Origin of the sequence: Nodularia sp. LEGE 04288, from assembly GCF_963896525.1 — a bacterium.
Lineage (GTDB): Bacteria > Cyanobacteriota > Cyanobacteriia > Cyanobacteriales > Nostocaceae > Nodularia.
Genome location: NZ_CAWQOY010000126.1, coordinates 1 through 42610, shown reverse-complemented (window position 1 = coordinate 42610; position 42610 = coordinate 1). Strand labels below are relative to the sequence as shown.

The following is a 42610-nucleotide window of genomic DNA, read 5'->3' as shown; positions in this document are numbered from 1 at the left end:
AGACGCTGGGGGTGGGGTTCTTGTACCTCATAACACCGAAAAGTGCTGTACATAGAATTTTTCTCACCGACTTCCTTAGTTCAACAATTAGCTTGGTTTAATTTCTGTTGTGACATAGCACCAGAGTTTTGTCCGCTTATCCCTCCACTGCCATCGCGGAATTTGCTAGAGTTAATTCACCAGGATTTTTTCAGTCAAATCTCTGATAACTCCAGCAGACGAGGCTATTCATGCTTACAAGTACGCTACTTCTCTCGAACCAAATCCCCACACTACAATATTCCTCCACACCAGAGCGATTCGATGAAACCTGGGAAGCCCCTCTGGCTACCCTTCTAGGACTAGGACGCGCCGCAGGTGCTGACTTCATCGAATTATTCTTAGAACGTCGTAACTATATCAGTTGTCTGGCAGAAGACGACGCGATTACCAGTATTTCACCCAGTTTAGCCACAGGTGCGGGAGTCAGAGTATTTCGTGGTAACGCCGATTGCTACGTCAGCACTAACGACCTTTCCTTTTCTGGTTTACAAGCAGCCTTAGAAAAAGGTCTTTCTATTCTCGGACTAGAACTACCTAGCCATAACGCCTTCATTCCCGAAATCAATCTGGAATTACTCAGAGACTACGCCACAAAAAGAGGCAAAGATGGCTGGTTACCTTTGTGTAGTTCCATCAAAGAAATGGGAGAAGTGCTGCTTGATGGTACAAGCTACCTCCAGAAAAAAGCCAACCATGTGCAATCGCGCCGGGCTTCCTATTTCCGAGATTGGCAAGAAGTTCTAGTTGCGGCTAGTGATGGCACATTTGCCCGTGACATTCGCCTGACTCAATCCGTAGGATTTAACCTCTTGTGTGCAGATGGTGCTAATCGCACATCTATCGGTGAACGAGCGGGGAATACTAGCGATGCTAACTTCCTGAGAACTTGGGATTATCGAGATGCATCCGAGAAAATTGCCGAATCTGCCGGAAAAATGCTCTATGCAGATTATGTAGATTCAGGTACATACCCGATTATCATGGCCAATCACTTCGGTGGAGTCATCTTCCACGAAGCCTGCGGACATCTTTTAGAAACTACGCAAATCGAACGTAAGACTACTCCCTTTGCCGACAAAAAAGGCGAAAAAATTGCCCACGAAAGTCTCACAGCTTGGGACGAAGGTCGAGCAGAAAATGCCTTCGGTACTATTGACATGGACGACGAAGGAATGCCGGCTCAAAGAACCCTATTAATTGAAAAAGGTGTTCTGAAAAACTTCCTAGCCGATAGAACAGGTTCTTCGCGCACCGGACACCCCAGAACCGGAAGTGGTCGCCGCCAAGGTTATACCTTTGCTGCTGCTAGTCGGATGCGTAATACTTATATTGCGCCTGGCGAATATACCACCGAAGATTTATTTAACTCAGTTGATAAAGGCATTTACTGTAAAAAGATGGGTGGCGGTAGCGTTGGGGCTACAGGTCAATTTAACTTTGGTGTAGATGAAGCTTATTTAATTGAAAATGGCAAAATCACTAAACCATTAAAAGGAGCCATCCTCATTGGTGAAGCCAAGGAAATCATGAACAAAATTTCCATGTGTTCCCAAGATTTGGAACTTGCGCCCGGCTTCTGCGGTTCCGTTAGTGGCAGTATCTACACCACAGTCGGACAACCCCACATCAAAGTTGATTCTATTACCGTTGGTGGCAGATAAAAAAATTTGGCAACGCCTAAAATAGTGCATGATGATTCTCTTGTGGAACAGGCATCTTGCCTGTTTTGGGCGGGCTAGAAGCCCACCCCACAATATGTATCTTTATCTACCAAATCAGTTGTGTAACGCCACCATAAAGCCAAAATCCAAAATCCAAAATTAACTATGCCGAATATTAATGAAATTGCTAATAATGCCAAGGCTAATGCTAGTAAACTTGGGATCAAGAAATTTGACATTTATGGCTCGACTATCGATGAAACTAGTGTCCAAGTAGATCAAGGTGAGCCAAAACAAGTTAAAGCTTCCAATCGTTCTGGTGTGACTGTGCGTGTCTGGAATGAAGAAAATACAATGGGTGTTACCAGCACCACAGATGTAGACCCCAAAGGGCTAGAATTAGCTTTAAAAACTGCCTATGAAGCTAGTTTTTTTGGTGTCAAGGAAAATGTCCCTGATTTTAGCCCCGAAGCAACTGTGACTATTCCCAGCACACATCAGGAAAAAGCACCCCAAGCACCTGTGGCTGAACTAATTAAAAGTTTGGTGGAAGCAGAAAAAGAACTTTTAGCAGCGCATCCAGCAATTCAGGGCGTACCTTATAACGGTTTAGCCCAAAGAGATATTGATAGATTCTATCTCAATAGCGACGGTGCAACCAGAAATGAATCTCATTCTTTGGCATCAATTTATCTGTACAGCAAAACTGAGGAAGAAGGCAAAAAGCCTCGCAGTGGTAGCGCTTTTAGAATTGAGCGGAGTGTAAATAATCTCGATATTAATGGTTGTATCAAGGAAACCGCAGAGAAAACCATCAGCCACTTGAATTATGAAAAAATCAAGTCTGGTAAATATCAAGTTGTTTTCTCTCCTGATGCTTTTTTAAGTTTGTTGGGTGCGTTTTCTAACTTGTTCAACGCTCAAAGTATTCTAGATAACCAAAGCTTATCGAAGGCTGATGATTTAGGCAAGCAAATTGCTTCACCTCTACTCTCAGTTTATGATGATTCACTGCACCCAGCTAACGTTGGTGCGGAAAGCTTTGACGGTGAAGGAACTCCCACTCGTCAGATTTCGCTGATTGAAAATGGGGTGTTAAAAAGTTTTCTTCACAGTGCGGGTACTGCGAAAAGAATGAATACCCAGCCCACAGGTAACGCAAGTATTGGTGCAAAAGTCAGCGTCAGTCCTAACTTTTACCATGTTTTTGCGGCAACATCACCTGAACAGGATTTTACCTTAGACACTGCGGAAAATGTCATTTTAATTGATGATTTACAAGCTCTCCATGCAGGAGTGAAATCTTTACAAGGTTCGTTTTCTCTGCCTTTTGATGGCTGGCTAGTTAATAAAGGTGTGAGAACGAGTATTGAATCAGCAACTGTGGCTGGCGATTTCTTAGAACTCCTGAAGTCGATAGTTTATGTCGATAAAGAAGCAGAGCTTACCCCTGGTGGAGTCTGTCCTAAAATTTGGGTTGATCAACTTTCGATTACTGGGGAATAAAACTTAGGAGTTAGGAGTTATTCTTTAACTCTTAACTCTTATTCTTCACCACCAATGCCGAGATTGATATCAAAACCGTCAGCACCATTGATATTAGTACCAATCATGACTGCACCATTGACTTGAGCATTATATAAGTTGGCATCGCTTAAATCGGCATTGGTCAGATTTGCGTAATCAAAGGTAGTACCATTGGCATAGGCTTCTGTGAGATCAGCAGAGTGCAAGTTAGCACCAGTTAAATCTGCACCTTCTAGGTTAGCGTATTCTAAGTTTGCACCTTCTAAATTAGCGTTTCTCAAATCAACACCTATGAGGTGAGCGCCTTTGAGGTTAGCGTTGCTTAAATCGCAACCATAACATTCCCTAGTTTCTAGCAACTGCTGTGTGGGAGTAAGTTTTTCTGTAGCGGAAATGGGCGCAGCTAAAGTTAGCGTACTGAGTAGCGCTGCTGCGGTCAAAAATATGGTTTTCATAATTTATTTACCTTCTATACTTCTGAGAAGTTATTGATTTAACTTTTTTCTATGCTTTAAATTATGCCCTCTTCTACGTATTATGTCCTCTGGCTAGAGGAGGAACTTACTGGTTTTAATGGGTTAAAAAAGAAATTTAGTATCCCACTTTAGTTACAGATGTAAACTTTGTTTCTTGAAGAAATCGGGTCTTGTCGGAGGATTAGGGAGTAAATGGGTGGAAAATTCTGAAGTTTCTTGCTCCTTTTCTTCTTGATTGTCGGTGCGTTGCGCTGTGCGACAACACACCCTACATTGAAATTTATTAACTACATTCTTTTCTTGAGAAATTCGGATAAAGGTTATTTAATGGCAATTCCTGAATCTTTGCCGCTACCTAATAAGTACAATAGTGCCATGCGAATAGCGATACCACTGGTAACTTGCGACTGAATTAAGCTAAATTCGGGATCATCCATTAAATCTGAGCTAATTTCTACTCCCCGGTTGACTGGCCCTGGATGTAAGACTTTCACGTTAGGTTTGCACAGATGTAGCTTTTGGCGTGTAATGCCAAAGGTTTGATGATATTCTCGCAAGCTGGGAAGTAGGTGTGCTGTCATGCGTTCTTTTTGCAGGCGCAATGTCATGACTATATCTGCATCCTGTAAAGCTGATTCTAGATCCCAATGTAAAAATAGTTGACGGTTGAGTGTGGGGGTTGAGCCTGTTTTATCTTCTTCTAAAACAAAGTCTTTAAATAACTGAGGTAGCAGGGTGGGTGGTGCTGCTAGATGCACTTGTGCGCCACTGGCTGTTAAACTCCAGATGTTTGACCGTGCGACGCGAGAATGTAATATGTCTCCAACGATCGCAATTTTTTTATCTTTTAACAATTCTAACCGGGGATGACTGCGGTCTATGAGAGTACAGATGGTAAATAAATCTAGCAGTGCTTGGGAAGGATGCTCATGTTGACCGTCACCAGCGTTGAGGATACTGACTCGTACCCCTAGACGATCCATTTCCTGTGCGATCGCATTCGGAACTCCGGCTTCTTTATGGCGGATCACCATAATATCAGTTCCCATGGCCAAATAGGTCTTGGCTGTGTCCAGAATGGTTTCTCCCTTCGTCATGGAAGAACTAGCTGCGGCAAAGTTCAGCGTATCTGCACTGAGGCGTTTAGCGGCCAGTTCAAAACTGCTGCGGGTGCGTGTGGAAGGTTCAAAAAATAAATTCGCCACCACCTGTCCTTGTAGGCTGGGTACTTTCTTTGTCCGTCGTGACAGCACCTCCTGAAAACTAGCAGCAATTTGTAAAACAGTATCGTATTCGGCAGTTGTGAAGTCAGCGAGGGAAAGAACGTGATGACGATTCCAGGTGGTAGTAGGCATAAATAGCTTTCGGTGTTCTATGTAAAGACGCAATCATTTACGTCCCTACAGCTTTTTGATTTACATAACATATGCAGTGGAAATCATAGCACTTGCCTTCCTTCTAAATAGATACCTGTTTCCCCATATCGCCCAATCAATCTCAGATAGCCCCGAACGGTTTATTACGGTTAGCCACACCTTTAACGTTTGTCAACCCCTTGTAAAAATAATTTACATAGTGTTATATTTGGTTACATAAGCAAACAAAAAAGAAAAACCCATGACAAACAAAGGTTTCAAGATTAACGAACTTGGTGAACGGAATAACTTTGCCGTTGAGCCAAAAGTGTATGTAGACAAAACCCCAAGAGCAGGCTTTACTAACTATGCAGAAAAACTCAATGGTCGTTTGGCGATGATTGGCTTTGTGTCACTCATAGCCGTAGAAGTGATTACAGGACACGGCTTAATTGGATGGCTGACTACTCTGTAAATTGAAATTCCAGAAATTTACGAAATTAATTAACAAGAGAACAATAAGCGAGAAAAAATATGAAAACTGATTTTAATTTTCCCCAAAAAGATTTATTTGGTCCGGTTGTATTTAGACCCAATTTCAATAACTTTGAAACAATTAATGTCAACCAAGCCTGGTCATTATTTTTCAGTGGCGGACAAGACGATAACAAGCTAGGACGAGGAACAGAGTTGGGACGTTTCTTCACTAACTTTTTAATTGCGGTGGGTGTAACAGGAAGCATTTGGGCAATCTTTTTCAACCACGTCGTATAAATAGCTGTTTTCAGATTTCCTATTGAATAAGCTCCCCAGAAGTCTTGATTTTATCCCCAAGGCTTCTTTTCATTATTTAAATCCCCAATCCCCACTCCCTTAATTACTCATAATCGCATCTAATAAAAGACCAGCCCCGAAACGCACGACATCATTGCAAGGTAGACCAGTTTCGGCTGTAGTTTGTGCGATCGCCTCCTGAGCTGTAAACTCATCTAAATGAGCCGTATTCAAAGCTATACCCACTACAGGCACATTGCCAAACGCGCCTTCTCCACTGGCGACAGTTTCATACAACCGAATCACCTTTGGTAAAGATGGAATAACGACATGGGAATGATTACGCACTTCAACTTGTCCCGCCCGATGTGCCAAAATTAATTGGGTTGGTTGCGAACCACGGATTAAAGGTAAAGTCGCAGTAGAACCAGGATGCAGCAGTGAACCTTGTCCTTCAATGTGGAGGATGTCGTATTCTTGACCATAACGCATCACCATTTGCTCCACAGCACCAGCCGCAAAATCTACCCGCACAGCATCTAAAGGTACGCCATCTCCTGCTAACATCACCCCAGTTTGACCTGTAGCCAAAAATTTAGAACGCCATCCCCTGCGCCGTGACTCCCAATGTAATTCTAGGCTAGTGGACATTTTACCAATTGCCATATCAGTTCCCACAGTCAGCACTCGCCGACAGGGAAGAGTCCGAGCCAAACCGCTAGCAACACCCAAATTAGCTGGTTCTTGACGCACATCCCAAATTAATTGTCCTGGTTTCAGCAGTGCATTTAACTCTGGTATATTCGCCAATGGTGTGTGTAAACCATTTACCAAGGACATTCCAGCTTGTAAAGCATTTTTAATTTCTAGCCAGTAATCATCTGGTAAAGCCCCGCCTTTGGGAGCAATACCAATTACCAAAACTTCCGGTTGATACTCCAGTGCTGCTGTTAATGATGCCACAATTGGCACATCACGCTTGATCCCGGTTAATTCTGACACAGATTTGCCAGCAGATTCACGATCAATCAAAGCGACGATGGGGGCTTGACTGTAGCGTAAAAGTGATAGCCCAGTTTTACCCTGAGTCCCAGTAATTCCTTCATGTAGCAGAATTGCTACTCTTTGATTAAGCAGTAAACTCACTGTATTGCACCCCCAAGCCTGGTAAATCGTTTGGTAAAATTCTCCCCTCTTGCACTAATGCACCCGTAAAGGGATCATCAATTAAGTTCAGATGACTGTCTAAATCTAAATAATCAGCTAATGGTGCTAACTGGGCTGCGGCTGTATTCGCTAGTGTACTGTCAGAATAGCAACCAAACATGACTTGTAACCCATACGCTCTCGCTGTATGTACCATCCGCATAGCCTCAGTGAGTCCCCCTGATTTCATCAGTTTAATATTGATCCCATCCACATAGTTTGCTAAATGGGGAATATCGCTGCTAGTAAAGCAACTTTCATCCACAAATATGGGTAAGGGGGATTTCTCCTTCAGTTGGACTAAACTTGTTTCTTCACCCCGTGGTAATGGCTGTTCAACATATTTTATACCTAAATCAGCTAGCCAATTACAAATATAAATAGCATCTTCTAAGCTCCAACCCCCGTTTGCATCGACAAATAATTCTAAACCGGGTGCTTCTTGTTGCACAGCTAATAGCATTTGCTGGTCTGCATCTATACCCTCTGGATTACCTAATTTCACCTTAAATAGGCGAACATCCATAAATTTTAACCAGTCCCGCGCCCTAGCCCTCGCTCCGGCTGGTGAATTAATGCCAATTGTCACCGAAGTCGGTACTATAACATCACGGTCAAGTCCCCAAATTTGCCACAAAGCTAATCCCATACGCTTACCTAGCCAGTCATACATGGCCATATCCAGCGCTGCCCTCACCGACGAAGGAATCTGCTGTTGTGTTAGAATTTGTTCAATTTCCTGGCGTTGTAACGGGCTAAATTTTTCTAATATTGGTGTTAGTTGCTGTAGTTGATTTTTGATGATATCCGTAGATTGGGAATGAGTGCCTACACCAAAAGGAGAAGCTTCACCCCAGCCTTCAATACCATCTTGGAAAATTTTTACCCATAGGTTTGTGGTTTGGGCTGTTGTTCCGCGACTAATAGTTAAAGGAAAGCGTTTATTGACAGTAAATAATTTTGCTTCTACTTTCATAAGTATAATCAATTAAGTATGGTATTGGCGTGGCAAGCTTAAAGTAGTGCATTAGGGAAAAGCAGAAAAAATTGATTTATCTCAATTTTCTCAAGAATCTATTGCAACATTTTAGCCTTGCCACGCCAGTAGGGTGCGTTAGGATGAAATCCGTAACGCACCGTTATTAAGGCTTTGGTGCGTTACGCTACCGCTAACACACCCTACTTGTTTGTTCAATAATCAAATAGTAGTCCTATATATCTATGAATTATGTCAAAAAATGGCAAGTGGTAAAATCAGAAATGGTTTTAAATCATCGCTGGTGTCAAGTCAGGCAAGATGTCATAAAGTTACCTAATGGTAAAATAATAGATGATTTTTTTCTAGTTGTTAGACCGGAAGTTGCACTAGTTTTACCGATAACAAATGAGCAAGAAATTGTGTTTGTACGTCAATATAGGCATGGGGCGGGTGAAATTTTGTTAGAACTTCCGGCGGGGAGTTTCGACGCAGCCAAAGAAGATGCTGAAACAGCAGCAGTCAGAGAATTAAAAGAAGAAACTGGCTATATATCCCAGAAATTTACTAAATTAGCTACTTTATATGATAATCCAGTCAAGGATACTAACAAAATACATTTATTTTTGGCTGAAAATGTGAACAAAATCGGCGAGCAAACACTAGACATTACAGAAGATATTGAGATTGTATTAATTCCTGTAGAATCAGTTTTAGATCAAATTACTAAAGGTGAAATTGCGGTAACAGGGAGTATTGCGGCGCTGTTTTTAGGTTTAAATTTTCTCAACTCATAAATTGACATATAGCCATAATTTTTAGAAAGTAATTTAATTGCTATACAAACCTTACAAAGACAACAGTCAGCAAGAAAATATTCACGCTTACTCAATGAATCCTTGAAAAATTGCCAAGATATGCAAACGGGAATTAAAAATTGAGCAGGAGATGAGGAACCTTCACATCTTATACCAAGAGAATTTAAAGATGCATAAATAGAATTTAACCAGACAGAAATCCAGTTCCCCTCCTCGCTTGCGGGGAGGGGTTAGGGGTGGGGTCGAAATAATATGCAGCCTCACAAATAATTGGTATTAGTTGAAGAAACTATTTAGCCAGATTGATGAATACAGATCATATTTCGTCTATATTAGATTTCACCTATTACCAATGCTATGGTTTTTTTGGAAAAACCGACTAAAATAAATACTCAAATCGCACTTTCATAGGAGTATCTCGCTGTGCAGCCGGACTTAATAGGTTTGGAAATTAGCAAAGGTGAACTGAGACGTTTGACAGGATTCGAGCCAGATGATGTTTTTCGACCTTCTATGTGGAAAGACGGGAAGCAGCGATTAGGAATGTTTATTAATGAAATGCTGGTAGCATTGGCTTTAACCCCTATCGTTGTTGGCTTTGTTTATGCGTTTATTATTCTGCCGATAATTGGTTCTTCAATTACAGTAGGAATCCTGTTACTAATTTTAGTCCCAATTTCCATATTAGTTGGGCGATCGCTATGGCAACGTTTGACCTTTCCCCACAGTCTGACAGTAATTTTAGATGAAGTCGATAAATATCATACTGTGGTCAAAGCAATAGATATTAATGACCAATTAGCCACATCTGGCAATTCCCAAAGTAGCATTGATGACCGAGATCAAGTGATTACTGCCTTACAACTTATTAGAGAAGATTTAGTAAATTCTCTTAAAAGTGAACGAATTTTGCGGGATAATAAAAGACTACTGGCAAATAACCAAGAGTTATTTATTAATAATTTAGCCAATCTGCAAGCTATGCAAGTTAGTAGTCAGACCAGCGAATATGCTCAACTTCTCAATCAATCTTTGCAGATTGCCTTGGATGTACAAGCAGAAGTCAGAAAATTACAAAAAATTTGAGTTGAGCAAATATCCACTAGGATGTTCCTAAACACAGTCGTCCCCGTTGATTTACAATGAGTAACAAACCTAAAATTATTGTTTTAGATGATGACCCCACAGGTTCACAAACCGTCCACAGTTGCTTGCTGTTGATGCAGTGGGATATGGATACTTTACGCCTCGGTTTACAAGATGATTCACCAATTTTCTTTGTCCTGACAAATACCAGATCCTTACCGCCAGAGTCAGCAGCATCTGTGACGAGAGAAGTTTGTCAAAACTTAAAACTGGCGTTAGCTGCGGAAAAGATAACTGATTTTTTGGTTGTTAGCCGTTCTGATTCGACATTACGGGGACATTATCCTATAGAAACAGATGCGATCGCACAAGAACTTGGGCCATTTGACGCTCATTTTCTCGTACCAGCATTTTTTGTGGGCGAAGCCCTTCTAACAGAAGGCGGACGCATTACCCGTGATAGCGTACATTACCTGGTTATTGATGGTGTACCTACCCCAGTACATGAAACAGAATTTGCCCGTGATTCGGTGTTCAGCTACCATCACAGTTATTTACCCAAGTACGTAGAGGAAAAGACTCAAGGGCAGATTAGTGCGGAATCTGTCACCAGGTTTTTACTTGATGATATCCGGACTGGTAGTTTAGAACGCTTATTACAACTGTGTGATAATCAATGCGCTGTTGTCGATGGTGAAACTCAAGGGGATCTCAACTCCTTTGCTGTGGATGTGCTAACAGCCGCCAGTCAAGGAAAACGCTTTTTGTTTCGCAGTGCTGCGAGTATTTTAACCGCTTTGGCTGCCTTACCTCCTCAACCCATTGCCGCAGAAAACATGGCGAAATATGTACGCGCCGGAAAACCGGGTGCGGTGATTGTGGGTTCACACGTTAAAAAGACAACTCAGCAGCTAGAGGCGTTATTGCAAGTTGAGGGAACGGCGGGAATCGAAGTGGATGTGGCGCGATTACTCGATGATGGCGTGAATGAATCTGCTAAACTGTTAACCGAGATTCTGGAAAGTATCAAGGCGGTACATCATGCTGGTCAAACCCCAGTAGTTTATACCAGTCGTCAAGAACTAAGTTTTAAGGATGTTAAAACTAGGTTAGAGTTTGGGGTGAAAGTTTCCAGTTTATTGATGGATATTGTCCGGGGTTTACCATCTGATATCGGATTTTTAATCAGCAAGGGTGGAATTACCTCAAACGATGTCTTGAGTACCGGTCTGTCTTTAAATTCAGCCCGCTTACTTGGACAAGTTTTAGCTGGTTGTTCAATGGTAATCACCACTGCGGAACATCCTCAGTTTCCCAATTTGCCAGTAGTTCTGTTTCCTGGTAATGTTGGCGATGCTGATGCCTTGGGGACGGTTTACAAAAGATTAACTAAAAATATATAGGTAAAGATATAGGTAAAGAAATTTCTGGATTTTACAACTGATTTAATATTGATCATAACTCGGTGTATCTATTGGCTAGTGCTGCATGACTTCTGATTCTCATATCCCCAATTTAGAGTTAAATTCTGCACTCCCTGATGTAGAATCTAATTCTCACATTTCGGATTTAGAAGTAAATCCTCCCTTTGCTGACGAGATAAAGTCGAATTTCGCAATTTCTGAGGGCGATTCTGATAATATTATCCCCGATGCCGAGCTAAATTCTGTTCTCGTCTATTTACAGTCAAATTCCGAACCTGATGATCTAGAGTCAAATTCTGCCCCGACTGATACCGAGTCTGTTTCTCTGGCTGAGGTGGTTGATTTGGATTTCGACTCGACTGAATCATTCACAGCAGAGAATAGGTTAAAAAACCATGTCCAAGTACAGTTCAAAAGTGAGGGGGAAAGACTGTTAGTAATTTTGCCAACAGAATCTCAAATACCAGCTTCAGAACTGGCCTGGTCTGAGATTTGGCAACAATTGAAGTTACGGTTAAATGCAGGCGATCGCTTTCGCACATCCACCAAACCAGTACATTTGATTGCACAAGACCGCTTATTAGATGGCAGACAATTACAAGAGTTCGCCGAAGCCTTCAGTGAAGTCCAACTGCAACTGAAATCTGTCGCTACCAGTCGCCGCCAAACTGCGATCGCAGCTGTTACCTCTGGTTACTCAGTCGAACAACTCCAACCCGAAACGACTCTCCATTCTGAGTTGAAAACTGCAACTAAAACTTCAGCAGATGCCCTCTATCTAGAAATGACCGTTCGTTCTGGGACAGAAATTCGTCATCCTGGGACAGTGATTATTTTAGGAGATATAAATCCAGGTGGTATCGTAGTGGCAGAAGGAGATATTGTCATCTGGGGGCGATTACGTGGAATTGCTCATGCGGGTGCCGGAGGTAATCGTGAGTGTCTGATTATGGCCTTGCAAATGGAACCAACCCAATTGCGAATCGCAGATACGGTAGCTAGATCCCCAGAAAAATCACCGATGCAGGTTTTTCCCGAAGTGGCGCATATTACGCCCGCCGGCATCCGCATCGCCAGGGCTAATGATTTTTCTCGAAACCAATTAAATAGGTTAAATCAGCTACCATAAGTATTTATTATATTTCCTGAACCCTCATCGAGCGCAACTCTACCATGACTCGCATTATTGTGATTACCTCCGGTAAAGGAGGAGTGGGTAAAACCACAGTTTCCGCAAATTTAGGCATGACTTTAGCCAAAATTGGTCGTCAAGTTGCTTTAGTTGATGCGGATTTTGGGCTGAGAAATTTAGATTTGTTGCTGGGACTAGAAAACCGCATCGTTTATACTGCGGTGGAAGTTCTGGCTAGGGAGTGCCGATTAGAACAGGCTTTGGTGAAAGATAAGCGGCAACCCAATCTGGTATTATTACCCGCGGCTCAAAATCGCTCTAAAGATGCAGTCACTCCTGAACAAATGAAATTGCTAGTCAATGCACTGGCGCAAAAATTTCAGTACGTGATTATCGATAGTCCGGCTGGCATTGAAAATGGGTTTAAAAATGCGATCGCCCCAGCCAAAGAAGCCCTGATTGTGACTACGCCCGAAATTTCCGCAGTGCGTGATGCTGACAGAGTAGTGGGGTTACTAGAAGCACAAGGCATTAAGAAAGCCCATTTAATCATTAACCGCATCAGACCCGCAATGGTACGAGCAAATGATATGATGTCTGTGCAAGATGTTCAGGAACTTCTGGCAATACCCCTAATTGGGGTAATACCTGATGATGAGCGTGTTATTGTTTCTACCAATCGCGGCGAACCCTTAGTATTAGGGGATACCCCCTCTTTAGCAGCCATAGCCTTTAATAATATTGCCCGTAGATTGGAGGGAGAAAAAGTCGATTTTCTTGATCTCGACACACACAATCACAACATCTTCGCGCGTCTGCGAAAGTTGTTGTGGACAAAGATTGTTTAACTAACTCATGTTCCAGTCTCCGCACACCCATTGGCAATGATTCTTGAACTTATAGAACGATTATTTTTACGGACTCCTGACACTAGTCGCACTCAAGTGAAACGTCGCCTGCAAGTGGTGATTGCTCACGACCGTGCTGATTTAGATCCCCAAAAGTTAGAAAAAATGCGGCAAGAAATCCTAGAGATAGTTTGTCGCTATGTAGAAATTGAGACAGAAGGACTAGAATTTTCTCTAGAAAGTAATCAACGCGCCACAGCTTTGATTGCTAACTTACCCATCCGTCGAGTTAAAGAAGACGTAGCTGAATTAGAACCCAGTGAGCCGTCAGAGGAGTAATAGTTAGATTAACCGCTATTCGTCAGGTGTGTTGTCCCATAGTGCAACGCACCATATTGATTTTAAATTACAAAAATTCCCGTTGCTTTTGTGTTTAACAACGGGAGTCGATCAAATTTTTCAGCCATTATCGAGAAGCAAATTGTGGGCCTGCCCAAACTTCTGTAATTTGTTGACCAAAAGTAATAGGCTGATCTGCATCTGTTGTATTTAGAGTTTGACCATCGCTCCTAACTTGCACCAAAGGCCAGTTTTCTTCTCCCATTTCTCCCGCACGGAAAAGTGCATGATCAGGTCGGTTTTTACTCCAACCTAACAACACCGCGATCTTCTCATGCTCATGTTCCTCACGAGCTGGTGCAACAGTGTTAATCTGATTTTTGTGGCGATCCCAGATGACTGCATGATCCGTGGAATCGCCTGTGTTAAACTTACCTTCAAACTTACGTGCTAAGAAGCGATCGCTTTGTTCTGACCAGCTAACAGGAACTAAAACCCCTATTTTCCCACCATTTGCATCCACCGCTTCTGAGGATGAAACATTTCTGTTGATCTTTAACAGAGGATCGCTGATTGGCGCAGTTGAAGCCATCACCCTCAAACGATTAGTTTGTGTATCTTCCACAAACATCACACTGGTAACTTTGCTGTTATACATTTCGGGTCTAACTTCTAGTTGCACCCGGCTGTAAACAATATACCTACCATCAGGAGAAGTCACAGGTACACTGCGATAGTGGCGAACCCCAGAACCTCCGTTAGCAGCGATCGCCTCTTGAGTCGCGACAATCCATTTCCAAGGAATCGGATGGGGACTGCCGATGGGATCAATCTGTGCCAACATTTCCTCTTCATCAAGTTCGTCGATAACAGGTGTTTGGGGCGTTAAGATTGGTTGTAACTGTCTAGGCGTTGTTCTCAATGATTTCGCGGTCAGCATTTCATTTGACAACTTGGTCTTCAAGCTATTACCACGTTGGAATTTACTCCCCGCCGTTTCTCGAATTGGTGCTAATTCCACTGCTGCCAATGGTGAAGCATCATCAAAATCACTGCTAGAGAGAAAATTTTCTGCTACCAAAGACTCAATTTTGCCCGTTTGTAGGATTGACGGTTCCCGAATAGAAGCCATTAACAATGGCATAGATTCAGATTTTTCGGCGAAGGAAGTTATGGGAGATGTTGTTAATAATTCAACTAAATAAGGTTCATTCATACTAGCCACTGCCAATGGTGCAGAGTCAAATTGTGTCCTTGCGGAAGCAATTTTTGTGACTACGCTTGATTGTTTGGCAGAGCTAGAGTGACCCGAAATCGCAACTAAGGGTGCGATCAGCATCACTAGGACAACATAATTGAGAAATGGTTGAAGGCGGAACCATCCTGACAGCAAGAAGAGTTTGAGCATATGTAGACTCTCTAGGGAGGGCGGGTGCTGTGTGAAGAGCAATGCCTAAGCAGTAAGGGAGCAGGCGATAATTACAGGTATAACAACAAACTACTAGATTTAACCAGTAAAACCAGATAATTTCTTCAAAGTTTGCAGATTTTTACAAAACTTTAGTGTCATCTTTCATCCCTCATTGCTGAGAAAATGTGGTTTTTTTTGGGAAATCTGCACTCAAAAAACTACGCAGTTGACTAGATGTGACTGCATAAAATATACTTTTGCCTCTGCCCTTAATACCCGACTACATCAAATAACTGTTGTTAGTTAAAGAGTATTCAACCTATCATTTAGGCTAAATATACTGCAAGTACGGAGACTGAGCAGAATCACTGATCTTTTGGTATTGGCAAGAGCAAAAGCACACTTAGTTTCCCTATTGATTTCTGCTACAACAGAGCAGACCCCGATAACGGTAGAAGTGAGGCGTTACTTTAAAAGCTGGGAAAGATGACGTACAACTTATAATACTTAAAAAACACCATTAGCATCCACCCTAAGACAGAAACTAATATCTCAATTTGAAAAATTGCGGTATCGCAATTCACCAGTTTGAGAAACACAACTAAACTTGTAGCCGGATACGGGTTAAATTTATCAAAGGAGATTTACTACGTATACCTAAAATTACCTATTGTTAGACATAGCCAATTAGGATTACTCGTACTGTGTACACTTTATACCAAGTTGTTAGCTTTTAAACTTAATATACTAAGTTTATCAAACAACCCTGATTTTCGCCAATATGAAACCACCTTAGCATCAAAAAAATTAACTTTGCACTATTTTCTGGAAAAAGCCTGGGTAATGGACACCATAGACTAGAATTGGGTATTTTCTCAGGAGATTGCAGCCCTTTTCTATCGATCGCGCCTTAGTGATTTAGTACTTATTTACTAATGAGGGCATAAATAGGCAAAAATCGATTAAACTATGTTACGCCAGATAAAATTGTGGGAATTGCTTTGTATTCAGGACTTTAGTCCTATATTGTCTTGTTGAAGACATTAACTATAGGACTACTATTTGATTTTTGTTGGCGTAGCCTGCGCTTTGCGCTTACAGACACGTAGGGTGTGTTAGCGGTAGCGTAACGCACCAAAGCCTTAATAATGGTGCGTTACGGACTTCATCCTAACGCACCCTACAATACTTAATTTTTTCATAAATCAAACCGGATTCCTATATTTCAGCTGATCTACGTAATAAATCACAAATAATGAAAGTAGTATTCTTTGGAACACCTCACTTCGCCGTTCCTACCTTGGAAAAATTACTGAACCAACCAGAGTTTGAAGTTGTGGCAGTTGTTACCCAACCAGATAAACGTCGAGAACGGGGTAACAAACTGATTCCTTCAGCCGTAAAAGCCGTTGCGATTAACCATAACTTGCCTGTATGGCAACCACAAAGGATTAAAAAGGACACTGAAACTTTAACCCAACTTCAAAAGTCTGATGCAGATGTATTTGTGGTTGTAGCCTATGGACAGATTTTGTCCCCAGAAATATTAGATATGCCCAAGTTGGGTTGTATTAATGTGCATGGCTCAATTTTACCCAAATATCGGGGTGCAGCACCGATTCAGTGGTGTCTGTACAACGGCGAAAAAGCAACGGGGATCACTACAATGTTAATGGATGCCGGCATGGATACCGGGGCAATGCTCTTGAAAGCAACTACACCTATTGCATTGCTAGATAATAGCCAAGATTTAGCTCAGAGGCTATCTGTAATTGGTGGAGATTTATTAGTAGAAACTCTATTCAATTTGGCAAGTCAAAAAATTGTACCTGTGCCTCAAGATGATGAGTCGGCGACTTATGCACCTTTGATTCAAAAGCAGAACTACACATTGGATTGGTCAAAGAGTGCTATTCAATTACATAACCAAATCAGAGGCTTTTACCCCAACTGCACAGCTACCTTTCGCAACCAAGGAATCAAAATTATCGCCTCGGTTCCCCTTGGTGATGCTTACGGTTATGAGCCGACAGATGAATTAACAGAAATTTACCAAAAATTACCTGATTTATCAACTCTATCAGGGAGCAGAGGAGAAGTGGTAAGCATCGCCAAGGGAATGGGCGCTATTGCCCAAACTGGTGAGGGTTTGCTACTTTTACGTGAGGTTCAGTTAGCTGGCAAACGTCCCCAGTCGGGATGGGATTTTGTGAACGGTAACCGTTTAACTGTGGGAGAAGTTTTTGGTAATGGTTAAATTTCTAGTTTTTCGTAGGAATGGCAAGACTCACAAGGGCCTTCGGGATTGACAGCACAGCGCATGATTTCCGATTGTGCATTATAGCTACAGGTAGCATCACCAATTACCCAACGTCCTTTGACTAAAGTTTTCTCTGTTGGTCTTTTGGCAGACTGTACGTAAAGGGCGATATTCCGCAAGTGGTAACGTCCTGATTTCAATTGGTATCTGTGGCGGCGTTCTAATACCGCATAAGTTTGACCTTCAAAATCGACGTAGTTTCCTGGTTGGGGTGTCCAATCGAGTTGGACTCTGCCGAGTGACTGACTGGGATGTGTCAGAATTACCTCGGTTGCTAAAGAGTCTGGCTCCATAAGTTTATGTAATGTGGTTTACATTAATTATAAATAAAATGCCGAAAATCTTAGACAAAATCACCGCCATCGCTCTCTCTAGAGCCAAACATTTCGTCACAAATTTGTTCAATTCAACATTGTATAATTACCAGGCAATAATTACTATAGACAACTCCAACATTTAGTTCATATAAGTTTACAAATATCAGCCATTTGAGAAAACATTAAAGTAAATACGCTACCGTGATGTTGTTGATATATCAGCAATAGAGAGATTTAGCCCATCCAAATTTTACCATTGCCTATGAGATTGTTTAAAGTTATGTAGCCTTTTGATGACCGACTGTGAGCTACTGCTGTAGACTATGCTTTGATATGATTCTTTCGCAGAGAAGAACACTGGAAAGGAGCCTTTTTTTCAATGTCTCATACCGTTAAAATTTACGATACCTGCATTGGCTGCACCCAGTGCGTCCGTGCTTGCCCTACAGACGTGTTGGAGATGGTTCCCTGGGATGGCTGTAAAGCTGCTCAAGTTGCCTCTTCACCCCGCACCGAAGACTGCGTGGGATGTAAGCGTTGTGAAACTGCTTGCCCTACTGACTTTTTAAGCATCCGAGTTTATCTAGGTGCTGAAACAACTCGCAGCATGGGTCTAGCTTATTAAGGAATTTACTGGAAATTCCTGATTTAGTTGGCAATTTACAATTGTAGGGTGGGTCTATTCACCCTACTAAATTTTTCTTTTAGTCTAAAGTTTAAAAAATTATAACCATACCTGATAGCATAGGGAGCAACTTGCTCCTTTTTTTTGGACAAAAGGCCGCTTTCATGCTGGCAGGTGAACTAGATTAAATTATATTGAAATCAGAGTGGTGTGAGTCATGTGTGGAATCGTTGGGTATATAGGGACTCAAGCGGCAACGGATATCTTACTGGCGGGGCTAGAAAAACTGGAGTATCGCGGGTATGACTCCGCGGGGATAGCCACAGTCTGGGAAGGTGAAGTGGACTGTGTTCGCGCCAAAGGCAAACTACATAACTTACGTTCTAAACTCGAACAAATCGCCACTCCTGCCCAAATTGGGATTGGTCATACTCGCTGGGCGACTCATGGGAAGCCAGAGGAACACAACGCCCATCCCCACATGGATATGGCTATGCGAGTGGCGGTGGTGCAAAATGGCATTGTGGAAAATTACCGCGAGTTGCGGGAAGAACTTAAACAAAAAGGACACCAATTTGTTTCGGAAACCGACACCGAAGTTATTCCCCATCTGATAGCGGAATTTTTAAAGCATCCCCCAGCGCCTCATCTCCCTAGTTCCCCATCTGCTCTTTTAGACGCAATTCGCCAAGCTGTTAACTATCTTAGGGGTGCGTTTGCGATCGCAGTTATTTCTGCTGACTACCCAGATGAATTGATAGCAGTTCGCCAACAAGCTCCCCTAGTCATTGGTTTTGGTCAAGGTGAATTCTTTTGCGCCTCCGACACCCCCGCAATTGTGGCTCATACTCGTGCAGTTTTACCGCTGGAAAATGGCGAAATTGCTCGTCTGACTCCCTTGGGTGTGGAAGTTTATAACTTTGCTGGGGAAAGGTTGAAAAAACAACCCCGGATGCTGAATTTGAATCCCACGATGGTAGAAAAGCAGGGATTCAAACACTTTATGCTCAAAGAAATTCATGAGCAACCGGGGGTAGTTCGAGCTAGTTTAGCAGCTTACTTTAATACTGGTGGTAATTATGCTGAATCAGCTTCACCAATTAATCTCGGCTTACCTACGGAATTTTACGCAGATTTAGAGCAAATTAATATCGTCGCTTGTGGTACAAGTTGGCACGCGGCATTACTGGGAAAATACTTAATTGAACAACTAGCAGAAATTTCCACTCAGGTACATTACGCTTCTGAATATCGCTATGCACCCTCGCCTTTAACCGCAAATACATTAATTATTGGTGTGACCCAATCAGGTGAAACTGCTGATACTCTAGCCGCTTTAGGGATGGAAAAAGAACGTCGCCAGGGGAAAGAACCCAAATATCAAGCGCGACTTTTAGGGATTACCAATCGTCCAGAAAGCAGTCTGGGGTTAATGGTTCCCCATATGATTAATACCTTAGCCGGAATGGAAATTGGGGTAGCAGCCACGAAAACTTTTATCGCCCAACTAATGGCATTTTACGCTTTGGCGTTGGATTTAGCGGCTCGTCGTCAGACAGTTTCGCCAGAGAGATTAGCAGAGATTATTCAAGGGTTGCACCAAATTCCGCAACAAATTGAGGCGACTTTGCCAAGTCAGGAAACTTTAACTGAACACCTAGCACATGATTTTGCAGAAACCAAAGATTTTATCTTTTTAGGTAGGGGGATCAATTTTCCCATTGCTTTAGAAGGGGCTTTAAAATTAAAGGAAATCAGCTATATTCATGCTGAAGGTTATCCGGCTGGGGAAATGAAACATGGTCCCATTGCTTTATTGGAAGCGAAAGTTCCGGTAGTGGCGATCGCAGTTCCTGGTACTGTGTATGAAAAGGTGCTTTCTAATGCCCAAGAAGCCAAAGCCAGAGATTCCCGCTTAATTGGTGTAACTCCCAGTAATGATGGTGAAGCAGCAGAAATCTTTAATGATTTGCTCCCAGTTTCGGAAGTAGATGAATTACTCTCACCGATTCTGACTGTGATTCCTTTGCAATTATTGGCTTATCATATTGCGGCGCGTCGCGGTTTGGATGTTGACCAGCCCCGGAATTTGGCAAAATCTGTGACAGTTGAATAGTAGAATTTTATATCTGTATCCACAACAGTTGTAGATACAGATGAAAGATGCTGATAAATATGTAGCAATAGGATATATACCCTAAATGTGTTTATATGCCTAAACAATCTATTCCCCGTATAGAATATATCAGAGTCAAAAATTATCGAGCGCTGCATGACATAGAACTCAAAGGAATTCGTCCTCTAACTGTTTTCTTAGGGCCCAATGGTAGCGGTAAATCAACTATTTTTGATGTTTTCGCTTTTTTATCAGAATGTTTTACAGTCGGCTTGCGGAAAGCGTGGGACAAACGCGGACGCTTTAGAGAACTGCGGACACGAGGTGCAGACGGACCTATTGTAATTGAATTAAAATATCGTGAAAACGGAGATTTACCTATCATCACCTATCATCTTGCTATAGAAGAAGGACTAAAAGGACCTTATGTAGCAGAAGAATGGTTGCAATGGAGAAGAGGTCAGACTGGCAAACCATTCAAATTTCTCGACTTTCAAGAAGGTGCTGGAAAAGTAATTACAGGCGAAAAGCCAGACGAACAAGATGAGAGAGTATCTGAACAACTAAACTCTTCTGAACTACTTGCTGTCAGTACTTTGGGTCAATTTTCTAAACACCCTCGTGTGAGTGCATTACGCAATTTTATTACTGGTTGGTATCTTTCCTATTTAAGCGCAGATAACACCCGCAGTATTCCAGAAGCAGGACCCCAGGAAAGATTATCACCTACAGGAGATAATTTACCTAATGTCATTCAATATCTCAAAGAACAGCATCCTGATCGGTTACAACAAATTCTTAATATTTTATCCTCTCGTGTTCCCCGCTTAGAAAGAGTAGACGCGGAAATGATGCAGGATGGGCGGTTATTGCTGCAAATTAAAGATGCTCCTTTTCAAAAACCAATACTTGCTAAATTTGCCTCAGATGGCACACTCAAAATGTTAGCGTATCTCTCAGTATTATATGACCCAGATCCACCGCAACTTGTAGGAATTGAAGAACCAGAAAATTACCTACACCCTCGTTTATTGCCAGAATTAGCAGAAGAATGCCGCGCAGCTTCAGCTAATACTCAATTAATGGTAACTAGCCATTCACCTTTTTTTGTAAATGCTCTTAAACCAGAAGAACTTTGGGTACTTTACCGGGATGAGCAAGGGTATACACAAGCTAAACGAACGGCAGATATGCCAGGAATTAAAGATTTTATCGAACATGGAGCTACTTTAGGTTCTTTATGGATGGAAGACTATTTTGAAGTGGGTAATCCTCTAGTTAACTCTGGTGGACCTAAGAGGAATTTACCTCAAGCAAAATAAAGAAGGAGTCAATAAACTTGCACATTGAGTTTTTAGTAGAAGAATTATCAATGAAAGAAGCTCTCCAAAATTTACTCCCTAAAATTTTAGGAGAAACTATCAGTTTTGATATTCACCCTTACCAAGGTAAAAAATATTTACTTGCTAAATTACCTCACCGTTTGAGAGGATATAAATCTTGGTTGCCAGATGAAGACCGAATTGTAATTTTAGTTGATGAAGACCGGGAAGATTGTAAATTATTAAAGGAAAGACTAGAAAACATAGCTATTGATGCAGGCTTTATTACTAAGGCTAAGGCATCAGTAGGTATAGGTCAAAATTTCCAAGTTCTCAATAGAATAGCAATTGAAGAACTAGAAGCTTGGTTTTTTGGAGATATAGATGCTCTTATCAATGCTTATCCTGGAATATCACCTAATCTAGAAAAGCAGGCAAAATACCGTGACCCAGACTTAATTATGGGTGGTACTTGGGAAGCTTTAGAAAAAGTGCTACAAAGGGCAGGGTATCATAAAGGAGGTCTAGAAAAGACAAGAGCCGCACGAGAAATATCGCAATATATGAACCCATCCATTAATAGCTCGAACAGTTTTCAAATATTCTACGATGGCTTATTAAAAACAATACATAATTAATAATTAGGCAAGAATCAACCTAAATGCATGACAAAATGTAAATCATCCAAAACTCTTACATATATCTAAAGCGTTCACTTAGTGTGCCATAGGCATAAGCTCCGCTAACGTGTAGCGTGACTGCTTCGGTCTTATGCTTCACTCCGTAAAGTGCCTGCACAGCTTGTAAAGATTTCAGTTGACTCAGTAAGCTCTTGTATTCATAGCTACCAGCGTTTAGGCTGTAAAGGTTTCACAAAATAGGCAAAAATCTTGCTTATGTAGAAACTATTTCTAAAGATTGTGATCAATGCGTGAATATTTACAGTACAATTGCTTTGATCTCGTGCTGGCCAAGTAATTTTTCTCACACCAAAGTTTATAATAACTTTTTGCGGATATCTCTAAAGATTCTTGAAAGACTACCTAGTTTCTTTCAGAATCAATATCAAGATTTTCGTTTTTTTAATGTCCAGTTTTCCAAACCTTGAAATTAACATGAAACTAATCAAAAAATCTGAAAAGCTTCTCCTCGATAAAATCAAGCTGATGGAGGAAGCCGAAGAACAAAGTCCTCCAATAGAAACTCCTAATTTTCCAGAACCGACAGTTGAGGAATATCAAGAATATCTAGAGAATGGAGAAATTAACTATATTCCTTTACGGACTCATCCCATTATCCAATCTGTGGGTAACTCAGGTTGGCAAGTTTCCGATATTTGGAAGGATGTCAGAGTGGATAATTTCTCCAGTTAACCAGAGTAATTACAGTATTAATTGTTACTAACTCTGTCCCCTAGAACTCGCGGAACCACTCAGACAAAACGCGTAGCGGCTGACCGCAAGGACGGCCACCTACGCGGATTAAAAAGTCGGCATTTTTGACTTTAATGAAGTTTTGTGCCATTTTTCATCCTGATTTTCGGGATACTAGCCTGCAAATTTTCAGTATATTTAGTGCAAACAAAAGTTTTTTAATAATTTTCTAGGCTTTGGTTTGTTTGGTGATAGGATACACATCTATAAGATCAAATAAAAGTGCTGTAGCTGTGAAACACAAGCCAAAACCCAGGATCGCTTTGCTTCGTGAAAAAGCAGGGCTAACCCAACTTGAACTCTCCCGTCTTGTAGGCGTAACTGAAAGCACTATCCAGAATTGGGAAAGCGGTAGGACGGGGACAGACCATATTGAAAGAATTATTCGGTTTTGCAAAGCTTTGAATTGCCAAGTGCAAGAGCTTATTGAAGATATGAGCGAGTCATCAGAAAAGCCTGTAGCTGAACCCAGTTCATTAAGTGACATACATAATTTGTTGGGAACTGAGAAGTCAGCCACATCTGGAAATGCTGAATCTAAAGTTGCTCAAGAAGAGAAAGCGCAGCGTCAATAATTGGTATTTTCTCATTCAGCATCACTGGCTGTAAAATTATGCTTGGTTTTGCTGCCACAGAGTATCAACAGTCACAAATTCATAGCCTTGCTGTAACAATTGTGGAATCAGTATTCTGATTGTAGCAGCAACATCTTGTCCACCACAAGTACCATCATGTAACACAATTAATGAACCGTTTTGGACTTGTTTGAGAACTCGTTGGACTACAGTCGCTACTCCCGGTCTTACCCAGTCTTCTGGTACAATACTCCACATAACTGGTCGGTAATTCCACTTGATAAATAATTGTAAGGTTTGGGGTGTAAATAAACCGTTGGGGGGTCGGACATCGCAGACTTGTTCGGGTGTCAAGTCGCAAGCATTGTAAATCGCATCTTGAGTTTTTTCTAAACTGTCTTGCAGATCATTTGGGGAAAGTGTCAGAAAAGAGCGATGATCGTAACCATGTAATCCGATCCAGTGTCCGCGATCGCATATCGCTTTGGCAATAGCCGGGGAACGGTTGACGCAAGCACCCAACCAGAAAAAACTAGCTTTGATATTGTAATGGTCTAATACAGCCAATACTTGGGGTGTGTATTCCGGGTGGGGTCCATCATCAAAGGTGAGTGCGATCGCTTTATGATAGCGGTTACCACTCCAAAGACAATGAGGAAAACTCGGTTGGAGAATCCGATAAAAAAACGGGAACAGGGGCGCTAGCTGCATTTTAAGTTTTTTGTAGCTTGTCTTAGTTTAGCGTTGACAAAATTAAGATATCTATAGATTAGTCAAGGTAGGCGCATTTAAATGGTATTCACAAAGGGATTTAGGACAACTCGTCAAATATAAAATTCCCTCTATGCGCCTGTCCTCATTAGATGTTTTTCGCGGTATTACCATTGCTGCTATGATTTTAGTCAACATGGCAGGAGTTGCAGGTGATGTATACCCCCCCTTAGCTCATGCAGATTGGCATGGTTGCACACCCACAGACTTAGTATTTCCCTTCTTCCTGTTTATTGTCGGTGTAGCAATGTCTTTTTCCTTATCAAAGTATACCGAAAAAGTTTACTCGCGGATATTCCGCCGCGCCGCCATACTTTTCGCTTTGGGGTTGCTACTCAATGGCTTTTGGAATCAGGGGATTTGGACTTTTGATTTAAGTAATATCCGCATCATGGGAGTATTGCAGCGTATCAGTTTAGCATACCTGTTTGCCTCTCTTGCAGTCCTCAACCTACCACGCAAAGGACAATGGATACTAGCAGGCGTGTTACTCATTGGCTATTGGCTAACCATGATGTATGTCCCAGTTCCCGAATATGGCGCGGGTGTACTGACGCGAGAAGGCAACTTAGGCGCTTATTTCGACCGTTTAATTATTCCCCAACTCCACTTGTACGCAGGTGACGGATATCAAAATTTGGGAGATCCAGAGGGATTATTCAGCACCATTCCTGCTATTGTCAATGTTCTCATTGGCTATTTTACAGGGCAATGGCTACGCAATCAGCCAGTAAAAACACGTACTAGCATAGGGTTAGGATTATTTGGGATTGGTTGCTTAATTATAGGTTGGGCGTGGGGGTGGACATTCCCCATCAACAAAAAGCTGTGGACAAGTTCCTATGTGGTCTTCAGCAGTGGTTGGGCTTTGCTATTGCTAGCAGCCTGCTATGAACTAATCGAAGTGCGACAGATACGGCGCTGGAGTAAGGCTTTTGAAATTATGGGATTAAATGCGATCGCACTCTTCACTGCATCCGTTTTATTAATTAAAATCTTAGTCAGAACCAAAATCGGCACAGGTGACAACGCCATCAGCACCTACAACTGGATTTACCAAAACATTTTCGCATCTTGGGCAGGTACTTTCAACGGTTCATTCCTATTCGCCCTAGTCACCCTTTTATTCTGGCTAGCAATTGCTTATCTCATGTATCGCCAAAACTGGTTTCTCAAAGTCTAACCTCTGCGCCTACCCTGCGGGAACGTTTTCAACGAATGCGCCTTTGCGTGAGACTCTTCCTACTCCTCCACACTAAAATCCACCTGGTCATAAATATCAGCCAACAAAACTTGACAAGGAACAGCAGCTAAATTTAAAGTCACATCCCCATCATCATATTCAGAAAAAATCCATTTATTCTGATCAGTCTTGCAATAATGCTCAACGTGCAGAGTATACTGGTCAATCAGAATATACTCTTGAAAACTGCTAATTGTGCGATAAGCAGCAAACTTTTCATCGCGGTCATAACTTTTAGTAGACTTTGATAACACCTCAGCAATCATCACTGGGTTTATAAGCGTATCTTTTCTACCTTCTTGATATTCCAAAGGAGTTTGCACAACCATCACATCAGGATAAGTGTTAATTCGTCTTTGAGGAATCCAAAGACGCTGGGCTGCAAAAAAGACTCGATAAGGCTGACGCTTGAGAGCGACATTTAGGAAGGCATAAAAATTGCCAGCTAGTTGGTTATGATTAGGTGTTCCGCCTGTCATGGGGATAATTTGACCATCAATATATTCATGGCGTATTTCTGAATTTACTTCTAATTCTAGGTATTCTTCAGGCGAATAATAGCTTTGTTCTTGTGCAATGGTCATGATATTTTAACCCCCAAGGCTAGAATTTCAAATCATTAAGTTCAAAAAATTGTTTAAAGCCTTTTTTAATTAATCCTTCTTTAAGTTTTTTATCTCCTGTCCACAACAAGCCTTTTAATTCCAATGTTAAAGCAACATGAGGAGTGTCACTTTCATCAATATCTTGACATAAAGCGTATGCTGTTGCTCGATTATCAGGTGCAATTAAGTCTTCTTTATAGAGGTTCAGCCTTTGTAACAATATTTGGTAAATTCGCACTATTTCGGTTTCAGATAGCTGATTTACTTTAATAATTTTTTCTTTACGTTTAAACAACTCAACCAAAACTAGTTCGCAAATAAAATAACTATATTCTCCTTGCAATAGTAAAGTAGAAAAACTAGACTTGTTGTTAAGTAATGCAGAAAATAAAATATTAGTATCAACAATAATTGACTGTTTTTTAGTCACAATTAATCCCCAACAAATTTATGTTTGATATTTGACCACACATCAATATCAATTTCTTTGGCTAGGGTTTGAGCTTGCTCTACTGTCAGACGGCTTTTTTTTCTCAAACTCTCTAACTCAAGATAGTCTAAAAACTTGGTTAAGGTATCTATCTCGATAACATCTTTATTTAACCTGATAATCAGGTCTTGGTTTTCTACAGTAATATTATAAAGTGTTTGCTCTGTCATAGGATTGTAATTTTTAACGATATTTGGGACGGACTAAACCTACATATTTCTATTATCTCATACTCTTTTCGGATGAAGTTCTAATTTGAGCAGCTAAATTTCGAGCAGTTCCAGAAATACTGGAACCCTCAAAACAGATAGCTAAATTAGTATAAAACCAGTCTTGACAGTTTTCGCCAGTCAACTAATTTTCTCTACCTACTGCAAAACCTCCACTTTTTCAGCCGCATTCATTTGGTCAAGAATTCCCCAAAGTTCCTGTAACATTGGTTCTAACCCTGAGCGGGTAACTGCTGAAATCAAGAAAACTGGAGACAGAGACAGGTGATTAAGTTCAGTAGCTAGCGCTTCTAAATCCACTGTTTCCCTATCAACTGCGTCAATTTTATTCAGCACCAAAATCTGCGGACGCTTGGCTAAACCTCGTCCGTAAGCTTGTAACTCCTGCTTAATTGTCTTGTATTCCCCAATCACATCTTCGCTAGTCGCATCAATCAGGTGTAACAAAACCTTTGTGCGTTCAATGTGGCGCAAGAAATCGTATCCCAAACCCGCACCGTGGGAAGCACCTTCAATTAAACCGGGAATATCAGCAAAAACAGTACCATCCCCAGTAGGTTTTCTGACTACACCCAAATTAGGAATCAAAGTTGTGAAAGGATAGTCAGCAATTTTAGGACGTGCGGCTGATAGAGAAGAAATTAATGTAGATTTACCAGCATTTGGTAAGCCAATAATCCCCACTTCCGCCAAAAGTTTCAATTCGAGACGCAGTACCAACATTTCTCCTGGTAGTCCAGGTAAAGCATATTCTGGGGCGCGGTTACGGTTACTCAAAAAATGCTGGTTTCCTAATCCACCTTTTCCGCCCGCAGCTACTCGAAAACGCTGTCCAGGTTCAACTAAATCGCAGAGTAAAGCCCCTGTACTTCCATCATAAACAGACGTACCGCAAGGAATTTCCACGATTAAATCCTTACCGTTAGCCCCAGTGCAGTTATTTGGTCCACCACGTCCACCATTATCAGCTTTAAAAAGATGCTTGTATCTGAAGTCCAGCAAAGTTTGCAGGTTAGTATCAACAACAAAAATCACCGAACCGCCACGTCCGCCATTTCCACCAGAGGGACCGCCAGCTGGTACGTATTTCTCACGTCGGAAGGCGACGATACCATCGCCACCTTTACCAGCTTCAACTTCGATTAGTGCTTGGTCAATAAATTGCATAATTTAGTCATTAGTCATTGGTCATTAGTCATTGGTCGTCTGGAACGTTACCAATTGATTTCAGGTATGCGTTTAATTGGGGTGCTAGTTCATTGATGGTTAGCTCTAATGCATCTATTTGTTTATCAGTTAGCAAGTTACGATTATATGCTCGTCTGAGCCAGTGCTGAGTTTCGTACAAAGACCCCCTAGCTATTTTGACGAAACGACGATTATCTTGATAACTTCCTCTTCCTACACCTTCTGCTATATTCGCACCAATACTATCTGCTGAACGGATTATTTGTTTACCTAGTGTACCTTGCGCCAATGGCTGCCAACTATTAACAATTTTCCAGATGTCATCAGCTAATTTTTCAGACAATTGATAAACGCGTAATTCTTGAAACCTCCTACTTGACATTATCCTACTTAACTAATGCTAATGACCAATGACCAATGACCAATGACTAATTGACTAAATATATGGTGAAATATCCTCACCACATTCATCTGCTAAATAGGAGAGGGCGCGAAAACGTAAACCCACTAGTTGCTCATACAATGGGTTGATTTGACACAATGGCGGAATATGTACAATTTTGCGCCCAAATAGGGTGATATCCCGCTCAAAGGGACACTGTGAGGGAATCATTCTGCACAAGAATCTGGCAACTCTGGGGTCTTGGATTTCTAGCCCGTCTAGCCAGTCACGCAGGGGACACAGTACATCTTGTGGAGGTGCTTCTGCTGGTGCTAGGGTGGAAATCTGTTTTGCTGGTGCTAGGGTGTGGCGTAAGGACTCTAGGATGTCTTGGGGCTGTTCCAAAGCCGTGTACAACTGCTGCATGACTTGATCTTCGCTGGGCGAATATGTACCATTAGCGATCGCCACCATCACAGCTGTACGAGTAAAATTTTCGGCCGCTGGTGTTCTTTTACCCAACTTTGCAGCTAATTCCTCTGGTTGAATTACTTTTAGTGAATCCAACGAAATTCCTGGAGCTAATTCATCCTCAGTCAGACTGGTAATTAACTGCTGTTCTTCAGGATCAAAGTTACCATCTGCCCAGGCAATTGTCAGCAGTCCACGTAACCAAGCGGTAATCTGTTCACTGCTATAGGGAGATTGAACGGCTGTTGTCATCGTCACGCCTCAAACGTTCCTTGGTGAATAATACTAAGCTACTTTAGATCATGATACACAGTCATCGTAGCTGACAGTAGCGATCGCCTCCTAGCAGCCGTGATCAAATATATTTCCAATTTATCTTGAGAATTTTTATATTTAAACTGCAAAATAGTACGTTATTTTATGTAATAGATGTATTTTTCAGGAAATCTACACTTAATCTCAGGGACTGTCAAAAACACGATTAATTCACCTCTACCGCCAGAATAGCAAATTTCCAGTCCCATCAACCCGGATGACAAACTCCAAATTCACAGAAAAATTTAGTGCAATTGACTACAAATTTGATAGATTAATTAATGCCAAAGTATCTCAGATAGACTGCTACATGAGACGCAAGTAGCACTACTTTAACTAGACAACCCTAATTACTTGTCATTAAGGATACATGAAATTTTATTTTGGCATTGAGCATGAAGTCGCTTTCCTTAACCAGTCAGGAAAATTTGCTGATTTTTCCGAGACTAAATTCGCTGACTTTGATCAAATTGTGGAAAAACTGCCCACATACCCCAACGATTATGCACAATTGCGGGTTGGTGATGCGGGGATTAGGCAAAAGAGATGGTACATCGAAGGATTTGAAAGATTTGCTGATTCTGACAAGGTGATTGACTGTCTACCTAAAGGTATCGAAATCAGAACCACTATCCACTCTGATATTCAAGGCGCTTTAACTGAATTATCCGAAAGTTTTGACTTACTGCGGGAAGTAGCGATTGGCTACGGTTTTTCAGCAGTTTTAACGAGTTTTAACCCCCATAAGACTGTATTTGAGCCTCAACCCCCTTTAAATGAATATGAACTCCAACAGCTACAGACCTATCCAGACGAAAGCACTGCTAATATTTACATGGTGACTTATGGGCCAGATTTAAATATTTCAGTGGCAGACTTACCAATTGAAAATGTGATTGATATTGGTAAAAAGTTAACTTATTACAGTCCTTATATCGTTCCTTTTAGTTATAGTTCTCCTTTTTATAATGGGGGATTATGGGATGGTTTATCAGTACGAACTTTTGTCAGAACTGGAAAAAGATCCGCAGCGCTCGTGTTTGTGGAGAACCAAGAACAGCTAATTAGTAGTATCCCTTCATTAACAAAAATTGCCCGCATTCCGGCTGAAGTGGGACGCATTGAATTTAAAGCTTGTGATAGTTGTGATGATTTTTCTATCTATGGGGCTTTGTTGGCATTATTAAAAGGTTTGATATTAGATAAAACTTTATTAGGGAGAGCAACTATACCTGATGCAGATTTACACCAGATTTCTGCAAAAGAAGGCTTTGATAATGCCGATATTTTTGCTCATGCTGCCCAGCTTTTAGAAGTAGCTGAAGTTTCCCTGGGCGATGATTCAGATGTGGATTTATTAACTCCATTAAAAGATATGCTGGCAAAGCGCAAAACTAAATCCCATCAACTAATAGAGGCTTACCAACGTGTAGGTTCTATAGAAGCAGCACTCCAACAGACTTATCAAGGATAGTAAGTAACAGCCAAGGTAGTTAGGGCATGGCAAAATTCTAAAACCCAGTCACTTTTGACTTTTGACTTTTGACTTTTGCTATATTTCCCCGTCTGATTGGCAGGTGAAGTAATACTCCCAGGAAGTCTGGTTTCAATCAGACTTCCTCTTTTTTTCCTTTAACTTCGACCATTTAATCTAAACTTAAGTAATCTTTTGACTAGTTGACCAAAGGACTTTTTGAGAGAAGTTCCTATACGATAAGATTTGCGGATGATATTTAAGGCAGATTTTGGCACGCGCAGTCGAAGTGGGTACAACACCGGAAGATAGAACCAGTAATAAGCCTTTTTCAGGTCGTTCCACTTTGAGCAGGTTTCTACATGGAGAAAATCTGAGATATCTACAACTAATCCTCTCCCTTCCTGCATCATCACATTCCGACCGTGGACATCATGAGGTTGGAGTCCCTGATTTTGGGCATAGTTAAGAGCTGCATCAATATCCCGGATTACTTGCTTGGGAATAGGTAAACCCAAGTGCATACAATCGTAGAGGGTCGTTCCATAAAGCCGTTTCAAGACTAAAAAGTTATCTTTGGCATAGAAACACTCAGAGAACGCCCGATGAGAACCTAGACGACGGTAGACTTCTACTTCCTCTTCATAGCCTGGCCTTCCTGGGGCATAAATCTTGACTACAGAGTCAGGGTAGTCAGGGTGATAGACTACTACGGCATAATTTCCTGCGCCCAGCAGCTCCCAGGGTTGAGGAAGATAGTTAACCTTGATGGGATTATGGGGATTGACACTTTCAATTTGTAAGCTAGGCAGTAGTTGCTGATAAATACTTTCGAGCAGCTGCTTGGGGGGCGATTTGTCCATATCAAGTATCGGGAACAACAGGATTTGTCAGATGCTATCAGAATTTATTTTCAACCATTCTAGGGATCAATAATTTAAATTTTGGCAATCCCGAATCTATTGACTATTTTGATTGAGAGTCTGACTTAATTTGCTGACTTGGCGGAATCCCTTCAATGGGAATCAACGCTTCCATTACGGCTTTGACAATTGGTGCGGCTACGGTAGAACCGTAAGCATTTGCCCCTTTTGGCTCATCTGCTACGGCAAAAACCACATAGCGGGGAGATTCTACTGGCAAGATACTCACGAAACTGGTAATTCTAGCACCGGGAATATAACCCCCATTAGGACTAGCTTTTTGAGATGTGCCTGTTTTACCAGCAATGCGATAACCCGGAATTTGTGCCGCATTGCCAGTACCTTCTAATACAACAGTTTCCATCATTTCCACAACGGTTTGGGCTGTGGCGGCTGAGAAAATTTGGCGTGGTGTGGGCAGATTGGGTGGATAATGCATCTGCCCTTTGGTATCCACTAAACCTTGTACTACATGGGGTGTGACTAATTTACCACCATTGGCTAAAGCGCCATGCATTTGCACCAACTGTAACGGTGTCACAGAGAAGCCTTGCCCAAAGGATGTAGTTGCTGCTTCAATGGGCGAACCGAGAAACTCTTTTTGACCTTTGATCTGTCCCCGAACTTCAAAGGGTAAATCTGTCTCAATGGTTTGCCCTAGTCCTAAGCGTTCCAGCCAGTTGTAATAGAGCGAAGGCTTCATCCGTTGAATGATTCGCACCATGCCAATATTGCTAGAAGTTTGCAGTATTTTCGCAATGTTGATGTTTCCATGACTATTAAGTCCGGCATTTCTGATGGTGTGTTTACCTATCTGAATAGAACCGGGATCATTAAACACATCATCTGCTTTAATGGCACCATTTTCTAAAGCGATCGCCACATTCAACGGCTTGAAAGTCGATCCCGGCTCATAAAGATCAGCCACTGTCCAGTTTTTAAACAAAGAAATATCAGCTTTGGAGTATTCATTGGGGTTATAGGTAGGATAAGAAGTCAGAGCTAATAAAGAACCATTTGAGGCATCCATCACAATCACCGCCCCACGTTTAGCCTGAAACTTCTCCATCTGTGCTTGGAGAGCTGTCCGGGCGACCCTTTGCAAACGGCTATCAATAGTTAGTTGCAGCCGCAGGTCGTCAAAATTGAGAAATCCTTCCGGTGCATGATTTGGCAGCAGTCTCCCATTACCCGCCCGACTCAGCTGCACTGTCTGCACCGAACGTTCTAATAACTTTTCTTGACTGTATTCCACACCCGCCTGACCTTGACGGTCCATATTTACGTAGCCTACTACGTCTGCAACCACATTCTTTTGCGGGTAATATCGGGAGTATTGTTGAATCAATTCCAAGCCATTTAAGCGCAATGATTTCACGCGCTCCGCGCTGACTTCCGGGAGAGCCGAAGCCACTGTAATTCCACTATTTCGGCTTTGAAAAGTTTTCACTAACTCAGCGGGGGTTTTGTCCAGTATGGGAGCCAGCCGTTCTGCCATTTGTTGATTAGACTGATTAAACAGCTTGGGATGGGCATACAAGGTATAGACAGGGCGGTCAACTGCTAAGACATTGTTACTGCGATCTACCACTAGGCGACGGGGAACGAAAGGTCGTAATTTCACCATTTGCTGGTTGCGCGCCCTTTGCGTTAACTTTGATCCCTGGACAATCTGCAACTGATACAAATTTATTGCTAGCCCCAACCCGGCGGCCATTAATAGCCCCCAGATCACGAATAGTCGGGATTTAGTATTTCCTATCTGGTCTGAAGTATTAGAGGTAAACTTAAACCTCTGCATAAACCCTAACAGAGAAGGCTGCTCTCGCCTTCTAAATGCTGGATTCCGAAAATTTCTAAATTTTAATTTACTCGGTGACTTCTGCATTTACCTGCTCAGTATTAAAAATCAGTGAGCAGTAAGCAGTTACCGCCAGAAATCGGACTTCGGTGGAAATCCGGCTGGGATAACTGATCACTGCTCTAATATCCTAGTGGCGAGGGCGAGTTTTGCTGAGTTTCCAGATTTGGTTGTGTACTCAGGGGTTTGGCATCAGAACTATCAGATGGAGATGCTGAGGGTAAAAAAATTGTCCTTGCTGGTGTTGGTGACACTAGCCCAGCTGCTTCTTGTTCTGCTTCCTCAGCCATTTTGTTTTTGAGGGTGGCGTTGGTTGTGGTTAACTGCCGTTCATGAAGTTGCAGGTTTTGCAGCCTGTTATATCCCTGACCCCACAGTTCTTGAGAATACACTGTCCAACCATAAACAAATAGAGTTGCTAGCACCAATAAAAACGTCACAACGGAGGAATAACGATGTGAGGTGTACAAACGTAGTAACCAAAACGGTGCGGCTCCAGAAGTAGGCATCACAGGCAAACTGCCTCCGCCTGACTTGAGATTTTTCGGCGTTGTTGTATTTGACTGAGTTTTGAGATGGGAGACTGGTTGTTTAGATACCTCTAGCAATCCATTGGTGGTAGAAATTGATAACTTTTTTGAAGCACGCCGTTGTCTTTTTGAGGATACTGGCAAAGTTTCATCTGCAAGTGTAGATGTACTCCCAACGGTTGATTCTAGACGCATGGAGCGCCGCTTCCCTACAGATGGGGGAGAATTTCGCCGGAACCAAGTACCTGTGGTAGAAACAGCTGATTTACGAACAACAGCCATAAATATTTTTAGATTGAGAATACTGTGTTTGAGTTTGTTTGCCTGTTTTGGCTCAGGTGAGAATCGTGTTCTGTGTCATCAGTACACCAAACACCCTTTTAAGTGTTCTGATAGGTAACTACACTAATGATGGCATTAGCTGGGTATTGTAATACTTATAATCAGTAAGCAACAATATTACCTTTAAAGTATGGCAACAGGAGGCAGTAAGCGGCAAGACCCTCGGAAAAGAAATAATTTAGAATGTGATGTCTTGGTTATCTAGCAAATTTATTCATAGACATTCGGCTCTCTGGTTACTGTAGTCCTTAACCAAGGAGATTGATCAGTCTACTGCATAATAACTAAACTCAAAAAAATCAACCTAAAGTGTTGCTTTTCTAAATCTCGGCACCAGGCATTTAAAAAATTCGCAACAAATAGGTTATCTTATTCAACAGGCGACTTTTTTTTGGAGCGCCATTATTTGGTGAAAGAGGAGTTTATGATGAAAAGAAAAATGTTTGGTTTTGTTTTAATGTTAGGTCTGGCTACCGTTCTGGGAGCCTGTGAACCTACTCCTGAGCCTGGTGCGGCTCCACCTGCTACTCCGGCTCCTGGTGAGCCGACTGACGGTGCTACCCCTGCCCCTGTTCCTGCCCCTACACCCGGCAATACTCCATAAATTTTCCCAGTAAAAATCGCGCCCAAAAAACTTACGAATGGTGTAATTTACTACAAAAATTCAGTTAATTTAATTTTGGGCGAGTATACAGTATCTTTTGGTTCAGTGGAGTAACACCTTTATTTAAGGCGGCAGGTCAAGGATACTGGTAAACATGGTTTCATCTGCAACCAAGTGTCCTGTTTTGGACTTACGCAGGAACTATCTGAAACTCTCATTCCACGGTGTTCTCTGCGGCTACCGTGGTTTGTTATTTCATCATCTTGCGTCAGTCCTATTCTTGGGATTATTGTTAATTAAAAATACTTCCTTTAAAGATTTAGCAGTTAAGCAGATAAAATTTATTCGTTATTTTCAGAGAAAGTAGTTTTATGTTGCTACTGCAATTTAGTACATCTCATTATTGTCGCAAAGCCCGACTAGGGCTAGGCTATAAGCAAATTAATTATAAAACTGAAAATCTGACTCCTGGGTTGCATATCCTGCGAGTTAAGCCGCTAACTGGTTTGAAGACTTTGCCGGTTTTGTTACCACAAATGGAAGGTCAACCAAATGCGATCGCTGATTCTACTGAAATTTTCAAGTTTCTGGAAACTTACCAAACAGAACCATCTTTATTCTTACCTGACAATGAACAGCAAACAGAAGCTTTGATGCTAGAGGATTGGTTGGATGAAAGCATCGGTACAGCCACAAGGTTTGTATATTATCAGTTTCGCGCTGGCGTTGGCAAGCAGATTGACCCTTCATTACTGAGCCAAACAGTCATCTCAGTCGTGCGCCAACAATATGGCATCAACAAAGCTAGTGTAGAATTAGCTAAAAATAGACTTGTGACTGCGTTGTCAGAGTTATCTATCCGCTGGCAAAAAAATGATTACTTGGTAGGAAATCAGCTAAGTGTCGCAGATATTGCCGCCGCTGCCCTGCTGAGTCCTCTAGCACTCATTCCCCAGTATCGTCAAGGATATCCCTGGTTATTTGAACGCATTGTGCAAGTCCATCAACTGTGTTATGAACCATTACCGCCGGGGCTGAGTGAGGGTTGAGATGACGGGGATAGGGAGAAAAAAAATAGTCTTTGGGGTTTTGATAGTCAGCACTAGCATTCTGGTGTGGTTAACCAGCTATTGGGGTACACCTGTAGTAGCATTACCACCGCCTGAAGATATACCCGAAGAAATACTGCGGACAGAAATTATTATAGACGCGCGATCGCCTGTTGATGGCAAACCCCTCAATGCTGCCGAATACGCAGAACTACAAGAACAGCTACAAGTCAGTCCTCCACCCAAACTGAGTGCCGATTTGCGGCAAACTATTTACCTCATACAGTTACGTAAAGCCTTACTACAAATTTTTCCGTTTTTAGATATTTGACAAACGCACTCTTGTATGCTTAGTTACCCATCACCCGATCATCCTGAAAAAATTGATGCCTCATTGTGATGTACGATAACGGTGGCGAAGAAATTACAAATAAATGTAAAGAGTATATTTAGAACCATAAACTTAGTTTTTTCTGAGCAAAACCACGCTGTACTCAATCAGGTCAGCGGCGACAGTATATCATTCAATTACTTTATTTAGATGTAGGTAGCTTCATGTCCATGACCACAATTGTCCCAGAACAGGTTAACCGTATAGTAGGGAATCAGCATCACGATCCCTTTGAAATACTAGGTTCTCATTGCATAGAACAAAATGGCAAAAAAGTCTGGGCTGTGCGAGCCTACCTACCAAATGCCAGTGCCGCATGGGTAGTTCTGCCTGAGCAACGTCAGGAATACCCGATGCAGACAGTACATGATCCGCATTTTTTTGAATGCACAATTGAAGTAGCAGAACTGACAAACTACCAACTACGAATCAAAGAAGGCGAACATGAGCGTGTCACTTATGACCCCTACGCCTTTCGTTCTCCAAATTTGACAGACTTTGATTTGCATTTGTTTTCCGAAGGCAATCATCACCGGATATACGAGAAAATGGGAGCGCACCCCACAGAAATCAAGGGTGTCAAAGGTGTTTATTTTGCCGTTTGGGCCCCCAATGCTCGTAACGTTTCCTTGCTAGGAGATTTCAACCTCTGGGACGGACGTAAACACCAGATGCGGAAAGGCCCCACCGGGGTTTGGGAATTATTCATTCCGGAAATCGGGGTGGGAGAGCATTACAAATATGAAATTAAAAATTTTGAAGGACATATTTACGAAAAATCCGATCCTTACGGTTTCCAGCAAGAAGCCCGACCGAAAACAGCATCCATTGTCACTGATTTAAGTGCTTACACTTGGAATGATGAAGACTGGATGGAAAAGCGTCGTCACACCGACCCTCTCACTCAACCCGTCTCAGTTTACGAAGTGCATTTAGGTTCTTGGTTACACGCTTCTAGTTCAGAACCAGCAAAATTACCCAATGGTGAGACAGAACCTGTAGTTGTGGTTTCCGAACTCAAACCAGGCGCACGCTTCCTGAGCTACAGAGAACTAGCAGACCGACTGATTCCCTATGTCAAAGAAATGGGATACACCCATTTAGAACTGCTACCCATTGCCGAACATCCCTTTGATGGTTCTTGGGGTTACCAAGTAACCGGATATTATGCCCCTACCTCCCGGTTTGGGAGCGCTGAAGATTTCATGTATTTTGTGGACAAATGTCACGAAAACGAAATTGGCGTAATTGTTGATTGGGTTCCCGGTCACTTTCCCAAAGATGGTCATGGTTTAGCCTTCTTTGATGGTAGTCACCTTTATGAACACTCCGATCCCCGCAAAGGCGAACACAAGGAATGGGGTACTTTAGTCTTCAACTACAATCGTCACGAAGTCAGGAATTTCCTGGTAGCCAATGCCCTGTTCTGGTTTGACAAATATCATATTGATGGAATTCGGGTTGATGCTGTCGCCTCGATGCTTTACCTTGACTATTGCCGTGAACCAGGAGAATGGTTAACTAACCAATATGGTGGCAGAGAAAACTTAGAAGCAGCAGAATTTTTGCGTCAGGTAAATCACGTTCTTTTCAGTTATTTTCCTGGTATCCTCTCAATTGCGGAAGAATCCACTTCTTGGCCGATGGTATCTTGGCCTACCTACACAGGCGGATTAGGCTTTAACTTAAAGTGGAATATGGGCTGGATGCACGATATGCTAGATTACTTCAGCATGGACCCGTGGTTCCGCCAGTTCCATCAAAATAATATTACCTTTAGTATGTGGTATAACCACAGTGAAAACTTCATGCTGGCTTTGTCCCATGATGAAGTGGTACATGGCAAGAGCAACATGATCGGCAAAATGCCTGGTGATACATGGCAGAAGTTAGCAAATGTGCGTTGTTTATTTAGCTATATGTTCGCTCACCCAGGCAAGAAAACCATGTTTATGAGCATGGAATTTGGGCAATGGAGTGAGTGGAATGTCTGGGCAGATTTGGAGTGGCAATTATTACAGTATGAAGACCACCAACAATTAAAGCAGTTTTTCCAGGACATGAACCATCTTTACCGTTCTGAACCGGCTTTATATACCCAGGATTTTGCCCAGGATGGCTTTGAGTGGATTGATTGTAGCGATAACCGTCATAGCGTAGTTTCCTTTGTCCGTTATGACAAGGATTCTGATGATTTCGTGATCGTGGTTTGCAACTTCACACCCCAACCCCATTCTCACTACCGCATTGGTGTACCACAACAAGGATTTTATACCGAGTTGTTTAATAGTGATGCTCGTCCCTACGGTGGCAGTAATATGGGCAACTTAGGCGGTAAATGGACAGATAACTGGTCATTGCACAGTCGTCCTTATTCGCTGGATTTATGTTTGCCACCTTTGGGTGTGTTGATGCTGAAGTTCGATAAGCAAAAGACTGCTGAATTAATGGCATAATAACCCCACTTTAACTCGGATCTTGCATCCAGAACCCTTGTAGAGACGTTCCATGGAAAGTCTCTACATTTTTTGTCGGATATGTCTCAGCTGGTAACTAGACTTATCCTTTCATAAATTCTCAATACCCGGTGAATTACCGTTTATATTTTGGGTAATTTGCTCTTGATTTCAGGTGTAATTGTAGTTCTATTTGCCGAAAATTGGCGTGCTGGTTTAGCGATCGCCTGTCCTGTACTTTGTGCGTAGGACTAGCCCGCCGCAGGCGATCGCTTGTTTTTGCTATTTAAAAATCAATCTGAAGCAGCAACAGATTACAACAGTTTCAGGTTCGAGAACACAAACTCTTGAGTAGAAACTTTTCCGGCTGTTTCAGTGCGAATCTCACGACGATTTAAAATGAAATATTCACCAACTTTTTCATATTCATCGGTAAACTCACTTCTACCACCCTTTTGTTCACCTGTTTTGGGGTCATGGTATACAGAGTCATAGGTGTGAGACAAGTAACCGGCTCCGGTATCATGACTGCTGAAAGTGTCAATAGTCACAAAAGTACCGTGGATTAAACGGTGAACGTGGCAAACTTCATTATTGCGAACTTTATATTTATCGCCTTCACCTTTACCACCAACTAAAATTTCAGTTGCGCCGGTTTCGTCAGTGTTACCATAGCTGAATTGATTGGCGCTGTGGGTATCTTCAAAGCTACGACGGACACGGTGAATCGCAATTTCCCAAGCTTGACCGTGGATGGCTTTTTTGGCAGCTTCATCTTCTACTTCCAAGACTTCGGCTTTCAGGTTACCGTCAATGATTACTTTACCTGTAAATACTTGCTCGTCGTATTTATAAGTAATATCTGCGGTATAACCGGGAAAAGTGCTATCCCAAGTGTAGCGATTTTCATAAGCAGCTCGGAAAAGTTCCTGAGCCGAAAGTTTTGTAATTGTCATATGCTTCTCCTAGCGTGACTAGCTATATTAGCGTTTTATCTTGGCTAGTATTAGCATAGAAGTAAATATGAAGCTTCGCATAGTCCCCAAGTGGGTACACTTATGCCTAATTCTCTTTACGTTGTATTTCAAGCGATCGCTAATGTCAACAACGAGCAGCAACTCAGACTGGCTCTCATGGATAAAATTGGTGAGTATTTTGGCGTACAACATTGCGGTATCTATCTGATCGATGAACAGCCAAGTTCGGAAATTAATGTTCAGACTATTCCCGCAGTCTGTATGGAGAATAACCCAGTCGGGCGCTATGTGGTGGAACGGCACGCTCCCGCCCATGAACAATTAATATTATCACCAGGAGATTGGAAACATTTTTGTTCGCGTCAAGACCATGAACACGTAATGACTGGGCCGATTGTTTGTGATGGTCGTCTGGTTGGAACTTTAAATTTAGCCCGTAACCAAGGAACTGAAGCTTTTAATGCCGATGACATCGCAGATTTAAGCGCTTTATGCATTCATTTATCAGCCAAACTTGCCACTCTGCGAGCCAAAGAAGCAAAAATATCCAATTCGCTGTTAGTCAGTCCTTTAACCGCCCGTGAGCTAGAAATTGCGGAATTGGTAGCACAGGGGTTAACAAATGCACAAATTGGTGGACAACTTTGGATAACGCAAAATTCTGTCAAGCAAGCCCTGAAACGGATGTTTCGGAAGCTTGGCGTTTCAGCTCGGACTGAGATGGTAGCAAAACTACATTTGATCTCTGTTAATTAGATTACTTAATTGGAGTTGGGGTTACCAACCCCAAGCAAGTCTGGCAAGTTGACCATTCTAATGAACGGATTTATGTTGTTGTAACTGTTGGATAAAAAATTCTTCGAGAGAATGACGAGATAAGTTCATAGTAATTATTTGCCCCTTCATCAAACGGAGACTAGCAAGAAAATCATAGTAATCTTCTTGTAATGTCCCTTGCCAAGAACCATCACCCTCAAAAGCGAGATTAGGTATCCACTGTTTCAGAACCTCGGAGTCTCCACCGCGACCTTTGATGTAGTATGTTTGATCACTGCCTAATAGTTCCTCTAAAGAACCAGAACAAATGACTTCACCTTGAGAGAGGATAGCGATGCGATCGCAAATTTTTTCCACTTCACTCAGCACATGACTATTGAAGAAAATAGTTTTACCTGCGGCTTTCAGCGATAGGATAATTTCCCGCATTTGGTAACGTCCCACAGGATCTAAACCAGACATGGGTTCGTCGAGAAAGATCAATTCCGGATCATTAATTAGTGCTTGTGCCATACCAACACGCTGTAACATCCCTTTAGAATAGCGACGCATCGGCTTTTTCCGCGCATCGACTAGGGATAAACCGACTAATTCCAGCAGTTGGGGAATGCGTTGACGTTGCAACTTTTGGGGAATCTGAAATAACCCCGCAGCTAGCTGGAGAAATTCCCAGCCAGTCAGATAGTCATATAAATAGGGATTTTCTGGGAGGTAGCCAATCAGTTGCTTGGTATGGCGATCGCCTAATGGCTGTCCCAATAATAAACCCTTTCCCGAACTGGGGCGGATAATTCCCAACAACAGTTTTAAAAGGGTAGTTTTCCCAGCCCCATTTGGCCCTAATAAACCAAAGGTTTCCCCTTTGTAGACCTTAACAGAACAGCTTTTGAGAGATACAACTTTTTGATTCATCCAAAAACCCGTGCGATAGACTTTTCGCAAATCAGCAGTTAGGACTACTGGCGGGTTATCAATAGTATTCAGTTGATTATCGGGGATGTCTACACCAGACTTCATGTCACAATTACCACCAAGTTTTTCAATTATCACAAATTGAGTAGCTAAGTGGTTCCTTTAGCCTCACTATCCTATAGAATACCCTTAGAACTGGGAATTGTACCAGCACGACGGGAATCAATTTCCACAGCCATGCGGGTAGCCCTAGCAAAAGCTTTAAATGTCGCCTCAATAATATGATGGGAGTTAATTCCATCCAATTGCCGAATATGCAGTGTCATTTGGCTATGGTTGACCAATGCGACAAAGAATTCGCGTACTAGCTGAGTGTCATAGGTTCCCACGCGCTGGGTAGGAATTGACAAACCATAGCTCAGATGAGGTCTTCCAGAAAAATCCAGCGCCACTTGCACTAAAGCTTCATCTAAAGGTGCGAGAAAATTACCGAAACGAACGATACCTTTCCTGTTACCGAGAGCTTGACTAAAAGCTTGTCCTAAAGTGATACCCACATCTTCATTCGTGTGGTGGTCATCAATTTCCCAGTCCCCTTGGGCTTGGACATTTAAGTCAATCAGCCCGTGGGAGGAAATTTGATGCAACATATGATCCAAAAACGGAATCCCGGTGGCTGCTGTGCAGATACCTGTACCATCCAAGTTGACAGTAACTTTGATATCAGTTTCGCCAGTGGTGCGATGAACAGAGGCAACGCGAGCAGTGTAACTTGAATTGAGGCGATCGCTTGTTTGCATAGCTGGGGATTGGGGAGTGGGGAGCAGGGAGTGGGG

The 42610-nt window shown here is 42.0% G+C and carries 43 protein-coding genes; 24 read left to right on the top strand and 19 right to left on the bottom strand.

What is annotated here, in order from left to right:
• Positions 1–230: 230 nt before the first annotated feature.
• Both AACX33_RS16635 and AACX33_RS16630 read left to right on the top strand, forming a co-directional pair.
• Complete coding sequence (locus AACX33_RS16635; RefSeq protein WP_194000351.1) at positions 231–1703, top strand: TldD/PmbA family protein; 1473 nt, start codon at positions 231–233, stop codon at positions 1701–1703.
• A gap of 165 nt (positions 1704–1868) precedes the next feature.
• Positions 1869–3209 carry a TldD/PmbA family protein gene (locus AACX33_RS16630; protein ID WP_194000350.1) on the top strand — a complete coding sequence of 447 codons (1341 nt, stop codon included), beginning with the start codon at positions 1869–1871 and terminating at the stop codon, positions 3207–3209.
• 38 nt (positions 3210–3247) lie between these two features.
• On the opposite strand, the gene AACX33_RS16625 is transcribed toward AACX33_RS16630, so the two are convergent.
• Together AACX33_RS16625 and AACX33_RS16620 are read right to left on the bottom strand one after the other, a co-directional pair.
• Complete coding sequence (locus AACX33_RS16625) at positions 3248–3685, bottom strand: pentapeptide repeat-containing protein (protein ID WP_194000348.1); 438 nt, start codon at positions 3683–3685, stop codon at positions 3248–3250.
• Positions 3686–4026: 341 nt separating this feature from the next.
• Positions 4027–5061, bottom strand: a complete 1035-nt coding sequence (locus AACX33_RS16620; protein WP_194000346.1) for an aspartate carbamoyltransferase catalytic subunit — start codon at positions 5059–5061, stop codon at positions 4027–4029.
• 262 nt (positions 5062–5323) lie between these two features.
• Between AACX33_RS16620 and AACX33_RS16615 the strand changes: the two genes are divergently transcribed.
• Positions 5324–5536 (top strand): high light inducible protein, encoded by a 213-nt coding sequence (locus AACX33_RS16615; RefSeq protein WP_194000345.1) that lies wholly within the window; start codon positions 5324–5326, stop codon positions 5534–5536.
• Between the two features lie 59 nt (positions 5537–5595).
• Entirely contained in the window at positions 5596–5835 is a 240-nt protein-coding gene (locus AACX33_RS16610; protein ID WP_194000344.1) for a hypothetical protein, read from the top strand.
• A gap of 99 nt (positions 5836–5934) precedes the next feature.
• Here the strand turns inward: AACX33_RS16610 and AACX33_RS16605 are convergent, their stop codons facing one another.
• Together AACX33_RS16605 and AACX33_RS16600 are read right to left on the bottom strand one after the other, a co-directional pair.
• A complete protein-coding gene (locus AACX33_RS16605) occupies positions 5935–6981 on the bottom strand; it encodes a DUF1611 domain-containing protein (RefSeq protein ID WP_194000343.1) in 1047 nt (348 codons plus the stop codon).
• A complete protein-coding gene (locus AACX33_RS16600) occupies positions 6965–8017 on the bottom strand; it encodes a dipeptide epimerase (RefSeq protein WP_194000342.1) in 1053 nt (350 codons plus the stop codon). Before AACX33_RS16600 ends, AACX33_RS16605 begins: the two co-directional genes overlap by 17 nt.
• A gap of 245 nt (positions 8018–8262) precedes the next feature.
• Here AACX33_RS16600 and AACX33_RS16595 point away from each other — a divergent pair, with 245 nt between their 5' ends.
• From AACX33_RS16595 to minE, 6 genes are all read left to right on the top strand, one after another.
• Complete coding sequence (locus AACX33_RS16595) at positions 8263–8814, top strand: NUDIX hydrolase (RefSeq protein WP_194000341.1); 552 nt, start codon at positions 8263–8265, stop codon at positions 8812–8814.
• A 444-nt stretch (positions 8815–9258) separates the two neighbouring features.
• Positions 9259–9921, top strand: coding sequence for a magnesium transporter (locus AACX33_RS16590; RefSeq protein ID WP_194000340.1), 663 nt, complete (start codon positions 9259–9261; stop codon positions 9919–9921).
• Between the two features lie 56 nt (positions 9922–9977).
• Complete coding sequence (locus AACX33_RS16585) at positions 9978–11324, top strand: four-carbon acid sugar kinase family protein (RefSeq protein ID WP_194000339.1); 1347 nt, start codon at positions 9978–9980, stop codon at positions 11322–11324.
• 85 nt (positions 11325–11409) lie between these two features.
• Positions 11410–12474 carry a septum site-determining protein MinC gene (gene minC / locus AACX33_RS16580; RefSeq protein WP_194000338.1) on the top strand — a complete coding sequence of 355 codons (1065 nt, stop codon included), beginning with the start codon at positions 11410–11412 and terminating at the stop codon, positions 12472–12474.
• Between the two features lie 44 nt (positions 12475–12518).
• Positions 12519–13325, top strand: coding sequence for a septum site-determining protein MinD (gene minD, locus AACX33_RS16575; protein WP_194000337.1), 807 nt, complete (start codon positions 12519–12521; stop codon positions 13323–13325).
• Positions 13326–13361: 36 nt separating this feature from the next.
• Positions 13362–13664 carry a cell division topological specificity factor MinE gene (gene minE / locus AACX33_RS16570; RefSeq protein ID WP_194000336.1) on the top strand — a complete coding sequence of 101 codons (303 nt, stop codon included), beginning with the start codon at positions 13362–13364 and terminating at the stop codon, positions 13662–13664.
• A gap of 127 nt (positions 13665–13791) precedes the next feature.
• Here minE and AACX33_RS16565 read toward each other — a convergent pair whose 3' ends face one another.
• Positions 13792–15072, bottom strand: coding sequence for a hypothetical protein (locus tag AACX33_RS16565; RefSeq protein WP_194000335.1), 1281 nt, complete (start codon positions 15070–15072; stop codon positions 13792–13794).
• A gap of 1258 nt (positions 15073–16330) precedes the next feature.
• Here AACX33_RS16565 and fmt point away from each other — a divergent pair.
• A complete protein-coding gene (gene fmt / locus AACX33_RS16560; protein ID WP_194000334.1) occupies positions 16331–17332 on the top strand; it encodes a methionyl-tRNA formyltransferase in 1002 nt (333 codons plus the stop codon).
• On the opposite strand, the gene AACX33_RS16555 is transcribed toward fmt, so the two are convergent.
• Positions 17329–17688: a DUF6464 family protein gene (locus AACX33_RS16555; protein ID WP_194000333.1), complete on the bottom strand. Its 360-nt coding sequence runs from the start codon at positions 17686–17688 to the stop codon at positions 17329–17331. The two genes, fmt and AACX33_RS16555, sit on opposite strands and share 4 nt — an antisense overlap.
• A gap of 403 nt (positions 17689–18091) precedes the next feature.
• Between AACX33_RS16555 and psaC the strand changes: the two genes are divergently transcribed.
• From psaC to AACX33_RS16525, 6 genes are all read left to right on the top strand, one after another.
• Positions 18092–18337 (top strand): photosystem I iron-sulfur center protein PsaC, encoded by a 246-nt coding sequence (gene psaC, locus AACX33_RS16550; protein ID WP_010997613.1) that lies wholly within the window; start codon positions 18092–18094, stop codon positions 18335–18337.
• Positions 18338–18554: 217 nt separating this feature from the next.
• Entirely contained in the window at positions 18555–20453 is a 1899-nt protein-coding gene (gene glmS / locus AACX33_RS16545; protein ID WP_194000332.1) for a glutamine--fructose-6-phosphate transaminase (isomerizing), read from the top strand.
• Between the two features lie 95 nt (positions 20454–20548).
• Entirely contained in the window at positions 20549–21775 is a 1227-nt protein-coding gene (locus tag AACX33_RS16540) for an AAA family ATPase (protein ID WP_194000331.1), read from the top strand.
• Positions 21776–21792: 17 nt separating this feature from the next.
• Positions 21793–22413, top strand: a complete 621-nt coding sequence (locus AACX33_RS16535) for a DUF4276 family protein (protein ID WP_194000330.1) — start codon at positions 21793–21795, stop codon at positions 22411–22413.
• A gap of 477 nt (positions 22414–22890) precedes the next feature.
• Positions 22891–23148: a hypothetical protein gene (locus tag AACX33_RS16530; protein WP_194000329.1), complete on the top strand. Its 258-nt coding sequence runs from the start codon at positions 22891–22893 to the stop codon at positions 23146–23148.
• A 293-nt stretch (positions 23149–23441) separates the two neighbouring features.
• Positions 23442–23783: a helix-turn-helix domain-containing protein gene (locus AACX33_RS16525; protein ID WP_194000327.1), complete on the top strand. Its 342-nt coding sequence runs from the start codon at positions 23442–23444 to the stop codon at positions 23781–23783.
• 36 nt (positions 23784–23819) lie between these two features.
• Here the strand turns inward: AACX33_RS16525 and AACX33_RS16520 are convergent, their stop codons facing one another.
• Positions 23820–24494: a polysaccharide deacetylase family protein gene (locus tag AACX33_RS16520; protein WP_194000325.1), complete on the bottom strand. Its 675-nt coding sequence runs from the start codon at positions 24492–24494 to the stop codon at positions 23820–23822.
• 133 nt (positions 24495–24627) lie between these two features.
• Between AACX33_RS16520 and AACX33_RS16515 the strand changes: the two genes are divergently transcribed.
• Positions 24628–25737: an acyltransferase family protein gene (locus AACX33_RS16515; RefSeq protein WP_194000323.1), complete on the top strand. Its 1110-nt coding sequence runs from the start codon at positions 24628–24630 to the stop codon at positions 25735–25737.
• A 59-nt stretch (positions 25738–25796) separates the two neighbouring features.
• Here AACX33_RS16515 and AACX33_RS16510 read toward each other — a convergent pair whose 3' ends face one another.
• From AACX33_RS16510 to AACX33_RS16485, 6 genes are all read right to left on the bottom strand, one after another.
• Entirely contained in the window at positions 25797–26381 is a 585-nt protein-coding gene (locus tag AACX33_RS16510) for a Uma2 family endonuclease (protein ID WP_194000321.1), read from the bottom strand.
• 19 nt (positions 26382–26400) lie between these two features.
• Positions 26401–26832, bottom strand: a complete 432-nt coding sequence (locus tag AACX33_RS16505; protein WP_194000319.1) for a PIN domain-containing protein — start codon at positions 26830–26832, stop codon at positions 26401–26403.
• Positions 26833–26834: 2 nt separating this feature from the next.
• On the bottom strand, positions 26835–27062 hold the full coding sequence (locus tag AACX33_RS16500) for a hypothetical protein (protein ID WP_194000317.1): 228 nt from the start codon (positions 27060–27062) through the stop codon (positions 26835–26837).
• Between the two features lie 198 nt (positions 27063–27260).
• On the bottom strand, positions 27261–28289 hold the full coding sequence (obgE, locus tag AACX33_RS16495) for a GTPase ObgE (RefSeq protein WP_194000315.1): 1029 nt from the start codon (positions 28287–28289) through the stop codon (positions 27261–27263).
• 28 nt (positions 28290–28317) lie between these two features.
• On the bottom strand, positions 28318–28692 hold the full coding sequence (locus AACX33_RS16490) for a four helix bundle protein (protein WP_194000313.1): 375 nt from the start codon (positions 28690–28692) through the stop codon (positions 28318–28320).
• Between the two features lie 54 nt (positions 28693–28746).
• A complete protein-coding gene (locus AACX33_RS16485) occupies positions 28747–29415 on the bottom strand; it encodes a Mo-dependent nitrogenase C-terminal domain-containing protein (protein WP_194000311.1) in 669 nt (222 codons plus the stop codon).
• A 433-nt stretch (positions 29416–29848) separates the two neighbouring features.
• Here AACX33_RS16485 and AACX33_RS16480 point away from each other — a divergent pair, with 433 nt between their 5' ends.
• Entirely contained in the window at positions 29849–30952 is a 1104-nt protein-coding gene (locus AACX33_RS16480) for a glutamate--cysteine ligase (RefSeq protein WP_194000309.1), read from the top strand.
• Positions 30953–31110: 158 nt separating this feature from the next.
• Here the strand turns inward: AACX33_RS16480 and AACX33_RS16475 are convergent, their stop codons facing one another.
• From AACX33_RS16475 to AACX33_RS16465, 3 genes are all read right to left on the bottom strand, one after another.
• Positions 31111–31815, bottom strand: a complete 705-nt coding sequence (locus tag AACX33_RS16475) for a serine/threonine protein kinase (RefSeq protein ID WP_194000307.1) — start codon at positions 31813–31815, stop codon at positions 31111–31113.
• 103 nt (positions 31816–31918) lie between these two features.
• The gene (locus tag AACX33_RS16470) at positions 31919–33763 is read right to left on the bottom strand and encodes a peptidoglycan D,D-transpeptidase FtsI family protein (protein ID WP_194000305.1); all 1845 of its coding nucleotides are present in this window, start codon (positions 33761–33763) and stop codon (positions 31919–31921) included.
• 95 nt (positions 33764–33858) lie between these two features.
• Complete coding sequence (locus tag AACX33_RS16465; RefSeq protein WP_194000303.1) at positions 33859–34548, bottom strand: hypothetical protein; 690 nt, start codon at positions 34546–34548, stop codon at positions 33859–33861.
• Positions 34549–35032: 484 nt separating this feature from the next.
• Between AACX33_RS16465 and AACX33_RS16460 the strand changes: the two genes are divergently transcribed.
• The 4 genes from AACX33_RS16460 to glgB all read left to right on the top strand — a co-directional run bounded on the left by AACX33_RS16460 (position 35033) and on the right by glgB (position 39108).
• Entirely contained in the window at positions 35033–35212 is a 180-nt protein-coding gene (locus AACX33_RS16460; protein ID WP_194000424.1) for a hypothetical protein, read from the top strand.
• A 371-nt stretch (positions 35213–35583) separates the two neighbouring features.
• Positions 35584–36261: a glutathione S-transferase family protein gene (locus AACX33_RS16455; RefSeq protein ID WP_194000301.1), complete on the top strand. Its 678-nt coding sequence runs from the start codon at positions 35584–35586 to the stop codon at positions 36259–36261.
• A gap of 1 nt (position 36262) precedes the next feature.
• Positions 36263–36592 (top strand): hypothetical protein, encoded by a 330-nt coding sequence (locus AACX33_RS16450; RefSeq protein ID WP_194000299.1) that lies wholly within the window; start codon positions 36263–36265, stop codon positions 36590–36592.
• 224 nt (positions 36593–36816) lie between these two features.
• Entirely contained in the window at positions 36817–39108 is a 2292-nt protein-coding gene (glgB, locus tag AACX33_RS16445; RefSeq protein WP_194000297.1) for a 1,4-alpha-glucan branching enzyme, read from the top strand.
• Between the two features lie 314 nt (positions 39109–39422).
• Here the strand turns inward: glgB and AACX33_RS16440 are convergent, their stop codons facing one another.
• A complete protein-coding gene (locus AACX33_RS16440; RefSeq protein WP_194000295.1) occupies positions 39423–40064 on the bottom strand; it encodes a DUF3386 domain-containing protein in 642 nt (213 codons plus the stop codon).
• A 102-nt stretch (positions 40065–40166) separates the two neighbouring features.
• Here AACX33_RS16440 and AACX33_RS16435 point away from each other — a divergent pair, with 102 nt between their 5' ends.
• Complete coding sequence (locus AACX33_RS16435) at positions 40167–40841, top strand: LuxR C-terminal-related transcriptional regulator (protein ID WP_194000293.1); 675 nt, start codon at positions 40167–40169, stop codon at positions 40839–40841.
• Positions 40842–40898: 57 nt separating this feature from the next.
• On the opposite strand, the gene AACX33_RS16430 is transcribed toward AACX33_RS16435, so the two are convergent.
• Positions 40899–41879 carry an ABC transporter ATP-binding protein gene (locus tag AACX33_RS16430; RefSeq protein ID WP_194000291.1) on the bottom strand — a complete coding sequence of 327 codons (981 nt, stop codon included), beginning with the start codon at positions 41877–41879 and terminating at the stop codon, positions 40899–40901.
• A gap of 71 nt (positions 41880–41950) precedes the next feature.
• Positions 41951–42574, bottom strand: coding sequence for an imidazoleglycerol-phosphate dehydratase HisB (gene hisB / locus AACX33_RS16425; protein ID WP_194000289.1), 624 nt, complete (start codon positions 42572–42574; stop codon positions 41951–41953).
• Positions 42575–42610 lie beyond the last annotated feature (36 nt).

What these genes read in the sequence shown, in the direction of transcription:
- AACX33_RS16635 (WP_194000351.1), top strand. Translation starts at nt 231, where the DNA reads ATGCTTACAAGTACGCTACTTCTCTCGAACCAAATCCCCACACTACAA.
- AACX33_RS16630 (WP_194000350.1), top strand. Translation starts at nt 1,869, where the DNA reads ATGCCGAATATTAATGAAATTGCTAATAATGCCAAGGCTAATGCTAGT.
- AACX33_RS16625 (WP_194000348.1), bottom strand. Translation starts at nt 3,685, where the DNA reads ATGAAAACCATATTTTTGACCGCAGCAGCGCTACTCAGTACGCTAACT.
- AACX33_RS16620 (WP_194000346.1), bottom strand. Translation starts at nt 5,061, where the DNA reads ATGCCTACTACCACCTGGAATCGTCATCACGTTCTTTCCCTCGCTGAC.
- AACX33_RS16615 (WP_194000345.1), top strand. Translation starts at nt 5,324, where the DNA reads ATGACAAACAAAGGTTTCAAGATTAACGAACTTGGTGAACGGAATAAC.
- AACX33_RS16610 (WP_194000344.1), top strand. Translation starts at nt 5,596, where the DNA reads ATGAAAACTGATTTTAATTTTCCCCAAAAAGATTTATTTGGTCCGGTT.
- AACX33_RS16600 (WP_194000342.1), bottom strand. Translation starts at nt 8,017, where the DNA reads ATGAAAGTAGAAGCAAAATTATTTACTGTCAATAAACGCTTTCCTTTA.
- AACX33_RS16595 (WP_194000341.1), top strand. Translation starts at nt 8,263, where the DNA reads ATGAATTATGTCAAAAAATGGCAAGTGGTAAAATCAGAAATGGTTTTA.
- AACX33_RS16585 (WP_194000339.1), top strand. Translation starts at nt 9,978, where the DNA reads ATGAGTAACAAACCTAAAATTATTGTTTTAGATGATGACCCCACAGGT.
- minC (WP_194000338.1), top strand. Translation starts at nt 11,410, where the DNA reads ATGACTTCTGATTCTCATATCCCCAATTTAGAGTTAAATTCTGCACTC.
- minD (WP_194000337.1), top strand. Translation starts at nt 12,519, where the DNA reads ATGACTCGCATTATTGTGATTACCTCCGGTAAAGGAGGAGTGGGTAAA.
- minE (WP_194000336.1), top strand. Translation starts at nt 13,362, where the DNA reads ATGATTCTTGAACTTATAGAACGATTATTTTTACGGACTCCTGACACT.
- AACX33_RS16565 (WP_194000335.1), bottom strand. Translation starts at nt 15,072, where the DNA reads ATGCTCAAACTCTTCTTGCTGTCAGGATGGTTCCGCCTTCAACCATTT.
- fmt (WP_194000334.1), top strand. Translation starts at nt 16,331, where the DNA reads ATGAAAGTAGTATTCTTTGGAACACCTCACTTCGCCGTTCCTACCTTG.
- AACX33_RS16555 (WP_194000333.1), bottom strand. Translation starts at nt 17,688, where the DNA reads ATGGAGCCAGACTCTTTAGCAACCGAGGTAATTCTGACACATCCCAGT.
- psaC (WP_010997613.1), top strand. Translation starts at nt 18,092, where the DNA reads ATGTCTCATACCGTTAAAATTTACGATACCTGCATTGGCTGCACCCAG.
- glmS (WP_194000332.1), top strand. Translation starts at nt 18,555, where the DNA reads ATGTGTGGAATCGTTGGGTATATAGGGACTCAAGCGGCAACGGATATC.
- AACX33_RS16540 (WP_194000331.1), top strand. Translation starts at nt 20,549, where the DNA reads ATGCCTAAACAATCTATTCCCCGTATAGAATATATCAGAGTCAAAAAT.
- AACX33_RS16530 (WP_194000329.1), top strand. Translation starts at nt 22,891, where the DNA reads ATGAAACTAATCAAAAAATCTGAAAAGCTTCTCCTCGATAAAATCAAG.
- AACX33_RS16520 (WP_194000325.1), bottom strand. Translation starts at nt 24,494, where the DNA reads ATGCAGCTAGCGCCCCTGTTCCCGTTTTTTTATCGGATTCTCCAACCG.
- AACX33_RS16515 (WP_194000323.1), top strand. Translation starts at nt 24,628, where the DNA reads ATGCGCCTGTCCTCATTAGATGTTTTTCGCGGTATTACCATTGCTGCT.
- AACX33_RS16510 (WP_194000321.1), bottom strand. Translation starts at nt 26,381, where the DNA reads ATGACCATTGCACAAGAACAAAGCTATTATTCGCCTGAAGAATACCTA.
- AACX33_RS16500 (WP_194000317.1), bottom strand. Translation starts at nt 27,062, where the DNA reads ATGACAGAGCAAACACTTTATAATATTACTGTAGAAAACCAAGACCTG.
- obgE (WP_194000315.1), bottom strand. Translation starts at nt 28,289, where the DNA reads ATGCAATTTATTGACCAAGCACTAATCGAAGTTGAAGCTGGTAAAGGT.
- AACX33_RS16490 (WP_194000313.1), bottom strand. Translation starts at nt 28,692, where the DNA reads ATGTCAAGTAGGAGGTTTCAAGAATTACGCGTTTATCAATTGTCTGAA.
- AACX33_RS16485 (WP_194000311.1), bottom strand. Translation starts at nt 29,415, where the DNA reads ATGACAACAGCCGTTCAATCTCCCTATAGCAGTGAACAGATTACCGCT.
- AACX33_RS16480 (WP_194000309.1), top strand. Translation starts at nt 29,849, where the DNA reads ATGAAATTTTATTTTGGCATTGAGCATGAAGTCGCTTTCCTTAACCAG.
- AACX33_RS16475 (WP_194000307.1), bottom strand. Translation starts at nt 31,815, where the DNA reads ATGGACAAATCGCCCCCCAAGCAGCTGCTCGAAAGTATTTATCAGCAA.
- AACX33_RS16470 (WP_194000305.1), bottom strand. Translation starts at nt 33,763, where the DNA reads ATGCAGAAGTCACCGAGTAAATTAAAATTTAGAAATTTTCGGAATCCA.
- AACX33_RS16465 (WP_194000303.1), bottom strand. Translation starts at nt 34,548, where the DNA reads ATGGCTGTTGTTCGTAAATCAGCTGTTTCTACCACAGGTACTTGGTTC.
- AACX33_RS16460 (WP_194000424.1), top strand. Translation starts at nt 35,033, where the DNA reads ATGATGAAAAGAAAAATGTTTGGTTTTGTTTTAATGTTAGGTCTGGCT.
- AACX33_RS16455 (WP_194000301.1), top strand. Translation starts at nt 35,584, where the DNA reads ATGTTGCTACTGCAATTTAGTACATCTCATTATTGTCGCAAAGCCCGA.
- AACX33_RS16450 (WP_194000299.1), top strand. Translation starts at nt 36,263, where the DNA reads ATGACGGGGATAGGGAGAAAAAAAATAGTCTTTGGGGTTTTGATAGTC.
- glgB (WP_194000297.1), top strand. Translation starts at nt 36,817, where the DNA reads ATGTCCATGACCACAATTGTCCCAGAACAGGTTAACCGTATAGTAGGG.
- AACX33_RS16440 (WP_194000295.1), bottom strand. Translation starts at nt 40,064, where the DNA reads ATGACAATTACAAAACTTTCGGCTCAGGAACTTTTCCGAGCTGCTTAT.
- AACX33_RS16435 (WP_194000293.1), top strand. Translation starts at nt 40,167, where the DNA reads ATGCCTAATTCTCTTTACGTTGTATTTCAAGCGATCGCTAATGTCAAC.
- AACX33_RS16430 (WP_194000291.1), bottom strand. Translation starts at nt 41,879, where the DNA reads ATGAAGTCTGGTGTAGACATCCCCGATAATCAACTGAATACTATTGAT.
- hisB (WP_194000289.1), bottom strand. Translation starts at nt 42,574, where the DNA reads ATGCAAACAAGCGATCGCCTCAATTCAAGTTACACTGCTCGCGTTGCC.